We start from the raw sequence: 54580 nt of genomic DNA on the forward strand, positions 1-54580 counted from the left end.
TGAAGGTCACCGCGAGGACCCTGGCCCGTCGTTCCGTCACCGAGCAGTACCCGGACGTCCAGCCGGAGCTGCCGCCGCGCAGCCGCGGCGTGATCGCGCTGATGGAGGAGAACTGCACCTCCTGCATGCTGTGCGCGCGTGAGTGCCCGAGCTGGTGCATCTACATCGACTCGCACACCGAGACCGCGCCGTCGGTCGGTGAGCAGGCTCGGGAACGCAGCCGGAACGTGCTGGACCGGTTCGCGATCGACTTCAGCCTCTGCATGTACTGCGGGATCTGCATCGAGGCCTGCCCGTTCGACGCGCTGTTCTGGTCGCCCGAGTTCGAGTACGCCGAAACCGACATCCGGAACCTGACGCACGAGAAGGACCGCCTCCGCGACTGGATGTGGACCGTCCCGGCACCCCAGCCCATCGACCCTGGTCCGGCAGCCGAGGCCCCCGAGGACCAAGCGTGACCACTGCTCTGTTCTCCGTCGCCGGCCTGGTGGCGGTGGTGGCCGCCGTCGTCGTGGTCGTGTCGCGCCGGATCGTGCACGCCGCGCTCTGGCTCGTGCTCGCGCTCGGCGCGGTCGCCGGTTGCTTCGGCGCGCTGCAGGCCGAGTTCGTCGCGCTGGTCCAGATCCTGGTGTACGTCGGCGCGATCGTCGTACTCGTCCTGTTCGCGCTGATGCTCACCAAAGCCCCGACGAATCCGCTGCCCGAGCTCACCACCCGTCGCGCCCCGTTCGCGGCCGCCGTCGCCGCGGTGCTTGCGCTGATCCTCGGCGCCGGCGTAGTGCTTGCCTTTGGCAACGAGAAGATCAGGCCGGTGACCGACGGCTCCGCCAAGACCGTGGGGACCCAGATCTTCAAGAACTGGGTGCTCCCGTTCGAGGTCCTCTCGGTCCTCCTGCTGGCGGCACTGATCGGCGCCATCGCCTTGTCTCAGCGCAAGAAGGAGGACTGACGATGCCGTTGGTCCTTCCGCTGCTGCTGGCGGTCGTCCTGTTCTGCATCGGCGTGTACGGCGTTCTCGCCCGCCGGAACGCGATCACGATGCTGATGTCGTTCGAGCTGATGCTGAACGCCGTGAACCTGAACCTGGTCGCCTTCGACGCCTGGCGCGTGGACGAGGCCACCGGGCAGACGCTCGCGATCTTCGTGATCACGCTGGCCGCGGCGGAGATCGGACTCGGCCTCGCGATCGTCCTGCTGCTGTTCCGCGGTCACGGCCACGTCGACGCCGACGCGGCCCGCGACCTCCTCGAACACGAGGAGGCGTCGTGATCGCGACCGCCTGGCGGGTCGTCGGCGTCGGCTTCTCGCTGCTGATCCTCCTGTTCGCCGCGCTCCTGCACGGCGCCACCCCGGACCAGTACGCGTTCTTGAACTCGCAGGTCGGGGATCTCACCATCGGCTTCGCGGTCCGCACCGACGACCTGACCGTCCTGCTGCTCGCGGTCGTCGGCGTCATCGCGACGTGCGTCCAGGTCTACTCGCTCGGGTACCTGCATCAGCGCGCCGCGTCGTACCACGCTCTCGTCACCTTGTTCACTGCGGCGATGGTGACCGTGGTGATCTCGGACAGCCTGTTCTTCCTGCTGATCGGCTGGGAAGTGATGGGCGCCTGCTCGTACCTGCTGATCGGCCACTACTGGGAACGCCGCGACGCCCGATCGGGTGCGGTCAAGGCGTTCCTGATGACGCGGTTCGCCGACGTCGGGTTCCTGTTCGGAATCTTCGTGCTCGGTCTCGGTGCGCACACTTTCCGGATTTCCGAACTCGATCCGGCGAAGATCTCACCCGGACTGCTGACGACCGGCACCTTGCTGCTCCTGGTCGGTGTCGTCGGGAAGTCGGCGCAGGTCCCGTTGCAGACCTGGCTCCCGGACGCGATGCCGGGCCCGAGCCCGGTCAGCGCCCTGATCCACGCGGCCACGATGGTTGCCGCGGGCGTCTTCCTGATCGCCCGTCTCTACAACGTCTTCTCGGCCTCGACCACGACCCTGACGGCGCTGGCGGTCGTCGCCTGCGTGACGATGCTGTTCGCCGCTCTCTGCGCGTCCGCGGCGGTCGAGGTGAAGCGGGTGCTCGCCTGGTCGACGGTGAGCCAGCTCGCGATCATGTTCTCCGCGTTGTCCCTCGGTACGGCGGACGGCCGGCACGCGGCGCTCTTCCACCTCGTCACGCACGCCGCGTTCAAGGGCCTGCTGTTCCTCTGCGCCGGCGTGCTCCTGCATCAGGTCGGCAGCGCGGCCCTCGTCGTACTGCGTCGCTACACGCGCCGCGGAAAGTTGCGGAAAACGCTGCAGGTCACGTTCCTGACGATGACGGTCGGGCTCGCGGCGCTGTCCGGCATACCCGGGTTCGCCGGCTTCTTCTCCAAGGACACGGTGATCGAAGCGGCCTGGGAGAAAGCGCACGACGGGTCGGTCGTCGGCTGGGCGGTGCTGGTCTCGGTCTGCCTCACGGCGGCGTTGACCGCGTTCTACTGCGTGCGGTTGTGGCTGTGGACCTTCTTCCGTACGCCGGCGCTCGCCGGCGGCATCGGTGCGTTCGAGGACGGCGACGCGGCGGCCGATCTCGACGAGCCCGACACCTCCAAGCTCCACGACGCGCCCTGGGTGATGCTGGCGCCGCTCGTTCTGCTCGCGGTCGCCGCGATCGCGCTCGGGTACGCCGACGGCGTGCATCTCAACTGGGTGATCGGGCTGATCTCGACCGCGCTCGTGCTGCTCGGCGCGCTCCCGGCGTACTCGCTGTGGCGGCGTGGGGCGGATCCGCGGCCGGTCCTGCTGGAGCGTGAGTTCGGCGTCGACCCGGCGTACCACGGTCTGGTCGTCGTACCCGTGCGGTGGCTGGCGAAGCTGACCGTGGCGGGGGATCGCGATGTTGTCGGGGCCTATGTACGCGCGGTCGGCCGGACGGGGACGCTGGCGTCGCAAGGGCTCCGGCGGCTGCAGACCGGGAACGTGCAGACCTATCTCACCGCGGCTGTCGTCGGTGTCGTCGCGCTGGCCGTGCTCGCGGGGGTGATCGGCTCGTGAACGGGATCCTGCTGGCGATCCTCGTGCTGCCCCTGCTGGCCGCGGGCGCGCTCTGGATGATCCCGGCGGCGATCGGGGATCGGCTCGCGGCGGCGTGCGGATCGGTGATTTCCGGGCTCGTGCTGATCGGATCGGTGCTGCTCTGGCCGCGGACCGAGGGCTGGTTCGCGTACTCGTCGCAAGACGCACAGGTGCTCGGCGACAACCTCCGGCCGCTCAACGCGGTGATCGACGTACCGTGGATCCCGTCGCTCGGGGTCCGGTTCCATCTCGGGGTCGACTCGATCTCGGTGCCGCTGATCGTGCTCAGCGCCCTGCTGACCTTCCTGTGCTGCCTGTACTCGCTGAAGATCACGCCGAGGATCGGCCGGACCCGTTCCTTGATCGCACTGCTGCTGGTCATCGAGACCGGCGTGATCGGAACGTTTTCCGCGCTCGACCTGGTGCTGTTCTTCGTCTGCTTCGAGATCGTGCTGATCCCGATGTGGCTGGTCATCGACATCTGGGGCGACCACCACGATCCGGCCGGACGGAAACGCGCCGCGAACACTTTCGTACTGATGACCGTGTTCGGTTCCGCGCTGATGCTGCTCGGATTTCTGCTCGTGCAGCGGGTGGCGGGCACCTTCGACATCGTCGAGCTGACCAGTTCACCGGTCGCCGGCGGGCACGGGATCCCGTTGGTCGCGGCGCTGCTGATCGCGGGCGGGCTGGCGGTGAAGGTGCCGCTGTGGCCGCTGCACATCTGGTTGCCGGACGCGCACGCGAAGGCGCCGACGGTGGGTTCGGTGCTGCTGGCCGGCGTACTGCTGAAGCTCGGGACGTACGGCATGATCCGGATTCTGGTGCCGGTGCTGCCGGACGCGACGGCGACGATCGCGCCGTACCTCGGGGCGTTCTCGACGGTGGCGATCGTCGCGGGCTCGCTGGCCTGCCTGGCGCAGACCGACGTGAAGCGGCTGATCGCGTACTCGAGCGTCGGGCACATGGGGTTCATCGGCCTCGGGATCTCTACGATGTCACCGGCCGGTCTGCGCGGTGCGCTGTTCGCGAACATCGCGCACGGGCTGATCACCGGCCTGCTGTTCTTCCTGGCCGGTGCGATCAAGGACCGTCACGACACCAGCGACCTGCGGGCGATCGGGCGGGCGCTGTACGCGCGTTTGCCGCGGATCGCCGCTTTGCTGACATTCGCGTGTCTCGCGTCGCTCGGGCTGCCGGGACTGGCGGGTTTCTGGGGCGAGATGCTGGTCCTGCTCGGCGCGTACCACCCGGCGCCATGGTTGCCGCGGACAACGTTCCTGGTGTTCATGGTGATCGCCGGCCTCGGAACGGTGCTCACCGCCGCGTATTTCCTGCGGCTGATCCGCAACCTGTGCCAAGGCGATCCGGCCGAGAACCCGCCGGCCGCCTTCGCGGTCGACCTCAGCCGCATCGAGCTGGTCACCTGGGCCCCGCTCATCACGCTGACCGTACTGCTCGGCCTCTGGCCCGGACTCCTCCTGCAGCAATGGGTGGCGCTATGACCCTGACGTGGACCGATTGGCAGGCGATCGCCGTACCGCTGGTGCTGGCGATCGGCGCGGTCGCCGTATTGCTGGTCGACAGTTTCTGGAAGAGTGCCTCGGCGGAGCTCCGGCACACCGTCGTCACGGTGCTGACCAGCGTGGTGATCCTGTTCGGGCTCGTGTTCGTGTGGGCGCATCGGGACGACTTCCAGCCCGCGTTCTGCCGGCCCGCGGTCGAGGGGCCGGCGCAGTGCAGCCTGGTCTTCGAACCGTTGACGGCCGGGTTGTGGGCGGTGCTGCTGATCGGCGGGCTCGGCGTCGTCGGACTGTCGGCGTACCGCTTGCTGGCGGCCGACGTACCGATCGGGGAATACCACTTTCTGCTGCTGAGCGCGCTGACCGGTGCGACCGTGCTGGCAGGCGCGCGGGACCTGGCGACGCTGGTGATCGCACTCGAGGTCGTGTCGCTGCCGAGCTTCGCGATGGTCGCGCTTCGGCGGGACCGGCGTGGATCCGAGGGCGCGATGAAAGCGTTTTTGGTCTCGGTACTGTCGACGGCCGTCATGCTCTTCGGGGTTTCCTACCTGTACGGCGTGACCGGGTCGCTGTACCTGTCCACGATCGCGAACCAGCTGACCGGCCTGGATCCGGATCTCGCGCGAGTAGCCTTCGCCGCCGGGCTGTTCGTGATCGTCGGGTTCGCGTTCAAGATCGCGGCGGTGCCGTTCCACGCGTGGCTGCCGGACACGTACGTCGGCGCGCCGATCGAGGTGACCACGTTCCTCGCAGTGGTGTCGAAGACGGCCGGTGTCGCCGGGTTGCTCGTGCTGGTGACGTCAGGGATCGCGCCGAACGGTTCACAGCTGCGTACGGCGGTCGCGATTTTGGCGGCCGTGACGATGACGGTCGGAAACCTTGCCGCACTACGCCAGGTCGAGGCGGTCCGGCTGCTCGCCTGGTCGTCGATCGGGCAGGTCGGGTTCCTGCTCGCACCGTTGGCCGCCGCGGACGCGCAGGCGGTCGTCGGGTACCTGGCGGCGTACGTCGTGGTCACGCTCGGCGCCTTCGGAGCGGTCGCCGTCGTCCAGCGGCATCGCCCGGCCGGTCTGCTGACCGACTACCGCGGCATGGTCCGTTCCGAACCCGGCCTGGCCGCGGCCCTGATCTTCTTCCTGGTCGTCCTCGCCGGCCTGCCGCCGGGTCTCGCGGGCCTTTTCACCAAGTTCGCGGCCTTCCAGGCCGTCATCGACGCGCACCTCGGCTGGCTTGCGATCGTCATGGCCCTCAACGTCATGATCGGCCTCGCCGTCTACCTCCGCTGGGTCGCGGAACTCTTCCGCCTCCCTGCCGACGACCCCTTCTCGGTGGACATCGAGACCCCGGCCGTCACCATGATCTCGTTGTGCACCGCGGTCGCCGCCGTACTCTCGGTCCTCCCGAGCATCATGTTCGCGCTGGCGACCTGACAGTTTCCGGTCACGGCCGAGTTGGTCGTTCCTTCGCTCGGTAGCGTCTGGCGGGTGATCACACGAGGAGTCGCCGGGCTGGTGCTGTTGTTCGCGTTGGTCGCTTGCGGCGGGTCCGGCAAGAGCGAGACAACTGGTACGCCTGCTGGTACGCCGACCAGCGCAGCGGTGCCCGCGGCGAAGGACGGGCAGAACTACCGGGCCTGCGACGACGGCATCTGTGAGGTGATGATCCGCACGAAGGCGGCCCTCAACCTCAAGGGGGACAAGTTCACGGCGACGGTGGCGGACGGCACGCTCAAGCTCACCGACTCGAAGGGTTACATCTCCTTGAGCAAGAGTGGCAGCGACGTCAGCCGCAGCGGCGGCGGCAGTGCCGGGGGAGTGGCCGGCGGTCTCGCTGCGGTCAGCTGGAACGAGCAGGGCCGCCCACTTCACATCGCCACGCTGACGTACGCCGAAGGTGACACCGTCATCGTGAGCTTCACGACGAAGTAGCCCGCGCCTGGAATTCCTCGTACTGGGACCAGACGCGGCGCCAAAAGGTGTCGCGGTCGGCTTCGGAGTAGTGCGGGAGGGGCAGCCGGAAGACGTCTGCGAGCGCGGTGAAGTAGTCCGTGGGGTTGTCGAGCAGCGTGGTGTCGACGCGGTCGGAAAACGTTTCGCTGAGGCCGACGGAACGCAGTACGACAACGCTTTCCGGCGTCCGGCGGAACGCGGACGCCAACCGGACGAACGGGGATGCAGGGTCGGCGGAAAGCGCGGCATGCTGGGCTGCGAACGCGTCGAGAGTGACCGGCGCGGACTCGAAGTCCATGCCGATCAGGTTCGCGCGCGGATCGTGGTCGAGCCGCCAGCCGTCGGTCTTCTCGGACGGGCGGAGCCGCAGCGTGAACGGGTACTGCTCCATCTCGCCCGTCTCCAGCGGCATCGGGTAGCGCAACCCGTCGCCGAGGCCGGCGTCGACGAGCCACAGGCGCTCCGGGTCCTCGACCAGCCCGCTGACGGTCAGCACCATGTGGCTGCCGTCGATGTCGCCCGGACGGTTGACGGTCTGTACGCCGCCGCGGTGCATCTGGACGCGGTACCCGAGCTCGGTGAGCAGCAGCGCGAACGTGCCGTTCAGCTGGAAGCAGTACCCGCCGGTCTCCCGCGCGACGATCCGCTTCGCGACGTCCTCCGGCTCCAGCGGACCACCCGGCGTGAGCTGATACTGCACGGTCTCGTACGGCACCTGATCCACGAACGCCGCATGCAACTGCGTCAACGCCTCCAGCCGCGGCGGACCGTCGTACCCGTCGATTCCGATTCGCTGCAGCAGCGCCTTGGCGTCCATGCGCTTTAGGCTAGGCGAGGTGATCAGCGTCCTCGACCGAGTTGCCGCGCTTGCCATCGCCGACGAACTCGGCCACGTGTTCGCTGCCTCGTTCGATGACGGAAACGCCGAGCATTTCGCAACCGACCAGCTCCCCACCCACGCGGACCGTGACGACTTCAAGCTAGTCGCGGCGCGGGCCGAAAACGTTGTCGGGTTCGCGTACGGATTCACCGGAAAGCGTGGACAGTGGTGGTCCGACCGGGTCGCCGAGGCGATCGGCCCGGAGCTCACGGCGGAATGGATCGGCGGACACTTCGAGGTCGTCGAGCTCGCCGTCCTCCCGGACGCCCAGCGGCAGGGCATCGGGACCGCGCTGATGGAGGAGCTGATGCGCGGCCTGCCGAACTCGCGGGCGTTGCTCACGACGTACACCGACGACCGTCCGGCACCGCGGCTGTACCGACGGTTGGGCTGGCAGCTCCTCGTCGCCGACCTCGGTTGGGGCTCGGCGCTCTACGGGCTGGACAGGGGTGTGCCCGTCGGCTCCTGACCTGGCAGGGTATGGGGCATGACTTCTGAGCGGATCTATGTCGGGAGCTATACCAGTCAGGCCGGTGGCGGGGACGGGATCGGGTTCGGTCCGCTGGACGCGATCGTCACAGTGGCGACGATCGCCGACGCGTCGTTCCTGGTCGTTTCCGCGGACGGGCGGTTCCTCTACGCGACCAGCGAGGGCGACACCGGCCAGGTCGCGGCGTTCGCGATCGGGGCGGACGGCGGGCTCGAGCTGCTCAACCAGCAGTCGACCGGCGGCATGCACCCGTGCCACCTGGACATCGACCCGAGCGGCCGTTTCCTGCTGTCGGCGAACTACACGTCGGGCTCGGTTGCCGTGCATCCTCTGAATGACGACGGCTCGCTGGGTGAGCGCGCGTACTTCGTCCAGCGTTCCGGGACCGGACCGAACGCGGAACGCCAGGAAGGGCCGCACGCGCACCAGATCGCGTTCGATCCGGCCGGTGCGTACGTGTTCGACATCGACCTCGGCTCCGACACGGTCTACTCGTCGACGCTGGACGAGGACGGTGTGCTGCACGAGGTCGACCAGTTGCGCATCCACCCCGGCGCCGGTCCGCGGCACATGGTGTTCCACCCGACGGCGGACGCGGCGTACGTGATCAACGAGCTCGACTCGACGCTGACCGTCTGCAACTACTCCGACGGGAAGCTGCAGGCCGTGCAGACTGCCTCGACGCGGCCGGCCGATTCGCCGGGCGAGAACTTTCCGGCCGAGCTGCTGATCTCCGCCGACGGCCGGTTCCTGTACGGATCGAACCGTGGCGACAACACCATCGCGGTGTTCGAGACCGCCGCCGACGGCCAGTCGGTCGAGCTGGTGCAGACCATCTCCTCCGGCGGCGACTGGCCGCGGCACCTTGCCTTCGGCAACGACGGGAAAACGCTGTACGCCGCGAACGAGCGGTCCGGCCAGATCGCGACGTTCACCATCGCCGACGGCCGGCTCACCCAAGCGGGCGAGCCGGCCGTCTGGCCGAAGCCGGTGTGCGTGGTGCCCGTCTAGACGAGCTTCTCGAAGAAGAACTCGTGCTTGAGGAACGACACGTCGTACTCGTGACCCGGGTACGGCGGGGTCAGCTGGGACGCCTGGAAGAGGCGCCACCCGTCCTTGAGCGCGTCGAGCCCGGTCTCGTACGGCGGTACGTCGCTGTCACCCGTCGTGGGGTGCGTCTCGCCCGTCCCGTCGTACGTCGACCAGCCGATCACGCGCGCGTCCAGCGCGGAGGAGGCCAGGTAGAGGACCAGCACCTGCTGGCGCAGGCCCGTCTGCTGCGGCGTCTCTGCGGTCGCGGTCATGCCATCTCCTTCTTTGCAGCAGCGTGCGGGTTGTTCGCGCGGTCGGCCACGACGCGCTGCGGGCGGTTCGAGACCCGGGTGACCCAGTAGTTCGGGTCGTACGTGTCGTCGCCGCTGATCGCGCGCCACAGCATGATGCGGTTGAACCGCTCCAGCCGGCCGGACGCGTTCTCGTACCACGGGAACGACTGCTCCAGCTCGTCCGCGACCTGCTCGTCGTACAGGTCGTCGGTGTTCCAGAGCCGCACCTGGCGGACGGTCGGGTTGAACCGGATCTTGAACATGTAGCGGTCGAGCTCGCTGTCGTTCTTGCGGCCGCCGTGCCAGATGCCGTGGTGCAGGAACTGGACGGTGCCGGCCGGGCAGACCAGGCGGGTCTGGCCGAGCAGGTTCTGGTAGCGGCCGGTGTCGGACTCGTTGGTCCGGCGCAGGTGGCTGCCGGGAACGCTGAGCGTGCCGCCCATGTCGAGCGTCACGTCCTGCGGGTAGTACATGAGCTGTACGTCGAAGGCGTCCGTGCGGACGTCGATGATCGCGTCACCGTGCAGGTTCTGCGCCTCGCCCTCGTGCGCCTTGCGGATGTGGACCGCGTGGTGGTCGACGGTCGGCTCCGGGCCGACCAGGCTGTGGATCGCGCCGGCCACCTCGGGCAGCTGCACCAGCCGCTGGACGAAGTCGCTGTCGACGAACGCCTCCGACAGCGGGGTGCCGTACGGAACGCCCGGAATGCCGGCTTTCAGGACCTCGATCGCCTGCTGGTTCATGTCGTCCGGTACGACGGCGTCCATCCGGAGTGCGCCGGTGGCCACGAAATGTGCCATCTGTACCGAGGTGAGCAGGTGCTTGCGATGCGGATGGGGCATGAAGACTCCCATAGTGGGTAGTGGTTGCTACTCCACCAGGCTAGGTAAAGAGACCGTTCCTTCGCGTGGGTTGTGTTCACCACTACTGGTAATTTCTCACCATGATCGAATTGCATCTCGCGCAACCGCCGGAGGTGGTGAACGCCGGCGCGGGCATCCACGGCGTCCGCGGACTGCGGGACCTGTTCCGGCTGCCGGACCTCTGGCAGCTGCACCTCTACAACTACTCGGCCGAGCTGACCCTGCTCGGTACGACGTATTCCGTGGCACCCGGCTACGTCTCGCTGACGCCGGCCGGGACCCAGGTGCAGTTCGACTACCGCGGACGTTCCGAGCACCTTTACGCGCATTTCCGGCCGGTCGTCGCGGGCGATCCGTCGCACGTTCCCGCCGTACAGGATGCCGGTGCGGCCGCGCCGTTGCTGTCTACTTTGCTGCGGTCCGCGATCGAGTCGTCCCCGTCCGGTTCGGCCCGCACCACCGCGGAGGTGTGGGCGGCGCTGTGGCGGATCGCCGAGCTGACGCCGCCAACCACCGAGGCCGGTCATCCAGCGGTTTCCGCCGCGATCTCGTACATCGAGGCCAACCTCGCGCAGCCGCTCGCCGTACCCGACCTGGCCCGCCGGGCCGGCGTCTCCCACAACCACCTGACCCGCCTGTTCCAGGAGGAGACCGGGACAACGGTCATCGCCTACCTGCGTCGACGCCGGATGGCGCGGGCGAGGCACCTGCTGATCTCGTCGACGCTGTCGATTCCGGCAATCGCCGCTTCGGTCGGGATTTCCGACCTGCAGGCGTTCAACAAGACCTGCCGCCGGGAGCTGGGCGCGTCACCCCGGTCGGTGCGGCAGACCGCGGGTGAAACAGGTTCCGGAACGCGGAAAATGCAGCTGCGGAAAACGTTGCACGGCGGCTAGGTTTCGGCTCATGTACGAGTTGATTCCGGTCGCCGAGGCCCCGCAGTACGACGAAGAGGCCGAGCAGCGGTTCGCTGAGGAGTGGCCGGAGTTCATCTTCCACGACGAGGGCGTGACGCCGTACCGGGAGCGGCGGGTGGAGCACTTCCGCGACTGGGAGTTCTACCTCGTCGCCGAGGACCGGCTGATCGCGGGGTGCTGGGGTGTACCGATCGCGTGGGACGGCACGGTCGCGGATCTTCCCGGTGGGTTCACCGATTCGCTGGGACGCGCGGTGACGTCGTACGAGGAAAACGTCGTACCGAACACGTTCGTGCTGATGGCGGCCGCCGTACGGTCCGACGAACAGGGCCGCGGACACGCCGGCCGCGTGATCACGGCGATCCGCGACCGCGCCGTCGCGAAGGGTCTGGGCCAGGTGATCGCCCCCGTGCGCCCGACCCTGAAGTCGCGCTACCCGTTGACCCCTGTCGAGACATTCATGACCTGGACGCGCGAGGACGGACTCCCGCTCGACCCGTGGCTCCGCACCCATGTCCGCCTGGGTGCCACCCTCCTAGCGCCTGCTCCCGCGTCCCAGACCATGACCGGCACCGTCGAGGACTGGGAGAAGTGGACCAAGATGCGCTTTCCGTCCACCGGCACGTACACGATCCCGGACGGCCTGACCACCCTCACCATCGACCGCGAAGCCGACACAGGTATCTACGTCGAACCCAACATCTGGCTCCGCCACGCCTAAGACGTCACAGGCGTCCTCGCCACGGACAGTCGGGCCGGAGCAGCGTCACCGCAGTTCTCCAGGGACGCAGACCGCTAGCACTGCTAGCCCTTTGGCGAGGATGCCCTTGGTCACCTGGAGGGCATCGAACTCGTCGGGGCCGGTGATCGCCTGGTGGGACCAGCCCACGACGTCCTCGAACGCCCGAACATGGCGGTAGTAGTGGACCGCGTCCTCGTCGACGGTGTGCGGCCCGTAGCCGGCGAGGAACGCGTTCAGCTGGGCTGACGTGGTGGGGCCGACATCGCCCATGCCGCCGAGCATGAACATCAGATCCTGCTCGCGGGGCGCGTAGATGACGTCGTCCCAGTCGATCAGGTGCAGCCCGTCGTTGACGAGCACGTTGCCGAGATGCGGATCGCCGTGGCAGACGACCCGCGGTCCGTCCGGCGCGGGCGGTCGGTTGGTGAGCAGGTCCGCGATCACGTACTCGTACTGCTTCCACACCGCCGCGAGTTCCTCCTCGACCTCGCCCTCAGGGGTCTCGAGCCGCGTACGGACCTCCTTCGCGAGCGCCGGCGTACGCGCATCGATGTGACTGTGCTTCGGCAACGCGTCCCGCAGCCGAGGCGGCAGCTCCGCGTCGTGCACCCGACGGAGCAGTACGCCGTACTCCGACCACTGCTCGTCCGTCAGCCCCGACTGAGCCGCCCGGGGACCGTCGATCCACGGCGTGATCGTCAACCGCTTCTTCGCGTGCACACTCCACAGCCCGCCCTCGGACGTCCGGACCAACTCCGGTACGCCGGGCAGCCCGCTGTCGGCCAGGAATGCCGCGACCTGATGCCCCGTATTCGTGCCCGCGGCGCTCCACTTCACGGCGTACACGTTCGTCGCCGTACTCGCCCGCCACACCTGCGCCGCGACGTCAGCGCCGTACGCGACCGGTGTGAGTTCCGCCACCTCGAGCCCGAAGTCCGCCAGCAACCATTTCCGCATCAACGTCTCGCCCACACCCGCCAGCATGCCCGGCAACCAGCCTGCCCGCGACCGATTACCCGCCGGTGCCCTCGTGGGCTGGAACGATCGCTCGGATGAAACACGATCATGCCGACTGGGAGGCCGTCGTACAGGAGGCCCGCGCGGTGTCAGCCGCCGTACCGGACGCCGACGGCCTGTGGACCGACCAGGCCGACGACATCCAGCTGCACTTCCTGCTCCACGACCTCAGCTGACCGGGAGCGGATCAGCGGTAGTTGACGAACTGCACCGCGAAGTCGAGTTCCTGGCCCTTGATCAGCGCCTGAACCGCCTGCAGGTCGTCGCGGCTCTTGCTCGAGACGCGCAGTTCCTCACCCTGGATCTGGGCCTTGACACCCTTCGGGCCCTCGTCGCGGATCAGCTTCGACAGCTTCTTCGCGTTCTCCTGGGTGATCCCGGCGTCGATCGTCGCGTTGATCTTGTAGATCTTCCCGGACAGCTTCGGGTCGTCCGCCTGCAGACCCTTCAGCGAGATCTGCCGCTTGACCAGCTTGTCCTTGAACACGTCGAGGACGGCGTTCACCCGCTCCTCGGTACTTGCCTGCAGATCGATGGCCTCACCCGACCACTTGATCCCGGCATCCACGTTCTTGAAGTCGAACCGCTGGCTGATCTCCTTCGCCGCCTGGTTCACGGCGTTGTCCACCTCCTGACGGTCCACCTTGTTCACGATGTCGAAGGAGGACTCCGAAGCCATGGGCACATCCTTTCCGATTTGCTGTCAGGGCCACTACCTGTTGTATCGTCTCCCACGCCGGTTCACGAACCGGCAGCACCCTGGCGGGTTGCCCGAGCGGCCAAAGGGAGCAGACTGTAAATCTGTCGGCGTATGCCTACGCAGGTTCGAACCCTGCACCCGCCACCAGCACCAAATGAGCCTCTGAGCTGCGGGAACGCAGCTCGGAGGCTCTCTTGCTGTGGTGTCCGCTCGGCTGTAGCAGGGAGTTGAACGTGCAGGACAATGGTGTCGACCCTGTTGCTCACAATCGGGCAGCCTGGGACAAGTACGTCCAAGAGGGCAACGAGTGGTCGAGGCCGGTGAGTGCTGAGGATGTCGAGCGCGCCCGCGGGGGCGACTGGTCGATTGTTCTCATCGGGCATGAGCCGGTCGACCGATCCTGGCTGCCGGCGGACCTGACCGGCAAGGACGTGTTCTGCCTGGCCTCCGGCGGTGGCCAGCAGGGTCCGATCCTTGCCGCCGCAGGGGCGCGGGTCACCGTGTTCGACAACTCACCCGGCCAGCTCGGCCAGGATCAGCTGGTGGCGGCGCGCGACGGACTCGAGCTGCGCACCGTCCTGGGCGACATGAGCGACCTCAGCGCCTTCGGCGACGCAACATTCGACGTCGTGTTCCATCCGGTCTCCAACCTGTTCGTACCAGACCTGGCACCGGTGTGGCGTGAGTGCTTCCGCGTCCTGCGACCGGGCGGAACTCTGCTCTCGGGCTTCCTCAACCCTGATGTGTACCTGTTCGACCACGAGGCGCTCGACGAGCGCGGCGAGCTGATCGTCGTGCACAAGCTGCCCTACAGCGATGTCACGCAGTACTCCGCCGAGGAACGCGCCACGAAGTTCGGCGCGGATGCCGCTCTTGAATACAGCCACACCCTCACCGACCAGATCGGCGGGCAACTCGCCGCGGGCTTCGTCCTCACCGGCTTCGCGGAAGCGCCGCACCAATCCGACGCCTCCGCTCAATACATGTCGCACTATTTCGCGACACTGGCGGTCAAGCCGGACTGACCCAGCGCTCGGCTGCGGTGGCTGGGCTGGGCGTCTCGGCCGCGGGGGATTGCTATGCCCGGAGGAACTGCGCAAGTGCTGCTCGGATTTCCGGCTGGTGACGGCCGGTGTCCAGCTCCAGGAGGGCCGCCTCTACTACGGCGCTGTTCCACATGGCGGCGCTTGGCTTCGGGTGTGCCCAACCCATGGCTTCGAAGTCAGGGCTGGTCTGTTCGATGACCAGCTTGTTGCGGGCCGCGATCGCGCCGATGATCGTGGGGTCTACACGAGCCTCCAGTAGCAGGGCCCGGACGCCACGGTGGCGCAGGCACTCGTCGAGGTAGGCGTTCGCGACCGCCAGCAGCCGGTCCCGGCCCGGTGTCATCCCCTCGATCGCCTGCTCGATCTGCGCAAACACGCGGTCGTGGAACTCGGTGTGCAGCGCCAGCAGGAATTCCGACCGATCGCCGAAATGGTGGAAGAAAGTGCCCTTGGCGACGCCGGCCTCGGCGACGATGAGGTTGACGCTCATGTCGGCAAGGCCCGTCCGCTCCGCCAGGGACAGGCCCGCGGCGATCAGCTTCGTGCGGGTGGCGGCCGCGCGTCGCTGCCGTACTCCGGTGCTCATTGAGCGCTCCCGGCGACCGTCACCGATTCGAGGAACGGCAGTACCAGCCTCAGGAACCCGTCCGGATCGGAGGCGAACGCCACGTGTCCGGTCGGCAGCAGTTGTAGGTCGGAGCCAGGGATCGCGGCCTGCGTCCGGCGTGCGGCGGACTTGGGAAGGACGATGTCCCGCGCCCCCCACGCCAGCAGCACGGGTACGCCGAGCCGAGCCCCGTCGGACCGCAGGTCGTACGCCGGATCGCCGAAGCTCCGCCACAGCGCGGCTGCGACTGCGGCGCCTGCCGTGCTGCGCGCCCGCTCCTGGACCCGGCGGGTGATGGCACGGAGTTGGTCGCTGTTCGGTTTCATGTACTGCGGAACGAGCCGGGGAAACACGACCCGGCTGACGGCCGGGATGCCGAGCACCCGGGGCGCGAGCGGCGGGACCTTGACGAACCCGCCGGCATTGACCAGGACGAGCCCGGCGACCCGGTCCGGATGGTCCAGCGCGATCCTCGCCGCGGCGTACCCGCCGACCGAGTTGCCGATGACGACGGCCTGCGCGAGATCGAGCGCGGTTGCGAAATCGGCGAGAACCTCGGCCAGCAGCGGCGCAGTCACCGGTATGTCCGGCGTCGCGGAACGGCCGTGGCCCGGCCAGTCCACGGCCAGCACGCGATAGCCGGCGGCAGCCATCGGCCCAGCCACGGCGTCGAAGTCGGTGTGGTCATGCAGGGTCGCGTGCAGCAGCACGACCGGCAGGCCGCTCCCCTGCTCGGCATAGAACACCTGCCCGACTCTGGTCTGGACGAACGGCATCGCGAACCTCCATTCATTGACCGACCGGTCGGTCAACCGAATGCCAGGTTAGACAGCCAACCCACCCGAAGGCAACACCGTTCTCTGAAGAGGGCAGGTACGGCGGTAGTCCAGCCAACCGCCTCCGAACCGTCATCCGTGCGCCGCGCGCCGTGCGCGGGATCCGTCTGTCGGCGGATGGATTACCTGGTGCGGGGAGGGTTTCCGGGGCGGTGTGGGGTGGTGGTTGGGCGGGTGGTGGTCGGGCGGGTGGTGGTCGGGGTGCTGGGTGGGCGGTTGGTGGGGGTTGGTGGTAGGCCGACGATGGTGCGGAGTCTTGCGAGTTCGTCTTTGGGGACGGGCTCTGGTCGGGTGAGGCCGGCTTGTTGGTAGAGGCGGTCTACTTCTGATTGGGCCTTGTTCAGTTGGGTTTGTAGGTGGGCTTGGGAGTCGGGGGTGCCGTGGAGGGTGTGGTGGTCCAGGGCGTCTGCGGTGTGGGTCAGGTGTTCTAGGGCGATCAGGCGTTCGGCGAGGAGAGGTTTGCCGGGTGGTTCTGCGGCCAGGCGGCGTACTGCTTGGGTTGTGGCGGTGCGGATCTGGTCGGTTGGGGTTGCGGTGAGCTGTTCGGGTTCGGGGTAGTGCGCTGGCGTTGGCTGGATGATTGCTTCGGCCTGTAGGGCGAGTTGGGTGATGAGGTAGCGGGTGATCGCGCGTTGTTCGAGGAGCTCGGCCTGGTTGACGGAGCGGACTGCCTTGTTTGATTCCAGGGACTCGTGGACCTGGAGTTCGCGGCTGCGGAACAGGTAGCGCGCGACGGGGGTTGCGGTCGTGGAGCCTGCTGCGCCGGCGGCCGTCAGGACTACGGCGAGGTCTGGGAGGTCGAGGAGCAGGTCGAGACCGACTGCGCCGGCTACTCCGCCGAGGGATCCGGCGGCGGCTTGTACGGCGTACGCCGACCAGGGTGCTCGTGCCGAGGGGCGCGGCTCATCTGGTGGGGTCGTGACTGTCGGCAGGTCCCGCGAGGTGTGGCTGGATGTGCCGGTTCGTTCTTCCAGGTGGTCGACGAGTTCGCGGACGGCTCGCAGTTGTGGTTCGAGGGAGCCCGCGAGTTCGGCTGCTTGGGCGGCCTCTTGGTGTCTGCGTGACCACTGCTTGGAGGCGTCTCGGGCGGGTTCGTCGCGGTTCAGGAAATACTTGTCGCCCATTGCGCCCATCACCGCACCGAGCAGGCCAGGGCCGGCCGCGCTCAGCAGGCTCTCCAACTGCGGGTTGAGCGAGCTCGGGTCGGCGTCCGTCCGACGTTTTCCGCCGAGCAGTGCACGGCGGGCGCTGCCCGACACGTTCTCGATCAGCTGTGCCGCAAGCGCGACGGCGTACGGCGGGGAGCCCGGCACCTCCGCAGCGGCGGTCGCTCCGTCTTGGGTCGAGGCGCGGAGGTGGTCGAGGCGGGCTTGCAGGTGGGTGAACTCGGCAACCAGTTGGTTGACGTACAGGGTGGGGTCGGCGAGGCGGAGGCGTTCGGTCGCGTCGATGCGGCGGAGCCGGAAATCGAGTTTCTTGGTGTCGACCAGGCGTTCCGCGAGTGATTTGGCGAGTGCCGACGACGCGATCACCATGGCCGTCGACAACGCCGGTACGCCGAGCGGCGTGAGCACGCCCGCGACCGCGGCGGTGGCCAGGGTCGGCATCGCGTACCGGCGCAGGTAGTTGCGCCAAGCCGTTGCCCGCGGCATCTTTACCGCCGCCGCCGGCCGGTCCGGTTCCGCTCCGTCGAGAAGCGAACGCAGCCCCGGAAAGTCGTACTCGCGCTGTTTCCGCTCGGCCGTGTACGCCGGTTTCCGTCCGGACGCCTTCTGCTCGTCAAGTCGCCGTTCGGCGATCGACCCGACGCCCGCGTTGACGATCGTCGGGACCGCGATGCCCAACCCGACGAGCGGGTTGCCCGTGAACACGGCCGCCGCCGTACCGATCACCGCGGCGGAAACTCCGGATCCGCCAAGCGCTTTCGCCAGGTACCCGGCCCGATCGACTCGGTCCTCCAAGGGGCGTGACGCCGGGTCAGCGGCGCGGTCGAGGATCGTGCGCTCCTCCTCGGTGAGGAGAGTCCGGAGCAGTGCGGCGTTCGGCTGCCCGTCGGCGACGCCCATCGTGAGGGCGAGCTGCCGGACTGCGGAAATGTGGCGTTTTCCGGCGAGCAACCGACCGCGCTGCCGCAACTCGGCGCGGAAACCGGCGTCCGCAGGCCGCTGCACAGCATCCAGATCGGGCGTACTGCCAGGGGAGAAGACCCGATCGCCCGCACCAGCAGGTGCCGTGGACTCGGCCAGGACCCTTGCGAGCGCCGGCGCGACCTCGTCCACGGCCAGCCGCTCGGAAAGCGTGAGCACGACAGTCGGTACGTCGTCCTCGAAGTCGACGCCGTACTCGAGTCGCCTGCCAGGAGGGAGCGGGCCGACGCGGTTGATCAGCCGGATCGTCTCGCCCGCACCGGTGGTGATCGTGTACACGCCGTTTCCGTCGTGCCGCACGTCCGCGAGGTCGACGGCCAGCTGGTCCGGGTTCTCGAGTAGGCGCCCGGACTCGGTGCTCACCATCACCCAGCCAGGAAGGAACCGCGCCGCCATACTCCTCCTTGGTCGAGTTAGCGCACCCTAACCTAACCAAATTTCCGAACCAGCGGTCTGCTTGTCGGCGGGTGGCTGGATTACGGGGACGGTGGGATGACGCGGTCCCGGGTGCGGAGGCGCTCGAGCTCGCGGATCTACCGCACGCAGCTCGCTCACGAGCGGTACGACGCAGCGGCCCGGGCCAACCTCACGGATCCTGGTCAGTGGCAGAGACGGGCTGATCGCCCTGAGGTAGCCGGGCCTGAGGAGCGAGGGAATAGGGTCTGCTCGGGCGGGAGTTGAAGATTGAGTCCGAGTGTCTGAGCGAGGAGAACGATGAAACCCACCGAGTTCGTGAAGGTGAACGGCCAGTTCTGGGGGGAGCACCTGAAGGAGGCCGCCGGGCACCTGCCGGTGAGTCACCGGACCGAGCTGCCCGGACCGATGCTGTTCCCGCGGATGATGGTGCTGACCGAGACGCCGGACTGGAACATTCTCGAGCTCGTCGGGCTGACCCGTGAGTACCGGACGCTCGAGGTCCGGCGCCAGAAGGCAGCGAGCGTCGAGGAGTACTTCGGGCTCGGCGACGGCCGCACCGTGGTTGCGAACCTCAAGGGACAGAACTGGTTCAAGGACGCGACGATCGCGACCGAGGCCGGCAAGAGCGCCCTCGAAGAACGTTTTCCGAGCGCAGGGAACGTGACCGGGGACGAGGTGGTCGGCCCGGCGGACGAGCTGCTGCGGTTCGCGCCCGGCAACTACTCGACCTTCGACCGCACTCTGCTCGTGCAGACCGCGGGCGAGTCGCTCCGCGCGCATTGGGTGTTCTTCGCGCTGGCGATCCACCGCTCGGAGCCGGCCGACAAGTACCTCGATTTCCTGCGGAACTACTCCAACGGCCGCCCGCACCTCGACCCGCTCGGCACGGTCAGCCTGCCGATCGACCCGGCCGTGCTGAAGGCGGACGCGTTCGAGAGCACGTACCTCGCGCACGGTCTGCAGGACTCGACCGTGGACGAGTTCCTGGACAAGCACGAGAGCATCCTGCTGTCGGTGTTCGACGCGACCAAGCTGGTCCGCCGGCCGGCGCTCGGCGACTTGCACCCGGACTTCATCCTCGAGCGCGCGGACGGCAGCCACGTCGTCGGCCGGCTCGAGCTCCCGGTCGTCGACACGGTCAACGGAAAGAAGCGGCGCCGCGTTTTCCGTACGCCGGTGCAGGAGAGCGCGACCGAGCTCGCGCAGTACGCGGAGTACCTCGCCAACCCGGAGAACCGTTCCGAGGTGAAGTCGAAGTACGACGTCGACGTCAACGACCTCCGCCAGCTGGTGATCGTCGCCTCCCAGGAAACCGTCACCCCCGCGGCCGGCGTCGAGATCGTCGACTACGACACGATCCTCCGCATCCACCTGGCCGCACAGGCCTGACCCCGCGCAGCCGGTAGTGCGTACGGCGCCTCGTCGTACGCACTGCCGCCTTGTCCGTAGGGTCTGGGCATGGAGTACTTCGTTTTCGGGTGTGACAAGCCGGACGGGTTCGAGATCAAGGTCGCGCTGAACGAGGAACACTGGGCGTTCATGGACGGGTACGCCGACGGCCTGATCGCCCGCGGCCCGACGCTGACCGAGGACGGCGAACGAACCACCGGCAGCCTGCACATCGTCGAACTGCCGGATGATGACGCGGCCCGCGAGTTCGCGTACGACGAGCCGTACTACCGCGCCGGCGCCTTCGAGACCGTGCAAATCCATCGTTTTCACAACCACAACCCGGGCCGCAGGATGTGGGACTTCGCCAATGCCGTCGAGGGCTACAACCGCTATCTCGTCATCACCAAGGACGCTGCGCGCCCGCTCACGTCGGACCACTTGATCATGTACGGCGACCTCCTGAACAACAACGCTCACGTGGGGCGAGCCGCCCTGCTGGAAGCACCGAGCCCAGAGGCCGCGGCAACCCTCCTCCAAGCCGACAACGCCGAGGTACGCCCCTGGGAGTTCGGCGGCAGGCGTTAGCGAATTCGTGACGTTGACGGCGAGGATTCACCTCCGGCACCCAGCGTGGAGGTGTGATCGATGACGAAGAGCTGTTCGAGTTCGAGGCGTTCACTCTGCGGCGGCCGCGCCGCGACTGAGCAGCCGATCCGCCACCGTCTGGGCGACACGCCGACAGTCGGCCGACTCGTCGCCCAGCCCGCACGCGCCGTGGCTCAGTCCCTCGAACTCCAGATAGCTGAAGCCGATACCCTCCAGGACCGGCCGGAGTTTCCGGAACGGACGGATCGCCGGGTCGGCGGTACCCATGTACGCCACCTTGATGCCCGCATAACACCTGAGCTCGTGGTGCCAGTCGTACGAGCGATAGCTCCGCCAGAACTCCAGCGCAGCCTTGGGCAGCCGCGGCTCCCGCTCCAGCCGGCGCATCACGGCGTCGTTCGGAAATCCGACCGGCGCCACGCCTCCCATCACCAGTGCAGCCGCCCGATCCGTCGACCGGGCGACGACAGCCGACATACACGCCGGCTGTGAGAATCCCCAGACGGCGAACCGATCGATCCGTTCGTGGTCGAGTACGGCGAGCACCTGCTGGCCGATGTTTCCGAAATCGTATTCGTCCGGCCGATCGCTGGCGCCGAACCCGACAGGATGGATCTGCAGGACCCGGAAATGCTCGGAAAGCAGGTCCGCAACCGGGTAGTCGAGCGGGCGGCGATTGTTCTTGATCAGTACGAGGGCGGGCCCGGAACCGCTTGCCCGGTAGGCGATCCGGGCGCCGGCCACAGCGACGTACCGATAGCTCATCAGGCGAGGATCGACTGCAGCGCGGTGGCGATCGTCGCGCGAGTGGCGCGGGGGAGGTCGGCGGTCATCGTGTTGATCCGGTCGACGACGGCGTCGTGGGCCTCGTGAGCCAGGGCCAGGCCGTCGGCGGTCAGCTCGATCTGGCTGGCCCGCCGGTCAGTCGGGTTCGGGGTGCGGGCGACCAAGGTACGGCGTTCCAGGCGGTCGACCATGCTGGTCAGGCTGGAGCGTTCGATGCTCAGGATGCGGCTGAGTTCAGTCATGCCGAGCGGGCCGCCGAGCAGCACGCACAGCAGATGCGCCTGCTGCGGGGTCAGGCGGAGCGGGCGGCTGGTCTCGGCGTGCAGGTCCTGCAGCCGGTGCATCGTCTGCACCAGCGCGCTCGCGAGATCGGTGTCCCGGGCAGCCGTCGTCGTCACCATGTCCCCATGATAGTCCGTTGGCCGAATAGTTTGCTGTTCTAACTTTTCGTGCTACAACTAGTTAGAACAACGAACTATTTGAGGAGTCGATATGCACGTGCGATTCGGTTACGGGTCGCCCGACGCGGTGCAGGAGGCGGCCGCGATCGTGCGGCTCGCGCAGCAGGCCGACCGGGACGGACTCGATCACGTCAGCCTCGCCGACCACCCGTACGTCCCGGAAATGCTCGACGGGTACGCCGCGATCGCTTTCGTCCTGGGGCGAACGGAGCGACTGTCGGCGTTCGTCAACGTGACCAACCTGCCGCTGCGGCCCGCGCCGGTTCTCGCCCGTACGGCGACCTCGTTGTCGGCACTGTCCGACGGCCGGTTCGTCCTCGGTCTCGGCGCCGGTGGAGCCTGGGACCGCATCACGATGATGGGCGTGCCGGAACTACGTCCGGCCGAGGCGGTCGAGGCGTTCGAGGAGGCGATGCAACTCGTCCACTCGATGTCCGACGGCGGTACGCCGGCGCCGACCAAGCACTACCCGATCGGCGCCCTCCGCCCGGCCGCCGTACCCGCGCCGCTGATCTGGACCGGCTCGAACGGGCCCAAGTCGCTCGCCGCAACTGGCCGGAACGCCGATGGCTGGATCCCCGGTCACGCGGCCGACTGGCTCAGCGACCGCTTCCGCTCGTCCCGCCCGATCATCGACGAGGCGGCGCTCTCGGTCGGCCGGAAACCGTCGGACGTCGCGACGATCTACAACTTCCCCGGGGCGATCACCGCGACCCCACAACGCCGTACCCGCGACGAGGACGGCCGCTGGCTCGGCGGCTCCCCGGCGCAATGGATCGAGGAACTCACCGACGCGATCCTCAACCACGACGCCGCCGGTTTCACGCTGTTTCCGCGCGGCGCCGACCCGTTCGAGGTCCAGCTCTCCCGCTGGTCGCAAGAAGTCGTGCCCGCAGTCCGGGCGGCGATCGGTTAGTCGAGTTTGGCGAGTTCCTCGGGGCTCAGGTGCAGGGAACCGGCGGCGATGTTCTCCTCCAGGTGGCTGACGTTGCCGGTGCCTGGGATCGCGAGGATGTTAGGGGAGTGATAAAGGGTCCAGGCCAGGCGGACCTGCTGGGGCGTCGCGTTGTGGGCTGCGGCGATCGAGTCGACGGCGGCTGAGACGTCGGCGCCGGCGATCGTGCCGAACGGGACGTACGCGATGTCGCGCTCGGCGCAGAAACGGATGATGTCGTCCTCGACGCCCCGGCGGTCCACGGCGTAGCTGTTCTGGACGCACACCACGGGCGCGATGGCGAGCGCCTCCTGGACGTGCTCGAGCCGCACGTTCGAGACGCCGAGCTGCTTGATCAGCCCCTCGTCCCGGAACTCTGTGAGCCAGCCGAAACGTTCCGCGAGTGAGCCCTCACCGGTGATCCGCAGGTTCACCACATCCAGGGAGTCGACGCCGAGCTGGCGCAGGTTCGTCTCGACCTGCTCGCGCAGCTCGGCGGACGTCGTCGCGCTGTAGAAACCGCGTTCCGGATCAGTTCCGGGCCCGACCTTCGTCACGATGGTCAGATCAGCCGGGTACGGCGCCAGCGCCGCGCGGATGAGCTCGTTGGCGAAACGTTTTCCGGACGCGTAGAACGCCGCCGTGTCGATGTGGTTCACGCCGAGCTCCACCGCGCGACGCAGTACGGCGATCGCCCGGTCCCGATCCGCCGTCATCCGCATCGCCCCGAAACCCATCCGGTCGACGACGACATCACCCAACTGCCAGGTGCTCATTCCTCGATCGCTCCTCGTACCGCGCGCAGATGCTCACGGAAGGTCAGTGACGGATCGACGGCCCGCCGCTCGAGGTACTGCTTGAAGCTCACCTGTTCACGCAACGACCGCCCGGCCCGGATCTCGTCCGCCTGCCGGTGCTCGGCGTCCCGGATCGATTCCGCCAGCCCGAACAATTCCTCCAGGCGATCCGCCGGTACGAAGACCGCCCCGTCCTCGTCCGCGAGTACGACGTCGTCCCGGGTCACCGTCCACTCGCCGATCGTTGCCCTGGACAACGCGTCGGCCGGCTGCGGGTCGAGCCGCAATGGCCCAGTCGGCAACGCACCGAGGCTGAACACCGGCAACCCGATCGCGGCGATCTCGACCGTGTCGCGATGCAGTCCCCAGATCACGATCCCGGCGACACCGGCGGCAGCAGCCTCCAGTGTGGCCAGATCGCCGACACACGCCTCGTCCCGCCGGCCACCGTTGTCCACGACCAGTACGTCGCCCTCGGCCGCGGACTCGAATGCCTCCAGGAAAACGTCCACACTGCCGACATGCTGCGCCGGCAACACCCTCCCCGCGACCCGGCCGCCGGCCACGGCCGTCAACGACACCGTCCGCACCGGCACCCCCGTCCGCACGCAAGCATCAGCAACATGTGCAGTGGTCAATCCCGCAAACCGCTCAAGCATGTGGATCTCCTCGGCGAAGCGCTAACGACAGGAGGTAGTCCATCACGCCCGTCGACTCCCCGCCTGCGCGGCCCGCCCTCGGCCGCTCCGACGGGACTACCTCCTGTCGTTAGCGCGACAAGAACGCGAGAACCTGGTCCAGCGGTGGCTCGGCGGTGGTGTCAAGAGTGAGGGTGGGGACCGGCAGATCGATGGGCTGGAAGGCGTTGTGGGTGCGGAGGCGGGCGTCGGCGCTGATCTGCGCGTCCTCGTGGGCGGCGCGGCGTGGGTCGTTGGACGTCCGGGCGGTGATCCGCTCCAGCGCGACCTCGGCCGGGACCGTGCAGTGGACGATCCGGAGGTCGGCACGGCCGAGCAGCGGGGTCAGGCCCGGGTTCCACAGGCGGTCCTGGAACGCGGCCTCGGCGACCACCGTCGTACCGCGGCCGATCAGCAGGCCGAGTACGTCGAAGAAGGTCGACAGGGTCCGCATCGTCAGCGGGTCGCCGGGGCCTGGCACGAAGTCCGGGGTCGCGTGCGCCATGCCTTCTTTGATCTCGTCCCGGCAGATCGCCGGGCAGCCGATCGCGGCTGCGATCCGGTGCGCCAGCGTCGTCTTCCCGGTCCCGGGCGGACCACTCACCACGACCAGCATCGGTTTCGACTGCACCCGCCGTACCCTATCCGTCACGGTGGGCACTCGGTGTAAAACGCGTGTCAGAATGTCGGCGGTCCGGTCTAGCGTTGACTTGTGACCACCTATTCTGCGGTGCGTACGACGGGGATCTACTGCCGGCCCGGCTGCGGGGCCAAGCCGCTCGCGGAAAACGTGAGCACGTTCGAGCTGCCCGCCGCCGCGGAGGCTGCCGGGTATCGCGCCTGCCTCCGCTGCCGGCCCTACCGAGTCGCCGGGACGGTCGCCGACGAGGCACCCGAGCTGGTCTGCCGCGCGGTGCAGTTGATCATCGCGGGTCTGCTCGACGAGTCCGGTGAAGAGGCGCTGGGCGCGCGGCTCGGGGTTTCCGCGCGGCACCTGCGGCGGATGTTCCACGAGCACCTCGGCGTCACGCCGGACCAGTTCGCCCGCTCGCGGCGTGCGCACTTCGCGCGGCGCCTGCTGGACGACACCGATCTCGGCGTCGCGGAAATCGCGTTCGCATCCGGATTCGGCAGCCTGCGTCAGTTCAACCGCGCGATGAGCGAGATTTTCCGCGCGTCACCGCGTGCGCTGCGCGACCGCCGGCGGCGCGGCGACCGCCTCGCCGCCGACGGTGGTCTGGTGCTGCGGTTGCCGTTCACCCCGCCGTACGACTGGGAAGCGATGAGCACGTACCTCGGCGCGCACGCGGTCCCGGGCGTGGAATCGGTTGCGGACGGCGTGTATCGGCGGACGATCTCGCTCGACGGCGAGCCCGGCCTGCTCGAGATCGGTGCGGGCGGGGAAGATCATCTGATACTGCGTGCGCATCTCCCGTTCTGGGAGGGCGTTATCCATGTCGTCGACCGGGCCACCCAGCTCGTCGGGCTCGACTGCGAGCCGATCCTCGCTCGGGCGCATCTGTCCGCCGACGGCGATTTCGGGCCGCTCGTGGCGGCGCGCCCCGGAATCCGTGTTCCGGGCGCGTGGGGTCCGTTCGAGGTCGCGGTTCAGGCGGTTGTCCGGGACCGGCTCGCTCCGGACGACGCGACCGAGGCGTTGCGCAAACTCGTCGAGGTGTACGGCGTGCCCGTTCCGGCGCTCGGGTACGGCCTGACGCACGCGTTTCCGGGGCCGGAGGCGTTGACCGGGGCCGAGCTCGTCGGCCCGCTCGCGCGAGAAGTTGCTGATGGCAACATTATGCTCGAGGCGGGCGTGGATATCCGATCACTTGAGGCTGTCACGAGTCCGCGCGCTGCGCAGGAGATTGCGTTGCGCCTCGGGGCTCGCGACGCCTGGCCGTTCGACGGCGAGAGCGACCGCCTGACCCCATGGCGGTCGCTCGCAGCCGTCTACCAACACCTCAGGTCTGCCTAATGCGTACGTAGTGCTTCGTAGGTGCCGGTGGTCAGCAGTTCACGCGCTGCCGCCGTCGCCAGCGCGTACGCCGCGCTCGTGATCGCCGGACCGACGCTGATCCGCGCGACGCCGAGGTCCGCGAGTTCGGCGACCGTCGGCGCCCCCGGACCGACCATCACGTTGAGCGGCAAAGGCGACTCCTTCACCAGTTCCGCGATCGTCGGCGCATCGACCACGCCCGGAACGAACAGCACGTCCGCACCCGCGTCGGCGTAGATCTTCGCGCGTTCGATCGTCCCGGTCCGGTCGCCGAACAGGTACGTGTCGGTCCGCGCGTTGATCACGAGATCGATGCCGACGGCAACAGCTGCAGCGCGTGCCGCCTTGATCCGCTCGGCATGCGCCAGCGGATCGTCGAGGACCCGTGCCGTGCTGTCCTCGAGGTTGATGCCGACCGCACCCGCCTCGACGACAGCGGTCACCGCACCCGCGACATCGCCGTACCCGGCCTCGATGTCCGCAGTGACGGGAACGGAAACCGCTGCACAGATCGCGCGCAGCGCCGCGATCGCGGACTCCTGGTTCAGTCCGCCGGCATCGTCCACACCGGCCGCCCAGGCGACGCCCGCACTCGTTGTCGCGATCGCCGCCGCCCCTGCGGCCTCGATCGCCCGCGCGGAGCCGGCGTCCCACACGTTCGGGAGTATCAGCGGCGGCTGCTCGTGCAGTTCACGCAGCCGCCGCGCCAACTCGTTCACAGGCTGACCAGCAGTTCGTGGTCGATCTCGACGAACTCGACGATCAGGTCGGCGAACCGGCCCGCGATCAGTTCCCGGTACGCCGCCGACCCGGTGTGCGCGTCGTACGCCGCCTGGTCCGCGAAATGCTCGACGAACAACAGGTAGTCCGGGTTCGACGGGTCGCGATACACGCGGAAGGACAACGTGCCCTCCTCGGCGCCCGGTCCCTTCGGTGCGAACTCCTGCACGATCGCCTCGGCGACGGCCTGGTTGCCGCCCTTCAGCTTGATCGGAAACACCTTTGCCAACATCGGATTCCTCCTGGGTTCGTTTCGTTGCTCCTCAAGGTTCACCCGCGCACCCAGTCCCGGTCTGGCCATATCCGGTCATGAATGTCGTCTCGTATTGCAAGATGATATGTCTCATTCAGCAAGATCCTGGTCTAGCGTGAGGATCGTCGAGAGAGGCAAAGGAGCCTGGGATGAACAACGTGTACACGCACGGGCATCACGAGTCGGTACTGCGCTCGCACAGCTGGCGGACCGCCGAGAACTCGGCCGGATACCTGCTTCCGCACCTGCGGCCCGGGATGGCGTTGCTCGACGTCGGCGCCGGTCCCGGCACCATCACCGCCGACCTGGCCCGCCTGGTCGAGCCCGGCCGGACGACCGCGCTGGAGGCGAACGCCGCCGCCCTCGACATCACCAAGGCGACGTTCCAGAACCTGGATCTCGACGTCGAGTTCGTCGTCGGCGACGTCCACGCGCTGGACCTGCCGGACGACACGTACGACGTCGTCCACGCGCACCAGGTTCTGCAGCACGTGGCGGATCCCGTGCAGGCGCTGCGGGAGATGCGGCGCGTGTGCAAGCCCGGAGGAATCGTCGCGGTCCGCGACTCGGACTACCACGGGTTTGTCTGGTACCCGGAGCTTCCCGAGCTGGACGAGTGGATGGCGCTCTACCAGCGGATGGCGCGCGCCAACAGCGGCGAACCGGACGCCGGCCGGCGCCTGCTGTCGTGGGCGCTCGCGGCCGGATTCGAGGACGTGGAGGCGACCACGTCCACCTGGGCGTTCGCCAACCCGGAGGATCGTGCGTTCTGGGGTGGCATGTGGGCCGACCGCATCCTCAAGTCGGCTCTCGCGGATCAGGCGCGCGCGTCCGGCATACCGGAGAAACAACTCGAAGCGATCTCACAGGCGTGGCGGACCTGGGCCGAGACCCCCGATGCGTGTATTTCCGTCCTGCACGGCGAACTACTGTGCACGGCGTGAGCGCTGGCGCGAGATCTCGTAGAGGACAGCGGTTGCGGCGTTGGCTGCGTTGAGGGAGCTGGCCGATCCGGTGATCGGGATGCGGACCAGGTGGTCGGCCGCTTCCTTCCAGGCCGTACTCAGGCCTGCGGTCTCGTTGCCGATCAGCAGCAGGACCGGCTGGGTGAAGTCGAAGTCGTAGACATCGGTCGTCCCGTGCTCGTCGGTTCCGACCACGGCGACCGGGTGCGAGGACCGGCGTACCCAATCGAGAACTTCGCGATGCGAAGGCGCGCGTACGGCGGGGACCGCGAACAGCGACCCCGTCGTCGCGCGGACCGCCTTCGGGTCGTAGATGTCGGCCGCATGCCCGGTCACGATCACCCCGTCGGCGCCGAACGCGTCGGCGGACCGGATGATCGACCCGATGTTCCCCGGCCCGGTCGGCCGGTCGAAGACGACGCCCAGGAACTCCGGCCCGACCGGGATCCGCTCGAGATCGTCGGGCGGCAGCTCCAGTACGGCGATCAGCTCGGGCTGCTCCTTCTCGCCGAGCTCGGCCAGCAACTCCGGCGCCATCGCGACCCGCTCGACATCCGGAAAACGCTGCAGTAGGTCCGAAGCCCAACGGGACAACGGCCGCGACGCGTCGGTGATGACGGTGCGCACCGGCCAACCGTTGTCGACGGCAACCGAAATCGGACGCACGCCCTGCACCAGGAACTCGCCGGACCGCTGCCGTTTTGTGCGATTGGTCAGCGACGCCTGCCACACCTGGAAACGAGCGTTCCGCGAGGAAATCCGTTGCACTGGACCTACTTTACGGCTGCGCCACGGGAGTACGACGGGTCGCGCAAGCTCAGTGCGCTCGCTTCCGCCTTCGGCCCCGGTGCCTGAGGCGGAGCGCGCCCCAGAGGATCAACGCCGGTAGCCAGAGCAGCACCAGCCAGGGAAGCCGCCACCAGCCGGACTCGCCGTAAAGTTCCGGCTGGTCGGTGGCGACCAACGGCCGGGCGGACGCCGACCACGCGAGGAAAGCGTCGCCGATCGGCACCGCGCCGAACAGGTACCGCTTCGTCTTCAACCCGCTGAACGGCAGGCCGACCAGCTCACCCTCGCGCGACAGCCGGTCCGCGAGCGGATCGTGATGCACCCGCGCCGCGCCGATAGTGACCACGGTCGCGGACAGACTCATTCCGAACACCAATGGACCGGAGTCGACATCGCCCGGTCCGGCGATGCCCTTCGGGTACTCGCGAACACCGAGCCCGGTGACGAACTTGTCCTTGAAGATCTCGTACTGCGTTCGCGCGAAGGCCGGATCGATGTCGATCAGAAACCGCTGGATCATCGCCTGCGACGAGCCGCGCGCGCCGGAAACCTGCGGAACCACCTGATGCGGCAGCAGCCCGGTCGCCGGATCCAGCTTCGTCTTCGCCGTCGTCACCCAGTTCCGCGCGGTTTGCCCGAAGCGCGGTGCGACCACCGTGTCGTACAACCGCAGCGAGGCGATCGCGACAACCGAGTCGACCGGCCAGGCCTGCCCCGGGTACGCGGCCAGGAACGGGGTTTTCGCGGTTCGGAAAGCGGTGGCGATCTCCACCGACTCGCTGGTGAAGGTGTCGCGGTCGGCGGCATCCGAATGTCCGAGCGCGATCAGCCCGCCGCGCAGCCAGTTGGTCCAGCCGGCGTAGAAAACGCCGTACTGCGGTTGCAGCGACTCGTCGAACGGAGCCGTCCCGTTCGGGGAAGCGATCCGGTCGAGCGCCCACCGCACCTCGGTCGTCGCGTCCGCGGATCGCGCGGGATCGTCGATGCCGACCTGGACCCAGCTCAGTCCGTACAGCACGTTCAGAAAGAAGTAGCCTTCCGGAAACTGTTTCTGCGCGGCCAGATCCGCGCCGCCCTCGAGCTCAGCACGCAGGAACGCCAGTTGCTTCACTACGCCACGGGCGGGATCGGTCCACGGAAGAACCAGGCGCGCGGTCCCCACCCCCGCCACCAGCGTGGCGATGACCGCCACGCCGATCAGAAGCTTGCGCAGCACCCGCATCAATCTAGAGGTTCTCGGCAACGAGCGGCGGTCGAACGGATGACCATCCGAAGACTGGACGCGCTGAGGACGACCGTTCAGGTGCCGAGCGTCGACTCGCGGGGGATCAGACGGGTGGGGAGCATCAGCTGGCCGCGTTGGGGCGTGCCGGCAATGACGTCGAGGAGCAGGTTGGCAGTACGGCGGCCGAGTTCTTCGAGCTCCATGTCGACGGTGGTGAGGGGTGGGCGACTGGCCAGCGCCATCACGGACCAGTTGTCGTAGCCGGTGACAGCGATGTCGTCGGGGACCGAGCGGCCGAGCTCGCGCAGGCGATCGCAGACGCCGCGGGCGATCTGGTCGCTGCCGCAGGTGATCGCGTCCAGAGTCGGGTGCGCCCGGAGCAGTACGTCGACCGCGTGCCTGCCCCAGCGCTCGCTCCACTCTCCGTACAGCGGCTGGCCGGCAAACGCGTCCCGCGCGGCCCCCATGCTCGCGGCGGCCCGGATCTGTGCGCTGAAGTGTGCCTCCGGCCCGGTGACGTGCGCGATCCGCTCGCGGCCGAGGGACAACAGGTGCCGCACGGTCGATGCGCCGCCGCCGTGGTCGTCGACGATCACCGACGTGTCGTCCGGATCGATCGACGGACTGAACGCGTAGACGACCGGGATCGGCACGTCGATGGGCTCCCGCGCCTCGGTCCGGCGTCCGGTCACGATGATGCCGTCCACCCGGCGGGACACCAGCGACTTCAGGTAGTGCTGCTCGCGGAGCGGGTCGTCGCGGGTGTCGCAGAGGACCAGCGCCATCTCGCCCGCGCTGAGCGCGTCCTCGGCGCCTAGCATGATCGGGATGCTGAACCGGCCGGAGCTGTCCGTGGTGATCAGACCGACCGTGAAACTGCGCCCGGACGCGAGCGCGCGGCCGCGGTTGTCCGGGGTGAAACCGAGCTGTTCGGCGGCCTGCCGGACTCGTTCGCGCGTGGACGCGCGGAGCTGCCCGGTGTCGTTCAGCGCCTTCGACGCCGTGCTCGCCGAGACGCCGGCCAGCGCGGCCACGTCCTTGATCCCGGGCGCGCGGATGATCCGTGAGGCCATGCGGCAACTCCTTTCCTGAGGTTTCCGGCACGGTACCGCACGGCGCGCGGCCGGCTCGGAAGTTATCCACAGGCAGGGGTTGACCTGACGCGGCAGGCTCTCTACCTTCGTCAAGGAAAACGTGTTCCGGATTTTCCTAACTCAGGAGTCACGGTAGATGAGCGCTTCCCCGGAAACTGTCACTACGTCCCGCAGCCCGGCCGCCACCACGAAGGGCCGTCGGCACCCCCTCGGGCTCGGCCAGGTCACGATCACCGGCGGCTTCTGGGCGCCGCGGCAGGCCCGCAACGGCGCGGACGCGATCCCGAGCGGCCAGGACCAGCTCGAGAAGGCCGGAAACCTGCAGAACCTCCGCCTCGCGGCCGGAACCGGCGAGGGCGAGGCGATCGGCCCGGTGTTCGCCGACTCCGACGTCTACAAGTGGCTCGAGGCCGCGGCGTGGGAGTACGGGCGCAACCCCGACGACGACCTCCTGCGGCGCATCCGCGACCTGACCACGGTCGTCGCCGCCGCCCAACGCGAGGACGGATATCTCGACTCGGTCGTCCAACTCCGCTACGGCGACGAGGGCCGCTACCAGCAACTCGTCTGGAGCCACGAGCACTACTGCGCCGGCCACCTGATCCAGGCCGCCGTCGCCCAGGTCCGCTGCACCGGCGACCGCGCGCTGCTCGACGTCGCGACCAAGCTGGCTGACCACCTGGTCGCGACGTTCGGCGACGACAAGACAGTCGACGTCGACGGGCACCCGGTCATCGAGATGGCCCTCGTCGAGCTTTATCGAGAAACCGGTACGACGGCGTACCTCGAGCTGGCGAAATGGTTCGTCGAGGCTCGCGGGCACGGGATCATCGAGCGGCACGGGCATTCGCCGGCGTACTTCTCCGACCGGGTGCCGGTGCGCGAGGCGACCACGGTCGAGGGGCACTCGGTCCGCGCGGTCTACCTCGCCGCCGGTGCGGCCGACGTCGCGTTGGAGACCGGCGACTCCGAACTGCTTGATTCCCTGAAGCGGCAGTTCGACCACATGTGGTCCACGAAGACGTACGTCACCGGCGGGCTGGGCGCGCGCTGGGAGGGCGAGGCGTTCGGCGACGAGTACGAGCTGCCGCCGGATCGTGCGTACGCGGAAACGTGTGCCGCGATCGGCGGAATCCAATGGGCCTGGCGGATGCTGCTCGCGACCGGCGAGGCGTCGTACGGCGATGCGATCGAGCGGATGCTGTACAACGGTTTCCTTGCCGGCGTATCGCTGGCCGGGACCGAGTACTTCTACGTCAACCCGTTGCAGCTGCGCGGGTCGGCGTACCCGGACACCGGTCGGAGTCCGGCGCACGGACGGCGTGGCTGGTTCGACTGTGCGTGCTGCCCGCCGAACATCATGCGCACGCTGGCGAGCCTCGACGGCTACCTCGCGACGACGACCGACGATGCCATACAGATCCATCAGTACGCCGCCGGCGTCATCAAGTCGGGCGATGTCGAGCTGACCGTCGACACCAACTACCCGTGGGACGGCTCGGTCCGCATCACCAGCGCGACACCGGTGGCGGTTGAGCTACGTATTCCGGCGTGGGCGGATGGTGCGACGGTCAACGGGCAGCCGGTGGGGGCGGGTGGATACGCCGAGGTCGAAGCGGCCGACATCGAGCTGCAGTTGCCGCTTACGCCGCGCCTGATCGGTGCGGATCCGCGGATCGACGCCGTCCGCGGTTGTGTCGCCATCGAGCGTGGACCGCTGGTGTACGCCGTCGAGCAGGCGGACAACGCTGCGAACGTCGACGACCTGCATCTGTTGCCTGAGGCACCTGTTGCGCGCGGCTCGGAAATGCTTGACGGGATCACGGTTCTGTCTGCGCGCGGACGAACCGGCACCGGACATCGCATGGGTTGGCCGTTCACCGGCGATGCGGCGGACTCCACCGGTGACGAGGTCGAGGTGACGGCAATCCCGTACTACGCGTGGGCGAACCGGGAGATCGGTGCCATGCGTGTCTGGCTGCCCGCGGCCTGACGATGCTCACCCCGCCGGGGTGGTGTCAGAGGCTGGGGCGGATCACGTGGTCGGCGTGGGCAGCGGCGTGGGCTTCGCCGACCTCGCGGCACAGGGCCATCAGGTCGTCCTCGTTCAGGACGTGCTGCTTCGCCTTCGGGCCGAGCTCGGTGATGTGGTCGCGGGCCCGCAGCAACCGCTGGAACACCCGTTCCCGCTCCGCCGGGTCGTCGGTGTACTCCGGATCGAGGTACGCCGTCGCGTCCCGGCGGATGTGGGCCATCGCGGTCTGCGTCCGCCCACGGGTACTGAACAGGGACGCGAAGATCGTGATCAGCAGCACGGCAAGGATCACGACCAGCGAGAGACCGGTGCTGATCTCCACCACCTCGACGTGGTCGCCACCGTTCACGAACGGCAGGTTGTTCTCGTGCAGCGCGTGCAGGATCAGCTTGGCGCCGATGAACGCGAGGATCGCGGCGAGCCCGAAGGACAGGTAGATCAGCCGGTCCAGCAGCCCGTCGAGCAGGAAGAACAGTTGCCGCAGCCCGAGCAGGCTGAAAGCGGTTGCGGTGAACACGACGAAGACGTTCTGCGTCAGGCCGAAGATCGCCGGGATCGAGTCGAGCGCGAACATCAGGTCGGTGGCGCCGATCGTGATCATCACCAGCAGCATCGGCGTGAGCATCCGGTGCCCGTCGACGACGGTCGTCAGCCGGTCCCCGTCGTACTCCTCCGAGGTCCGGAACAGTCGGCGGCTGAGCCGGACGACCAGGTTCTGCGCCTGGTGCGACTCCTCGGTCTCCGGCTTGAGCATGTTTCCGGCGGTCAGCAGGAGCGCGATCCCGAACAGGTAGAACACCCAGGAAAACGTGTGCAGCAGCGCCGAGCCGATGAAGATGAACCCGGCCCGGGCGATCAGGCTGACCACGATCCCGACCAGCAGGACCTTCTGCTGGTTCTCCCGCGGCACCCGGAAGCCGGTCATGATGATCAGGAACACGAACAGGTTGTCGACCGACAGTGCTTTCTCCGTGATGTAGCCGGCGAAGTACTCCGAGCCCATGTCGGTGCCGCCGAGTACGAGGGTTCCGAGTCCGAACAGCACCGCGATCCCGACGTACAGCGCGGACCAGACGGCGGCCTCGCGGAGCGTCGGGACGTGCGCCGACCGCACATGGAAGAAGTAGTCGAACAGCAACAGGCCGACGATCGCCAGCAGCGTCAGCACCCAGACCAGCGGGGACACCGTCATGGGCTTACCCAATCATGGTCCGGCTACCAGTTCTGCCGGGTCGTAAGAAATTGCCTGAAAGGCATCTTTGCTCTTTAGGCAAGTTCTGCTACGGTCGGGACATGGCCGACGGGTTGCGGGAGCGGAAGAAGCAGGAGACGCGGATCGCGTTGAGCTGGGCGGCGGTCCGGCTCGCCGTCGAGCGCGGGTACGGGAACGTGCGGATCGAGGACATCGCCGCCGAGGCCGGTGTGTCGCTGCGGACGTTCCGCAACTACTTCGACAGCAAGGCCGACGCGATCGCCGCGCGCGAGGTGGATCGCAGCCTGCGGATCGCCGAGGAGCTCCGGGCGCGGCCCGCCGACGAGCCGCTGTGGGTCGCGATCCGGGTGTCGATCGAGAAGCACTTCGCTCTCGGCGCGGAAGGCCATGGCGGCCGGCGGCCGCCGGACGAGCAGTGGCTCACCGGAATCCGGTTGATGATGAGCGAGCCGGCACTGCAGGGCGCGGTCGCGCGCGCCTACGCCCGGGTCGGTGAGGAACTGGCGGCCGCGGTCGCCGACCGGACCGGGACCTCGGGGCTGTATCCGCGGCTGGTCGCCGAGGTGATCGGCGCGACCCGCGCGGTCGTGATGGCGGAGTGGCTGCGGGCCGATCCGCCGCGCTCGATCGCCGACCTGCTGTCGTCGGCGCTCGACCAGGTCGAAGCCGGCCTGCCCGTCCCCGAAGAACAACCCGGGTAACCACCCGCACAACCAACAGAACTGCTTGACCCCGGTGAGTCGCCGGGGCGGTCAGTCACGCCTATGTGGAGGACGTCATGGACGCAGAAGTTGTCATCGCCGGGGCCGGACCGAACGGCCTCATGCTCGCCAGTGAACTCCGGTTGGCCGGAGTCCGGCCGATCGTGCTGGAGAAACTGCCGGAACGCAGCACGATTCCGCGCGCCAACGGCCTGGTCGGCCAGGTCGTCCGGATGCTCGACCGGCGCGGACTGTACGAGCGGTTGAGCGGTACGCCGGGTCCGCCGCAGCCGGCTCCTGGTTTCGTGTTCGGCGCGATGCCGTTGCCGCTCGACGTACTCGACGAGAACCCGGTCTATCTGCTGCAGCTTCCCCAGGTACGTATCGAGGAGGTGCTGCAGGAGCGGGCGCTGGAACTCGGCGTCGAGATCCGGCGTGGTCACGAGCTGACCGGGTTCACGCAGGACGCAGACGGTGTCACGGTGTCGCTGACCGGGCCGGACGGGGACTATCAACTGCGGGCCGGCTATCTGGTCGGCGCCGACGGCGGGCACAGTCAGACGCGGAAACTGGCCGGAATCGACTTTCCCGGTGTCACCAACGATTCGATGGTGTCCCGGAGCGGCAGCGCCGCGGTGCCGCCCGAGTACATCGAGGACGGGCTGCTGAAGATCCCCGGGTACGGCGTCGTGCCCCCGTTCCTGCACCAGCGGACGGAACGTGGACTGTTCGTGTGGGCACCGTTTCCGAATCGGTTGCCCGCGATCAGCACGGGAGAGTGGGACGCCCCGCCGGACGGCGAGATGACGTTCCAGGAACTTCAGGAGAGCGCCGACCGGGTGCTCGGCGTCCATCTACCGTTGGTCGAGCCAACGGGCGAGGGTGTGCGGCAGCTCCGGCGGGTGGTTGGCGGCAACAGCCGGCTGGCGTCGAGTTTCCGTTCCGGACGGGTGCTGCTGGTCGGCGACGCAGCGCATGTGCACTCGGCGATCGGCGGACCGGGTCTGAACCTCGGGCTGCAGGATGCGGTCAACCTCGGGTGGAAGCTGGCGGCCGAGGTACAGGGCTGGGCGCCGTCCGGTCTGCTCGACACGTACGAGTCGGAGCGTCGCCCGGTGGGGGAGCGGGTCGTGATGCAGACCCAGGCGCAATCCGCGCTGATCGCGCCGGGCGCCGACGTGACGGCGTTGCGGAAACTGTTCGGCGAGTTTCTGACCGATCCGCGGAACGTGCAGCGGGTTGCGGAACTGATTTCCGGCGCGGACGTCAAGTACCACGAGGGTTCGCATCCGCTGGTCGGCCGCTGGGCGCCGGATCTAATGGTCGGTTCGGCACGCTTGGCCGAGCTGACGCGATCCGCCCGCCCGCTCCTCGTCGACCTCACTCCCGACGGCTCGTTCGCAGATCTCGTGGCCGATCCCATCGAGGTCGTCACCGGCCGGCACGAGACGCCGATCGCCTTGCTGATCAGGCCGGACGGCTACGTCGCCTGGGCCGCCGACCAGGACGGGGTCGCAGAACGGGAGGGTCTGCGTGACGCGGTCGCGCAGTGGTTTCAGGCGCGCCCCTTGACCAGCGCGACGAGGTAGCGGCACGTCGACGTACCGGGATTGTGGAAGGTTGTCGGTGAGGCTGGGCCGAGTTGCAGGCAGTCGCCGGCACGCAGTTCGTGGACCTGTGGCCCTTCGTGAAAACGCAGCAGTCCGTCGAGGATCCACAACTGCTGGTACTTGAAGATGTAGGCGTCGGCCGGGTATGAGACCGATGCATCCGGGGGCAGTTCCACCTCCACGAGTTCCAGTGGCCCGTCGGTCACCGGGGACACCGCGCGCCGGCGGTACCCGGTGACGGGGTCGGTCCAGACCGGCTGGTCGTCGGCTCGACGGAGCAGCTCACCTGTGTTCTCCGCGCGGGCGACCAGCTCGGACAACGTCATACCGAGCGCACCGGACAGCTTCCCCAGCAGTACGGCGGTGGGCTGCGCCTCGCCCCGCTCGATCTTCCCGATCATCGCGCGCGAGACCCCAGACCGCTCGGCGAGAGCGTTCACGGACAGGTCCTGCGCAACCCGCGCCTGCTGCACGGTCGCGGCCAAGGATCGAGACAGATCATCCATCACGCTTGCCACTATAGCGGCAGTTGTGGCTACTATCGTGTCATGGTTCAGGTCAGAGACGCCGCGGCCGCCGACGCTGCGGCCTGCGCGGCCATCTACGCGCCGTACGTCATCGGTACTGCGATCACGTTCGAGCTCGATCCGCCGACTGCCGAGGAGATGGCCGAGCGGATCACCCAGGCCCAGTCCACCCACGCGTGGCTGGTTCTCGAGGACGACGGCCAGGTCGTCGGCTACGCGTACGGCGGCCCGATGAAGCCGCGCGCGGCGTACCGCTGGTCCTGCGAGGTCAGCGTCTACGTCGCCCCCAGCCACCACCGCACCGGCGCCGGCCGGACGCTTTACAACGCCCTGTTCGACCGCCTGTCCGAGCGCGGCTACCGCACCGCCATCGCCGGCATGACGCTGCCCAATCCCGCCAGCGAAGGCCTGCACAAATCCCTCGGCTTCGACCCGATCGGCACCTACCGGAACATCGGCTGGAAGCTCGACGCCTGGCACGACGTCGCCTGGTCCCAGCGCCCCCTCGCCGAACTGCCCGATCCGCCGCAGGAACCTCGCTAGGACACGCCCTGGATCGCCCGAACCGCGTCCGGGGTCGTGCCCGTCCAGGACTTGAAGGCCCGGTAGAACGAGTTGGTGTCGTCGTACCCGAGAAGGAACGCGATTTCCGTGGCCCTGAGGTTGCCGTTCGTCAGGTAGTGCCGCGCGAGGTCCTCCCGGGTTCTGGTCAGGATCGCCTGGAACGAGGTGCCCTCGTGGCCGAGCTGCCGCTGGAGAGTGCGTGCGCTGGTGGCGAGCTGACCGGTGACCGCGCCGATCGAGGCGTCACCCGCGGGCAGCGTCTCGAGGAGGGCTGCGCGGACCCGGTCGGCGACCGTGGCCGAGGCCTGCAGGTCGGAGAGCCGGCGGCGGAGTTCGGGGGCGAAGACGCGCCACATCTGTTCGTTCTCGGTCAGGAAGGGGCGCTTCGCGTCGGCGGCGGTGAAGGTGATCGAGGACCGGCTGCCCTTGCGGACCCGGGTACCCAGGTACGTCTCGATCGCCGATGGGTCGGCCGGCGGGTTGGGCATGGTGACGCGCGCGGGCCGGACCTGCTCGCGCGTGGCGATGCGCGCCAGCGCGACCCAGAAGGTCAGCTCGGTCGTGGCCAGCAGAGCCGGTGGCTTCGGGCCGGACGGCCAGACGTAGGTGATCGTCAGCGCGCTGGTGGAGTCGACGTCGATCCGCAGCGGGCCGATCAACGGCTTGTGGACGGCGAGCCGTTGCGCCGCCGCGGTGAGATCCGGGCTGCACAGTGCGCCGAACATCGGCGGCGAGAAAAACTCGACCGAAATCGCTTTCCCGATGTCCACCGCGAGGTCGCGATCCGCGCCACCCTCGAGATCGAGCGCCTCCCAGAACCGGTAGTACTCCGGAACCGAGAGCTCGATCGGCCGGCGGCTGAACAGATCAGCCGGGAGCTCGGCGCGCCGAAGGACCCGCGCCGGTGCGATGCCGAGGTCCCGGACGAACGCCTGGACGCTCGGCTCGAGATCGAACCGTTCACCTGCCATGCGACGAGCCTAGCCGCCAACGCATCGCGAGGGACCTGCGCAAGCCGCCATCGTACTTGCAGATCACGCCGGACCAGGTTGGCGCGAATCGCAAGCCGGTCGGCGTCTTGTGCTAGTGGCGCCACCTGCCGGCATTCCTATCGTGGACCACGTCCACAGCAGTCGTACCAAAGGAAACCGCCGTGAAAAACCCTGTCGCCCTCGTCACCGGCGCCTCGTCCGGCATCGGCGAAGCCACCGCACTCGAACTGGCCAAGGCCGGCTACACCGTGTACGCCGCAGCCCGCCGCGTCGAGCGGATGGCCCACCTGACCAGTTCCGGAATCCGCCCGATCCCGATGGACGTCACCGACGACGCGTCGATGCAGGCGGGCGTCGAGAAGATCCTCGCGGAGACGGGACACATCGACGTACTCGTCAACAACGCCGGCTACGGCTCGTACGGCGCGGTCGAGGACGTCCCGCTCGACGAAGCCCGCTACCAGTTCGAGGTCAACGTCTTCGGCGCGGCGCGGCTCGTCCAGCTGGTGCTTCCGCAGATGCGCGCCCAGCGATCCGGGAAGATCGTCAACATCACCTCGATGGGCGGCAAGATCCACACCCCGCTCGGCGCCTGGTACCACGCCACCAAGTTCGCGCTGGAGGCGATCAGCGACTGCTTGCGACTCGAGCTCAAGCCCTTCGGCATCGACGTCGTCGTCATCGAGCCCGGCGGTATCAAGACCGAATGGGCCGACATCGCCGCCGGCAAGCTCCGAGCCGCGTCCGCCACCGGTCCGTACGCACTGCAGGGCAACGCGGTCGCCGACTCGCTCTCGTCGGAGTCCAACCAGCGGCGCGCTTCCGCGCCGGAACTGATCGCCCGGACGATCGCCAAGGCGGTGCGGGCGCGCAAACCGAACACCCGGTACGCCGTCGGTTTCGGGGCCAAGCCGTTGATCTTCCTGCGCGACGTACTGCCCGACCGAACCTTCGACGCGGTCGTGCGTCGCGCCGTCGGGGTCCCGTCGAACTGACGCCGTCACTTCATGGGTGGGCAGGTTCCGTCCGGGGTCGTGACCAGTTCGAAGTGCCAGATCTCGTTGGAGAGGGTTTGGCAGAGGCCGTAGCGGCTGCCGTGGCGGATCAGCCAGTAGTCGGCGTCGGTGGGGCCGATGTCGACGGCGTGGCCGGTCACGTGGTGCGATTCGTCTGGCTCGGCGACGTACTCCTCGGCCTTCTCCATCAGCTCTTCCTGGTAGCTGTACACGAGGTCAGCGCGAGACTGATGACGGCGGCAACGATCGCCAGGCGGCCGGGTACGGCGCTCCGTCGATCGCGCCTCAGATGATTGGTCAGCATGCCGACAGTTCAGCTGCGGCGATGTTGCAGCAGTGTCTGGAATTTCCGATACGTTGTCGATATCGGACCCGGAACCTGACCAGGCAGGCAGTTGGCCCGTCCGGCGGGTGAGGATGGTGCGGTGAGTGACGAGCGCCGATCAGGCGACCAGCAGGTGACGGTACGACGGGCCGTCGAGGAGGACGACGCAGCGCTGCTCGCGATCGAGCGGAGCGCGTGGGACGCGTCGTCGGGGTTCCCGTCGTACCAGGACACCCTGCAGGACACGTTCTTCAGCCGGAGTGGGCCGGAGGCGCATCTGGTGGCGGAGCACGAGGGCGTCGTGGTCGGGTACTTGCGCCTGCAGGACAAGTACCCGTTCCCCGAGGGCTCCGGCGTACTGACGATCAACGGCCTCGCGGTCGCCCACGACGCGCGCCGGCTGGGCGTCGCGTCCGCACTGATGGACGCCGCCACCGCCGAGGGTCGTCTCCGCGGCGCGCGCAAGATCAGCCTGCACGTCCACAGCACCAACGTGGCCGCCCGCCGCCTCTACGAGCGCCACGGCTACGTCCTCGAAGGCACCCACCCCAACGAGTTCCTCATCGAGGGCAACTACATAGCCGCCCTCGACATGGCGAAGATGCTCTAGCGGCTGATGACCGGCGAGAAGATGTTCCAGATGCTGCTCGTACCCGGGACGTAGACGCGGTACCTGCGGGCCTTGTTCGGGTAGTAGTTGTACGTCACCTGTCCCACGCTGTTCGTGGTGACGTACGCCAGCCCCTTCCACGTCGTCGTACCGATGTCCTGGTACTGGATCAGCACCTGCTTGTTGGCCCAGCGGACATAGCGGTCGCTGCTCGGGCGCCAGTACGAGACCGTCGTGAGCAGCGCCGTACGGCTGCCCTTGCGGCCTCCGGTGAGCGCGACGGCTGAAGCGCACCTCGAGACCGAGGTCGCGGAAGCCAGGTCGGCGACCTTCGTGCCGTTGATGTTGGTCGCGCCGCCGGCGGGCGTCCATGTGATGGTCCCGATGGGCGGAAACGCACCGTAGAACCCGAACTGCGCTACGCGATTTCCGGACGTGAACTCGAGCCTGCCCTGCGGGTTCGAGGTGGCTGCCGGAGCGCTCTTCCACACCGCGGTGTAAATGGTGTCCGGGCAGCCGGAACCGAACCTTGCGAGGAAGTAGTTGTAGGTCGCGCCGACGCTGATCCGGGAAGGCACCGAGAGCGAGCACGTCACGGTGGACTGTTGCGGGGCAGCGTGGGCGGGTTGGGTCGTGACCAGGCCGGATGCCAGGAAGGCGAGGGCCAGGGCGGGCTTGTAGAGCTTCAAGAGTTCCCCCTCTTCGAAGTGTGTGGGGGAACGCTAGCGGATCTACGGGTTGAGGCCGTGGGCGCGGAGCCAGGGCTCGGGGTCTATGGGGGAGCCGCCGCCGGGGAGGACCTCGAAGTGGACGTGGGGGCCGGTGGTGTTGCCGGTCATGCCGATGCGGCCGACCATTGTGCCGGCCTCGACCGAGTCGCCGACGGAGACGTCGAACTCGGACATGTGGCTGTACGACGTGACCGTGCCGTCGGCGTGCCGCACCTTCACCTGGCGGCCGTATGCGCCTTCGAAGTCGGCCTGGATGACCTCGCCTGCCATGACCGAGCGGACCGGCGTACCCATCGGGGCCGCGAAGTCGAGACCGGTGTGGTTGTGCGCCCAGCGGCCGCCGGCCTGGTTGAAGCGGGCGGTCAGGTGGTAGCCGGTGGTCGGCAGCACGATCTTCGGCGCGGCAGCTGCCTTGATCGCGGCGGCCTTGGCGAGGGCGTCCTTCTTGGCGGCGGCGAGGGCCTTGGCGTTCGCCTCGGCCTTCTTCGCGGCGAGCGCCTTCGCGGAGGCCAGCGCGAGCGCCCGGCGCTGCGTCAGCGTCGCGTTCGCGGCCAGGCGTGCGGCCCGCTGCTTCGCGGCGGTCTCGGCCGCTGCCTTCTGGGTCGCCCCGAGCGACATGTCGATCCGGGAGGCGTCCCGGGACCCGAGGTCGCGCCGATCGATCCGGGCGGCGGTCAGAGCGTCGGCCTGTGAGGGGCTCAGGCCGGTGCTTCCGGATGCTGCGGCCGGACCGGTCGCGGACGAGCTGAGTCCGACGGTCGTGGTCCCGGCTGCGGCTGCCAATGCGGCGGTCAGGCCGATCAGCTGGGTGCGGCGGGTCGCGTTGCGACGGGAGGAGCGGTGCTTTGCCACCCGGCGCGGGGCAGCCGGGCGGCCGGACGGCTGCCGATCTGCTTGCGGCGCGTCTTGGCGAGTGGGCACGAGAGACCTTCCAGGGAGGGGGGAGGGGGAGGGCGGCGATCTGCCGGTGAGGGGGAACGGCAGCTCCAAGACCATAACGAGAAGGTCACGGACGCCCCAAACACGGATTGCGAAAGGTTCAACGAAATCGCACACGCTCGGTGAGGGCTTACTGGCGTCCGGTGCACGCTCAGGCGTGAACCGGCTGGGCAAGAAAGTCGCCGGGGCCGTGATGCGGATCACCCTGCGGTTGGCGTCGAGCAGCCCCTCAGGGCCGGTATAAGGCGTCCATATATTGAGAGCTTTGTCGACCGACTTACTTATCTTTCAACCGCGTCCCATACTGAAATGACACGACCGACGAGAGGGGACGGGAATGACACGCAAGCCGCCGTACTACCGCCTCCACATCGATCTCGCCCGGGTCTCCAGCGCCCTCTGTCTGCGCTGACCTGAGTTTTCTCGCGTCCTGTCAAGGCGTCCGCTTCCGGACGCTTGTCGCCTGCTGCCGCCCTCCGCCGTCGCAGGGCCCGCGAAGCCTGCCCACCGCCAGGGAGTGTCATCGTGTCCACCACTTCAGTCACGTCTGCGTCCGGTACGACCGGGCCGCCGGCAACCGCTGTACCGCTCGAAGCCGATCTGACCGTCGTCGCCCGGCGGCACCCGTGGCGCTGGGTCGGCGTCGGCGTCGTACTCGTCCTGCTCGCGATGTTCGTGCACGGACTGGCCACCAACCCGGGCTGGGACTGGCCGACGTTCTTCCAGTTCTTCGCCACCCGGACCGTCTTCTCGGCGCTCTGGGTGACAGTGCAGCTGACCGTGTACGGCACGGTGCTCGGGTTCGTGCTCGGCGCCGTCCTCGCGTCGATGCGCTTGTCCGGCAGCCCGTTCCTGCAAGTAGTTGCCTGGGGCTACATCTGGGCGTTCCGCTCGATCCCGTTGATCGTGCAGCTGCTGTTCTGGTTCAACATCGCGTACCTGTACCAGGAGCTCAGCCTCGGCATCCCGTTCGGCCCGGAGTTCGTGCACTTCAGTACGAACAACCTGTTCGGTCCGCTCGGCGCCGCCGTACTCGGACTGGCGCTGCATCAGGCGGCGTACGCCGCGGAAATCATCCGTGGTGGAATCATTTCCGTCGACGCCGGCCAGACCGAGGCTGCCGCCGCACTGGGGATTCCGAAACGCCGGCAGTTCTTCCGGATCGTGCTGCCGCAGGCGATGCGCTCGATCCTGCCGAACGGCGCGAACGAGGTGATCAGCCTGTTCAAGGGCACCTCGATCGTCTCGGTGATGGCGATCCCGGAGCTCTTCTACCAGGTGCAGGTGATCTACGGCCGGAACAGCCGCGTCGTACCGCTCCTGATGGTCGCCACGGTTTGGTACATCGTCCTGACCACATTGCTGTCGATCGTGCAGTACTACGTGGAACGCCGCTTCGCGAGAGGTACGACGCGATGATCGACGTGAAGGGTGTGCACAAGAGCTTCGGCGATCTCGAAGTACTGAAGGGGATCGACCTCGAGGTCCAGGCCGGCGCGGTCACCGTGATCCTCGGCCCGTCGGGATCGGGGAAGTCGACGCTGCTGCGGTCGATCAACCATCTGGAGAAGGTGGATCGCGGGCTGATCCGGATCGACGGCGAGCTGATCGGATACAAACGCCGCGGCGACAAGCTGCACGAACTGCGGGAGCGCGACATCCTGCGGCAGCGGTCGCAGGTCGGGTTCGTGTTCCAGAACTTCAACCTGTTCGGGCATCTCACCGCGCTGCAGAACGTCGTCGAGGCGCCGGTGTCGGCGCAGCGCCGCAAGCGCAGCGAGGTCGAGCCGTTCGCGCGGGAACTGCTGGAGCGGGTCGGTGTCGGTGAGAAGGCCGACGCGTACCCGCGGCAACTGTCCGGCGGTCAGCAGCAACGCGTCGCGATCGCTCGCGCGCTGGCACTGAAACCGAAGGTCCTGCTGTTCGACGAGCCGACCAGCGCGCTGGACCCGGAGCTCGTCGGCGAGGTCCTCGACGTGATCAAGGAACTCGCCCGCGACGGCTCCACGATGGTGGTCGTCACCCACGAGATCGGCTTCGCCCGGGAGATCGCCGACACGGTGGTCTTCATCGACGCCGGCCGGATCGTCGAGTCCGGTCCACCGCACGAAGTGCTCGACAACCCCGTCCACGAGCGCACTCGCGCCTTTATCTCGAAGGTCCTCTGACTCATGAAACGGCTTCTGGTCCTGTCCCTTGCCCTGCTCACCCTCGCCGGGTGTGGAGCCCAGGCCACCGCTTCCTCGGACACCGGGGTCAACACCTCCGCCGAGCAGAACCGCGTCACCACCACCCGCAACGACGCCGCGGCCGCCTTGCTGCCCGCCAAGGTCCGCGACCGCGGCACGTTGGTCGTCGGCGCCGGTTTCGGCAGCGGCAGCGTGCCGCTCGGCTTCTACGCCGACGACAACAAGACGCCGATCGGGCTGGAGGTGGACATCGCCTACCTGGTCGCCCAGGCGCTCGGGTTGAAGCCGGAGATCGAGGTCACCAGCTGGGAGAACCTGTTCGTCGGCCTCGACTCGGCCAAGTACGACGTCGGGTTCTCGAACATCACCGTCACGGAGAAGCGCAAGCAGAAGTACGACTTCGCGACGTACCGCAAGGACGACATCGCGTTCGAGGCGAAGAAGGGCGGCACCTGGCGGGTCGCCGGTGCCAAGGACATCGCAGGGAAAACGATTGCGGTCGGATCGGGGACGAACCAGGAGAAGATCCTGGTCGACTGGAACGAGGCCAACGTCAAGGCCGGGTTGCCGGCGGCAACGATCAAGTACTTCCAGAAGAACACCGACACGTACCTGGCGCTGAGCTCCGGACGGATCGACGGGTACCTCGGTCCGAACCCGTCGATCGCGTACCACGTGAAGACGTCCGGCGAGACCGAGACGATCGGCAAGTTCTCCGGCGCCGGGCCGACGCTGCAGGGCCTGATCGCGGCCACCACCAAGAAGGACAGCGGCCTGGTGAAGGCCTACCAGGCGGCGATCGACGGCGTGATCGCGGACGGCAGCTACGCCAAGGTCCTGGAGCGCTGGAACGTGACGAACGAGGCGGTCGCCAAGTCCGAGATCAACCCGCCCGGCCTTCCCCTGACGAGCTGAGGACAACTGATGAGAAAACGTTGGAGCGTAGTGCTCGGGGTGGTTCTGCTGGCCGCGGCCGCTTGTGCGGATCCGCAGACGCAGACCGCCAAGAGCGGTGACCCCTCGGTGGTTTCGTTCGACACCTCGGCCGACCAGAAGCACGTCACCTCGGCGAAGGTGGACAGCATCGCGGCCGAGTTGCCCGCCTCGGTGCGGGAGTCCGGGAAGCTGGTGGTCGGGAACGGCTCGGCCGGTGGCGGTCTGCCGCCGCTCGGTTTCACCGCGGACGACAACAAGACGCCGATCGGCGTCGAGATCGACATCGCTTACCTGGTCGCGAGCGTGGTCGGGCGGCAGGCCGAGATCGACACGACCAGCTGGGAGAACCTGTTCCTCGGGCTGGACTCCGGAAAGTACCAGGTCGGAATCTCGAACATCGGAGTTTCCGAACTGCGCAAGGAGAAGTACGACTTCGCGACGTACCGGCTCGGGCTGCACGCGTTCGAGGCGAAGCTGGGGTCGGGGCTGAAGGTCAGCGGTCCGGCGGACCTTTCCGGAAAGACCGTCGCGGTCGGTTCCGGAACGCTGCAGGAAGCGATCCTGGTCGACTGGAACAAGCAGAACGTCGCGGCCGGGCGGAAACCGGCGAACCTGAAGTACTACCAGCAGGCCGCGGACACCTACCTCGCGCTGCAGTCCGGCCGGATCGACCTGTACCTCGGCCCGAACCCGACCGCGTCCTACCACGTCGCGACGCGGCAGCAGACTTCTCAGGACAAGACCGAGATCGTCGGCACCGTCTCGTCCAGCTATCCCGTGCAAGGCCTGGTCGGGGTCACGACCAAGAAGGACAACGGTCTCGTCAAGCCGCTCGCGGACGCGCTGAACGCGACGATCGCCGACGGCAGCTACGCGAAGGTGCTGGCCAAGTGGGGCCTGCAGGGCGAGGCAGTCCCGAAGTCCTTGATCAACCCGCCCGGTCTGCCGAAGAAATAGGAGAACTCGATGGCGACCATTGCAACGATCTCCAGCAGTCCGTCGGTCCCGTCGCGGACCGACGCGGTTCTGGACTATGTCACCAAGCGCCTGATCAGCCACGGCCACACCGTCACGCCGATCGTGTTGCGGGACCTTCCGGCCGAGCCGTTGCTGCGCGGTCAGGCCGAAGATCCAGCGATTTCCGCGGCCGCCTCGGTGCTCGAGAACGCGGATGCGGTCGTGGTCACGACCCCGGTCTACAAGGCGGCGTACTCCGGTTTGCTGAAGGTGTTCCTGGATCTGCTGCCGCAGTACGCGTTGAAGGGCAAGACGGTGTTGCCGCTGGCAACGGGTGGTACGCCGGCGCACGTGCTGGTGATCGACTACGCGCTCCGTCCGGTGCTCACCAGCCTCGGCGCGGGCGCGATCGGGCAGGGGTGGTTCGTCCTGTCCTCGCACGTCCAGCTGTACGACGGTGGCGGGCTGCTGCTCGATCCGGTGGCATCGGTCCCGCTGTATCAGGTGACCGAGGCGTTCCTCGCGACGGTCGAGGGCGGTCAGCCGGTGGAGAGCGCGCCGGTGCAGATCGCTGCCGTGGAGGCGGTCCGGGCTCGTCCGGAGGATCCCGAGGCGGCGCCGTTGCTGGCGGATCTGGTCGTCGAGTACAGCACGCGGTACGGGCGTACGAACGAGAACACGCAGCTGACCGAAGTACCGCCGTCGGACTTTCACGCCGAGCGGGGCGGCGCGTTCGTGCTGCTGCGGTACGGCGGTCAGACGGTTGCCGGCGGCGCGATCCGCCGGTACGACGACGAGACCGCCGAGGTGAAGCGGATGTGGACGTCGCATCTGCATCGCCGGCAGGGGCTGGGGCGTCGCGTGCTGGCCGAGTTGGAGGCGGCGGCGCTCGATCTCGGGTATCGCCGGCTGTATCTGACGACCGGTCCGCGGCAGCCGGAGGCGGCGGGGTTGTATCTGGCGGCCGGGTTCGAGCCGCAGTTCGACACCGAGGCCGATCCGGAGTCGATCGGTCCGCTGCCGTTCCGCAAGAACCTCCCGGTGGCGCTGAAGGTGGCGTCATGAGCGAGCGCAGCGAGCGAATCATCAAGCGCAGCGCCCTGCGAGCCTCATGGGCGCCCGGAGCGAAGCGAGGACGTCCATGAGCAAGGGGCTGATCACGGCGATCGAGATCGACGGGGCCGGTGGGGATCCCGGGGCGTGGCGTGGTCCGGAGGTTGATCCGCGGGCGATTCTGACCGGTGAGCTCGCCGTCCGCGCGGCCCAGCGGGCGGAGGCGGCGGGAGTCGACCTCGTGACGTTCGCGGATGCGCTCGAGGCGCCGGACGACGTACCCGATCGGGTGAGTGTCCGGCTGGATGCGCTCGGGCTCGCCGCGCGGGTCGCTCCGGTGACGCATCGGATCGGATTGCTGCCGACGATCACCGTCACGCACACGGAACCGTTCCACGTGCAGGCGTCGGTGGCGACGCTCGACCACATCTCGGATGGCCGGGCCGGGTGGATCGCGGACGTCTCGACGTCGGCCGAAGCGGCCGCGGTGATCGGGCGGCGCGAGCCGGCACCGGCCGCCGAGACCTGGCGCGAGGCGCGGTACGTCGTCGACGCCGGCCGTCGCCTGTGGGACTCGTGGGAGGACGACGCGATCATCCGCGACGCTGCCACCGGGCGGTTCATCGACCGGGAGAAACTGCACTACGTCGACTTCGAGTCGCCGACGTTCAGCGTCAAAGGCCCGTCGATCGTGCCGCGGCCGCCGCAGGGACACCCGATCACCGGGATCCGGGTCACCACTCCCGAAGCGCTGGAGGCGGCCATTGACGCGGAACTGGTGTTTCTGCCGGATTCCGGTGATCTGTCGGATCAGGTGCAGGAGCTGCGGGAAAACGCTCGTCGCAGGGCGGGGGACACCGGGCGGAGCGTGACCGTCACGTCGGATCAGGCGGTCGGGCCGCTGGTGCTCGTGTCCGCCGCGGTGCAGCCGCACGTCGACGGTGTCGAGCGGCTCGCCTCGTTGATCGAGGGATGGGCGGCGGCGGGCGTTGACGGCGTACAGCTTCGGCCGGCTTCGCTCGAGCTCGACGTGCCGGTGATTGCGGAGCAGCTGCTGCCGGTCTTGCGAGAACGCGGGTTGGTCGGGGTAGGGGAGCGAGGCGGGAGTTTGCGCGGGCGGCTCGGGTTGCGGCGGCCGGTGAACAGGTACGCGAGGAGTGTGCGATGACCAAGCAGATCCACCTTGCTGCGCATTTTCCGGGCGTGAACAACACGACCGTGTGGTCGGATCCCGCGGCCGGGTCGCAGATCGATTTCGGATCGTTCCGGCAACTTGCGGAAACTGCGGAACGCGGGACCTTCGACTTCTTCTTCCTGGCCGAGGGGCTGCGACTGCGTGAGGTGAAGGGGCGGATCCACGACCTGGACGTCGTCGGCCGGCCCGAGTCGCTGACCGTGCTCAGCGCATTGGCCGCGGTCACGACGCACCTCGGCCTGGCCGCGACCGTCAACTCGACCTTCAACGAGCCGTACGAACTGGCGAAACGACTCGCCACCCTCGACCACGTCTCCGACGGCCGCGCGGCCTGGAACGTCGTGACGTCCTGGGACGCGTTCACCGGCGAGAACTTCCGCCGCGGCGGATACCTCGACAAGGGCGACCGGTACGTCCGCGCGCAGGAATCGCTCCGGATCGTGCGGAAACTCTGGGACTCCTGGAACGGTGACGAACTCGTCCTCGACCAGGCGGCGGGTACCTTCGCCCGCGAAGGCGCTGGGGCCTTCGCGGACGACGGCGCCCACTTCACCATCCGCGGGCGGTTCGGTCTGCCGCCGTCGCCGCAGGGCCGGCCGGTGATCATCCAGGCCGGCGACAGCGACGAGGGGCGCGAGTTCGCGGCGTCGAGCGCGGACGTGATCTTCAGCCGGCACGGGACGTTCGAGGGTGGGCAGACCTTCTACAAGGACGTGAAGGCCCGGCTGGCGAAGTACGGGCGGACCGACGAGTCGCTGAAGATCATGCCGGCGGTGACGGTCGTGGTCGCGGACACGGATGCCGAGGCGATCGAGAAAGCGGCGTACATCCGGGAGCAGCAGGTTTCCGGTCCGACCGCGGTGGTGCTGGCCGAACTGCTCTGGGGACGCGACCTCTCGGCGTACGACCCGGACGGTCCGCTGCCGGCCGAGGACCCGGTCGTCGGTTCGTCGGTGACGCAGGGCCGAGTCGGGTACAACGATCCGTTTCCGATCGTTTCCGAGTGGCGGTCGCAGGCCGAGGCGCACGGCTGGTCGCTGCGGCAGACGGTCATCAACCAGCAGAACCGGCAGACGTTCGTCGGTTCACCCACCACGGTGGCGGAGGCGGTCAACCGGCACGTCCAGGAAAACGCTGCAGACGGTTTCGTCCTCGTTCCGCACCTCACTCCGTCCGGCCTCGACGACTTCGTCGACCGAGTAGTGCCACTGCTCCGCGAACGCGGCGTTTTCCGGTCCGAGTACGCCGGCACAACGCTGCGGAACCACCTAGGGCTGACCCGATGACCGTGGCCGATCTGCATCCGTGGAAGGAACCGCCGGCGACGGTGGTGTTCGTGGGTGGAGGACCGCGGACGGCCGGGCTGCTGGAACGGTTCGCGGCCAGTGCCGGCGAGTTGCTCGGTGGCCGGCGGGTCGAGATCCACGTGGTGGATCCGTTTCCGGCCGGCGGCGGGCGGATCTGGCGGCGCGAACAGTCGCGACTGTTGTGGATGAACTCGATGACGTCCGACATCACGATCTTCACCGACGAGTCGGTCGAATGTGACGGACCGATCGTGCCGGGTCCGGACCTGGCGACCTGGGTCGCGGGCGAGGGCGCCGTGATCCTCGAGAAAGCCGGGCTCGAACAGCCCGGCCCGATGGACTTCCCACCGCGCCTGGTGCAGGCGGAGTACCTGGCGTGGGTGTGGGAGCGCGTCGTCCGCGATCTCCCCGCGACCGTCGTCACCCACCCGGAGCGAGCCGTCGAGCTCACTGCGGACCAGCGGGTGATCCTCGCGTCCGGACAGGAGATCGCGGCCGACGCGGTGGTACTCGCGCTCGGCTATCTGGATCGGTTGCCCACGGCATCGGAATCGGCGTGGGCCGCGCAGGCCGCGGACGCCGGTCTGACCTACATACCGCCGGGGTACACCGCCGACGTCGACCTGGACGGGCTGTGGCCACAGGCGCCGGTCATCGTCCGCGGATTCGGGCAGGCGTTCGTCGACCTGATGGTGCTGCTCACCGAAGGCCGCGGCGGCTGGTACGACGAGTGCGACGGCCTGCTCAGCTACCACCCCTCCGGCGACGAGCCGATCCTGTACGTCGGTTCGCGCCGCGGCGTCCCGTACCACGCGAAGCTCGGGTACACCGTGCCGGGAACGAAGCCGGTCCCGACGCGCTACCTCACGAAGGAGGCGTTGGGCGACGGCGCTCTCGACTTCGATCGCGACGTGGCGCCGTTGATCGAGAAAGAGCTGGCCTACGCCCACTACAAACAACTGTTCACCGCGCACCCGGAGCGAGTCCGATGGTCGTGGGAGAGCTTTGCGAATGCCCTGGACGACTGGACGCCCGTGGGGGCGCAGGACTGGGGTTCGGAGGTGGGGCCCGGCGCCGCGACCGGGCTCGAACCAGGTGCGGGGCCGGAGGCCGCAGGCGGTGGTCGGTCCGGGGTGGGGCGGGAGGTTGCGGGAGGTGCTCGGTCCGGGGTGGGGCGGGAGGCTGTGGGAAGTGCACGGCCGGGGGCTTCGTTCGGTCGTTCTGATCGGGAGTTCGCGGCTGTGGTTGCTGACGCTGTTCCCGACCCGGCGGACCGGTTCGTGCGGCACGAGGTGGATCGGCCGTTGGCCGGGCGGTTCTTCGAGGACCGGGAGGGGTTCGAGCGGTTGCTCACCGAGCTGATCGAGAGCGATCTGCTCCGGCGCGCGGATCCGGCGTATTCCGCGGATCTGGCGGTGTTCAACGCGCTGCTGAGCATCTACAGCGTGTTGTCGCGGGCGATCACCGACGGGCAGTTGTCGGACGAGGACCGGGTACGGCGCGTGGAAAGCGAGTGGCACGGGTTCTTCTCGTTCGTGGCGAGCGGACCGCCTCCGCGGCGGCTGGAGGAACTGCTCGCGCTGCACCGGGCCGGCGTCGTCCGGTTCGCCGGACCGGACCTTGAGGTTGCTATCGACAACGATCAGTTCGTGGCCACCAGCCCTGCGGTGCCGGGTGAGATCCGGGCGCGGGCGTTCGTCGAGGCCCGGTTGCCGCGTCCCGACGTACTCGCGGCCGCCGATCCGTTGCTGCGCGGTCTGCTGGACTCGGGCGCGCTCGCTGCCGACGAACTGTTCGCGGCCGACGGAACGAGTCTCGGCGGCGGTCAGCTCAAGGCGGACTCGCGATGCCGCGCGATCCGTGCCGACGGATCCACGCAGGAAACGCTGTTTCTGCTCGGGCCGTCCGTTTCCGGCTCGGCCGGATCGTCAGGTTTCTCCCGGCCGCATTTCAACGGTCCCGGCTTCCGGCAGAACGACGCCGTCGCCCGCGACCTGCTCAAGCTGCTCGCACCCACCGTACGGAAGGAAGAACGCCATGCCAGTTGAGTTCCTCGGCATCGCCGGAACCAACCCGGCCAGCGAGGTGACGCCGCGAACCGGCGGCCCGCTGGACCTGGAGTACACCAGCAAACTCGCGCGGGCCCACGAGGACAACGGATGGGATCGCATCCTGTTCGCCTATCACTCGGGCTCTCCCGACCCGGCCCAGGTCGCGGCGTACGTCGCCGGCCGCACCGAGCGGATCAACCTCGTGGTCGCTCACCGGCCGAACGTCGCGTACCCGACGCTGACCGCGAAAACGTTTGCGACCCTGGACCACCTGAGTGGCGGCCGGTTCGAGGTGCACGTGATCACCGGCGGCTCGACCGCGGACCAGGCGGCCGAGGGCGACTTCCTGGCGAAGGACGACCGCTACGGGCGGACGGCCGAGTTCATCCAGATCCTCAAGCAGGCGTGGACCTCGGACACCCGGTTCGACTTCGACGGAAAGCACTACCGGTTCGAGCAGTTCCTCGCCGACATCAAGCCGGTCCAGCAGCCGCGGCCGCGGATCTCGTTCGGCGGCTCGTCGGCGGCGGCGTACGCGGTCGGCGCGGCCGAGGCAGACATCTTCGCGCTCTGGGGCGAGCCGCTGGCCGGGACCCGGGAACAGCTCGCGACCATCGACGCCGCGGCGGCGCGGGCGGGGCGGACGGACCGGCCGACGATCCAGATCGCGTTCCGGCCGATCCTGGCGCCGACCGAGGACCTCGCCTGGGAGAAGGCGGAAAACGTTCTCGGCCGGATCAAGGACGTCCAGGCCGGCGGCGTTCCGGCAAGCACCCGGCTGCGGTCGAAGACGCCGGAAAACGCCGGATCGCAGCGGTTGCTGAAGGCGGTCGCGGCTGGTGAACGGCACGATCGCGCGCTCTGGACCGCACCGACCGGTCTCACCGGCGGCGGCGGAAACTCCACGGCCCTGGTCGGAACGCCGGAAACCGTAGCCGCGGCGCTGCTCGACTACTACGACCTCGGGATCCGGATCTTCTCGGCCCGCGGCTACGACATCTATGACGACGCGATCGACTTCGGCCGATACGTGATCCCGCTGGTCCGCTCCGAGGTAGCCCACCGCGAACAAAGGAAAGCATCATGACTGTCGTTTCCGACTTGGAGCAGGACTGGCAGACCTGGCACGCGGCGCGGGAACGCGACCTGGACACCGACTACGGCTGGCTCTCCATCGTCGCCTTCAACTGGCTGCAGGCCACGCCCACCGCGATCGACGGTCTGGCCGGAAAGTGGTGGGCGGACGAGCAGGCACACGTCACCGCCTCGGGTGAACTGACGATCGGCGGAGAACCAGTGCACGGAACGGTTTCCGCCAGCGTTCCGGAAGCCGGCTCACTCAGCTGGCTGCTGCACGGAAACCGGCTCGCGGAACTCGTCCTTCGCGGCGGGAGGTACGCGATCCGGCAACGGGACCCGGGCGCCGCGACGCGGACGGGCTTCAAGGGCGTTCCGACGTACCCGATCGACGACGCTTGGACGGTCACCGGGTATTTCAGCCCGTACCCGAAGGCGCAGCGAGTGGAGGTGTCGACGGCGCGCGACGACCTGCGTCAGCACATCACCGCGGTTGGCACGGTGCATGTGGCGCTGGGAGGTACGGCGTACGAGCTGGTTGCGACCGCTGCGAACGACGGTCGGCTCAACGTCTCGTTCCACGACAAGACGAACGGTGAGGAGACGGCGCCCTGGCGGACGGTGACGACCGGGCCGGTGGCGCGGGACGGGTCGGTGCGGATCGACTTCAACCGGACGATCAACCTGCCGTTCGCGTTCACGGCGTACGGGACCTGCCCGGCGCCGGTGCCCGGAAACCGCCTCGGTCTGCCGGTGACTGCGGGCGAGCAGAAGGTTCCTAGGTGAAGTTCTGTACGTACACGCTGATCGACAACTCGCCGGACCCGATCAGCGGCGTGCAGCTCACGTCGTCCGAGCGGTTCCGGCGCGTCGTACAGCAGGCGCAATGGGCCGAGGAGCTCGGCTTCGACGCGTACGGCGTGGGGGAGCGGCATGCGCAACGGTTCATCTCGTCGTCGCCGCCGGTCGTACTGTCCTACATCGCCGCGGTGACGTCGCGGATCCGGCTGCTGACCACGGTGACGGTGCTGTCGTTGCTGGACCCGGTGCGGGTGGCGGAGGACTACGCGACTCTCGACCAGCTGTCGGGTGGACGGCTCGACATCATCATCGGGAAGGGAAACGACCCGGAACAGAACGCGCTGTTCGGGTACGAGCTCGACGGGCAGTGGGACCGGAATCGGGAGAAGTACGAGCTGCTCCGGCGATTGCTGCGGGAAACCGGAGTTTCCTGGTCGGGGCGGTATCGCCCGGCGTTGACGGACGCGACCACGCAGCCGCGGCCGTA

The 54580-nt window shown here is 68.2% G+C and carries 59 protein-coding genes, 1 tRNA gene and 1 pseudogene (1 of these 61 cut by a window edge); 37 read left to right on the forward strand and 24 right to left on the reverse strand.

Annotation, left to right across the window (positions count from 1 at the left end; translation table 11 throughout):
• Positions 1-101: 101 nt before the first annotated feature.
• The 7 genes and pseudogenes from ACWF0M_RS21310 to ACWF0M_RS21340 form a co-directional block, all read left to right on the forward strand.
• Positions 102-317: pseudogene (locus ACWF0M_RS21310) on the forward strand (4Fe-4S binding protein); the annotation flags it as partial.
• 137 nt (positions 318-454) lie between these two features.
• Positions 455-949 (forward strand): NADH-quinone oxidoreductase subunit J family protein, encoded by a 495-nt coding sequence (locus ACWF0M_RS21315; RefSeq protein WP_452237431.1) that lies wholly within the window; start codon positions 455-457, stop codon positions 947-949.
• 2 nt (positions 950-951) lie between these two features.
• A complete protein-coding gene (nuoK, locus tag ACWF0M_RS21320) occupies positions 952-1269 on the forward strand; it encodes an NADH-quinone oxidoreductase subunit NuoK (RefSeq protein ID WP_452237432.1) in 318 nt (105 codons plus the stop codon).
• The gene (locus ACWF0M_RS21325; RefSeq protein ID WP_452237433.1) at positions 1266-3029 is read left to right on the forward strand and encodes an NADH-quinone oxidoreductase subunit 5 family protein; all 1764 of its coding nucleotides are present in this window, start codon (positions 1266-1268) and stop codon (positions 3027-3029) included. Before nuoK ends, ACWF0M_RS21325 begins: the two co-directional genes overlap by 4 nt.
• Entirely contained in the window at positions 3026-4555 is a 1530-nt protein-coding gene (locus ACWF0M_RS21330; RefSeq protein ID WP_452237434.1) for a complex I subunit 4 family protein, read from the forward strand. The genes ACWF0M_RS21325 and ACWF0M_RS21330 overlap by 4 nt, the downstream gene beginning before the upstream one ends.
• On the forward strand, positions 4552-6003 hold the full coding sequence (locus tag ACWF0M_RS21335; RefSeq protein WP_452237435.1) for an NADH-quinone oxidoreductase subunit N: 1452 nt from the start codon (positions 4552-4554) through the stop codon (positions 6001-6003). Before ACWF0M_RS21330 ends, ACWF0M_RS21335 begins: the two co-directional genes overlap by 4 nt.
• Before the next feature lie 54 nt (positions 6004-6057).
• Positions 6058-6501, forward strand: coding sequence for a hypothetical protein (locus ACWF0M_RS21340; protein WP_452237436.1), 444 nt, complete (start codon positions 6058-6060; stop codon positions 6499-6501).
• Here the strand turns inward: ACWF0M_RS21340 and ACWF0M_RS21345 are convergent.
• Entirely contained in the window at positions 6488-7339 is an 852-nt protein-coding gene (locus ACWF0M_RS21345) for an arylamine N-acetyltransferase family protein (protein WP_452237437.1), read from the reverse strand. The two genes, ACWF0M_RS21340 and ACWF0M_RS21345, sit on opposite strands and share 14 nt — an antisense overlap.
• 19 nt (positions 7340-7358) lie before the next feature.
• Here ACWF0M_RS21345 and ACWF0M_RS21350 point away from each other — a divergent pair, with 19 nt between their 5' ends.
• Together ACWF0M_RS21350 and ACWF0M_RS21355 are read left to right on the forward strand one after the other, a co-directional pair.
• Positions 7359-7871 carry a GNAT family N-acetyltransferase gene (locus ACWF0M_RS21350; protein ID WP_452237438.1) on the forward strand — a complete coding sequence of 171 codons (513 nt, stop codon included), beginning with the start codon at positions 7359-7361 and terminating at the stop codon, positions 7869-7871.
• Between the two features lie 18 nt (positions 7872-7889).
• Positions 7890-8903, forward strand: coding sequence for a lactonase family protein (locus ACWF0M_RS21355; protein WP_452237439.1), 1014 nt, complete (start codon positions 7890-7892; stop codon positions 8901-8903).
• Here ACWF0M_RS21355 and ACWF0M_RS21360 read toward each other — a convergent pair.
• On the reverse strand, positions 8900-9196 hold the full coding sequence (locus ACWF0M_RS21360) for a hypothetical protein (RefSeq protein WP_452237440.1): 297 nt from the start codon (positions 9194-9196) through the stop codon (positions 8900-8902). The two genes, ACWF0M_RS21355 and ACWF0M_RS21360, sit on opposite strands and share 4 nt — an antisense overlap.
• The gene (locus ACWF0M_RS21365) at positions 9193-10059 is read right to left on the reverse strand and encodes a phytanoyl-CoA dioxygenase family protein (protein WP_452237441.1); all 867 of its coding nucleotides are present in this window, start codon (positions 10057-10059) and stop codon (positions 9193-9195) included. Before ACWF0M_RS21365 ends, ACWF0M_RS21360 begins: the two co-directional genes overlap by 4 nt.
• A gap of 101 nt (positions 10060-10160) precedes the next feature.
• On the opposite strand from ACWF0M_RS21365, the gene ACWF0M_RS21370 reads away from it, so the two are divergent.
• Positions 10161-10976 (forward strand): helix-turn-helix domain-containing protein, encoded by an 816-nt coding sequence (locus ACWF0M_RS21370; RefSeq protein ID WP_452237442.1) that lies wholly within the window; start codon positions 10161-10163, stop codon positions 10974-10976.
• Positions 10977-10986: 10 nt separating this feature from the next.
• Positions 10987-11718, forward strand: coding sequence for a hypothetical protein (locus ACWF0M_RS21375; RefSeq protein WP_452237443.1), 732 nt, complete (start codon positions 10987-10989; stop codon positions 11716-11718).
• A gap of 45 nt (positions 11719-11763) precedes the next feature.
• Here ACWF0M_RS21375 and ACWF0M_RS21380 read toward each other — a convergent pair whose 3' ends face one another.
• Positions 11764-12711 (reverse strand): phosphotransferase enzyme family protein, encoded by a 948-nt coding sequence (locus tag ACWF0M_RS21380; RefSeq protein ID WP_452237444.1) that lies wholly within the window; start codon positions 12709-12711, stop codon positions 11764-11766.
• 80 nt (positions 12712-12791) lie between these two features.
• Between ACWF0M_RS21380 and ACWF0M_RS21385 the strand changes: the two genes are divergently transcribed.
• Positions 12792-12932: a hypothetical protein gene (locus tag ACWF0M_RS21385; protein ID WP_452237445.1), complete on the forward strand. Its 141-nt coding sequence runs from the start codon at positions 12792-12794 to the stop codon at positions 12930-12932.
• An 11-nt stretch (positions 12933-12943) separates the two neighbouring features.
• Here the strand turns inward: ACWF0M_RS21385 and ACWF0M_RS21390 are convergent, their stop codons facing one another.
• On the reverse strand, positions 12944-13435 hold the full coding sequence (locus ACWF0M_RS21390) for a YajQ family cyclic di-GMP-binding protein (RefSeq protein WP_452237446.1): 492 nt from the start codon (positions 13433-13435) through the stop codon (positions 12944-12946).
• Between the two features lie 82 nt (positions 13436-13517).
• On the opposite strand from ACWF0M_RS21390, the gene ACWF0M_RS21395 reads away from it, so the two are divergent.
• Positions 13518-13603: transfer RNA gene (locus tag ACWF0M_RS21395), tRNA-Tyr, on the forward strand.
• An 86-nt stretch (positions 13604-13689) separates the two neighbouring features.
• Complete coding sequence (locus ACWF0M_RS21400) at positions 13690-14481, forward strand: class I SAM-dependent methyltransferase (protein ID WP_452237447.1); 792 nt, start codon at positions 13690-13692, stop codon at positions 14479-14481.
• A 52-nt stretch (positions 14482-14533) separates the two neighbouring features.
• Here the strand turns inward: ACWF0M_RS21400 and ACWF0M_RS21405 are convergent, their stop codons facing one another.
• The 3 genes from ACWF0M_RS21405 to ACWF0M_RS21415 all read right to left on the reverse strand — a co-directional run bounded on the left by ACWF0M_RS21405 (position 14534) and on the right by ACWF0M_RS21415 (position 18488).
• Positions 14534-15088, reverse strand: a complete 555-nt coding sequence (locus ACWF0M_RS21405; RefSeq protein WP_452237448.1) for a TetR/AcrR family transcriptional regulator — start codon at positions 15086-15088, stop codon at positions 14534-14536.
• Positions 15085-15885 carry an alpha/beta fold hydrolase gene (locus ACWF0M_RS21410; protein WP_452237449.1) on the reverse strand — a complete coding sequence of 267 codons (801 nt, stop codon included), beginning with the start codon at positions 15883-15885 and terminating at the stop codon, positions 15085-15087. The genes ACWF0M_RS21405 and ACWF0M_RS21410 overlap by 4 nt, the downstream gene beginning before the upstream one ends.
• Before the next feature lie 182 nt (positions 15886-16067).
• Complete coding sequence (locus tag ACWF0M_RS21415; protein ID WP_452237450.1) at positions 16068-18488, reverse strand: hypothetical protein; 2421 nt, start codon at positions 18486-18488, stop codon at positions 16068-16070.
• Positions 18489-18806: 318 nt separating this feature from the next.
• Here ACWF0M_RS21415 and ACWF0M_RS21420 point away from each other — a divergent pair, with 318 nt between their 5' ends.
• The gene (locus ACWF0M_RS21420; RefSeq protein WP_452237451.1) at positions 18807-19898 is read left to right on the forward strand and encodes a hypothetical protein; all 1092 of its coding nucleotides are present in this window, start codon (positions 18807-18809) and stop codon (positions 19896-19898) included.
• Positions 19899-19967: 69 nt separating this feature from the next.
• A complete protein-coding gene (locus ACWF0M_RS21425) occupies positions 19968-20486 on the forward strand; it encodes a YciI family protein (protein ID WP_452237452.1) in 519 nt (172 codons plus the stop codon).
• Positions 20487-20576: 90 nt separating this feature from the next.
• Here ACWF0M_RS21425 and ACWF0M_RS21430 read toward each other — a convergent pair whose 3' ends face one another.
• Positions 20577-21272, reverse strand: coding sequence for an alpha/beta fold hydrolase (locus ACWF0M_RS21430; protein ID WP_452237453.1), 696 nt, complete (start codon positions 21270-21272; stop codon positions 20577-20579).
• A complete protein-coding gene (locus tag ACWF0M_RS21435) occupies positions 21272-21694 on the reverse strand; it encodes a MarR family winged helix-turn-helix transcriptional regulator (RefSeq protein ID WP_452237454.1) in 423 nt (140 codons plus the stop codon). The genes ACWF0M_RS21430 and ACWF0M_RS21435 overlap by 1 nt, the downstream gene beginning before the upstream one ends.
• Before the next feature lie 91 nt (positions 21695-21785).
• On the opposite strand from ACWF0M_RS21435, the gene ACWF0M_RS21440 reads away from it, so the two are divergent.
• Positions 21786-22670, forward strand: a complete 885-nt coding sequence (locus tag ACWF0M_RS21440) for an LLM class flavin-dependent oxidoreductase (RefSeq protein WP_452237455.1) — start codon at positions 21786-21788, stop codon at positions 22668-22670.
• Here the strand turns inward: ACWF0M_RS21440 and ACWF0M_RS21445 are convergent.
• The 3 genes from ACWF0M_RS21445 to ACWF0M_RS21455 form a co-directional block, all read right to left on the reverse strand.
• Complete coding sequence (locus tag ACWF0M_RS21445) at positions 22667-23464, reverse strand: aldo/keto reductase (protein ID WP_452237456.1); 798 nt, start codon at positions 23462-23464, stop codon at positions 22667-22669. The genes ACWF0M_RS21440 and ACWF0M_RS21445 overlap by 4 nt on opposite strands.
• Complete coding sequence (locus ACWF0M_RS21450; protein WP_452237457.1) at positions 23461-24144, reverse strand: RraA family protein; 684 nt, start codon at positions 24142-24144, stop codon at positions 23461-23463. The genes ACWF0M_RS21445 and ACWF0M_RS21450 overlap by 4 nt, the downstream gene beginning before the upstream one ends.
• A gap of 109 nt (positions 24145-24253) precedes the next feature.
• Positions 24254-24793 (reverse strand): AAA family ATPase, encoded by a 540-nt coding sequence (locus ACWF0M_RS21455; protein WP_452237458.1) that lies wholly within the window; start codon positions 24791-24793, stop codon positions 24254-24256.
• Positions 24794-24874: 81 nt separating this feature from the next.
• Between ACWF0M_RS21455 and ACWF0M_RS21460 the strand changes: the two genes are divergently transcribed.
• The gene (locus ACWF0M_RS21460) at positions 24875-26137 is read left to right on the forward strand and encodes an AlkA N-terminal domain-containing protein (RefSeq protein ID WP_452237459.1); all 1263 of its coding nucleotides are present in this window, start codon (positions 24875-24877) and stop codon (positions 26135-26137) included.
• Here ACWF0M_RS21460 and ACWF0M_RS21465 read toward each other — a convergent pair.
• Complete coding sequence (locus ACWF0M_RS21465) at positions 26134-26877, reverse strand: isocitrate lyase/PEP mutase family protein (RefSeq protein WP_452237460.1); 744 nt, start codon at positions 26875-26877, stop codon at positions 26134-26136. The two genes, ACWF0M_RS21460 and ACWF0M_RS21465, sit on opposite strands and share 4 nt — an antisense overlap.
• Positions 26874-27170: a putative quinol monooxygenase gene (locus ACWF0M_RS21470; RefSeq protein WP_452237461.1), complete on the reverse strand. Its 297-nt coding sequence runs from the start codon at positions 27168-27170 to the stop codon at positions 26874-26876. Before ACWF0M_RS21470 ends, ACWF0M_RS21465 begins: the two co-directional genes overlap by 4 nt.
• 170 nt (positions 27171-27340) lie before the next feature.
• Here ACWF0M_RS21470 and ACWF0M_RS21475 point away from each other — a divergent pair, with 170 nt between their 5' ends.
• Positions 27341-28135, forward strand: coding sequence for a class I SAM-dependent methyltransferase (locus ACWF0M_RS21475; protein ID WP_452237462.1), 795 nt, complete (start codon positions 27341-27343; stop codon positions 28133-28135).
• Here ACWF0M_RS21475 and ACWF0M_RS21480 read toward each other — a convergent pair.
• The 3 genes from ACWF0M_RS21480 to ACWF0M_RS21490 form a co-directional block, all read right to left on the reverse strand.
• Positions 28118-28924: a TrmH family RNA methyltransferase gene (locus tag ACWF0M_RS21480; RefSeq protein ID WP_452237463.1), complete on the reverse strand. Its 807-nt coding sequence runs from the start codon at positions 28922-28924 to the stop codon at positions 28118-28120. The genes ACWF0M_RS21475 and ACWF0M_RS21480 overlap by 18 nt on opposite strands.
• 49 nt (positions 28925-28973) lie before the next feature.
• Positions 28974-30161 carry a hypothetical protein gene (locus tag ACWF0M_RS21485; RefSeq protein ID WP_452237464.1) on the reverse strand — a complete coding sequence of 396 codons (1188 nt, stop codon included), beginning with the start codon at positions 30159-30161 and terminating at the stop codon, positions 28974-28976.
• An 83-nt stretch (positions 30162-30244) separates the two neighbouring features.
• Positions 30245-31243 carry a LacI family DNA-binding transcriptional regulator gene (locus tag ACWF0M_RS21490; protein WP_452237465.1) on the reverse strand — a complete coding sequence of 333 codons (999 nt, stop codon included), beginning with the start codon at positions 31241-31243 and terminating at the stop codon, positions 30245-30247.
• A 157-nt stretch (positions 31244-31400) separates the two neighbouring features.
• Here ACWF0M_RS21490 and ACWF0M_RS21495 point away from each other — a divergent pair, with 157 nt between their 5' ends.
• Positions 31401-33257 (forward strand): glycoside hydrolase family 127 protein, encoded by a 1857-nt coding sequence (locus tag ACWF0M_RS21495; protein ID WP_452237466.1) that lies wholly within the window; start codon positions 31401-31403, stop codon positions 33255-33257.
• Between the two features lie 25 nt (positions 33258-33282).
• Here the strand turns inward: ACWF0M_RS21495 and ACWF0M_RS21500 are convergent, their stop codons facing one another.
• Positions 33283-34491, reverse strand: a complete 1209-nt coding sequence (locus ACWF0M_RS21500) for a TerC family protein (RefSeq protein ID WP_452237467.1) — start codon at positions 34489-34491, stop codon at positions 33283-33285.
• Between the two features lie 101 nt (positions 34492-34592).
• On the opposite strand from ACWF0M_RS21500, the gene ACWF0M_RS21505 reads away from it, so the two are divergent.
• Together ACWF0M_RS21505 and ACWF0M_RS21510 are read left to right on the forward strand one after the other, a co-directional pair.
• Positions 34593-35213 (forward strand): acyl-CoA-like ligand-binding transcription factor, encoded by a 621-nt coding sequence (locus ACWF0M_RS21505; protein ID WP_452237468.1) that lies wholly within the window; start codon positions 34593-34595, stop codon positions 35211-35213.
• Positions 35214-35290: 77 nt separating this feature from the next.
• The gene (locus tag ACWF0M_RS21510; RefSeq protein WP_452237469.1) at positions 35291-36802 is read left to right on the forward strand and encodes an FAD-dependent monooxygenase; all 1512 of its coding nucleotides are present in this window, start codon (positions 35291-35293) and stop codon (positions 36800-36802) included.
• On the opposite strand, the gene ACWF0M_RS21515 is transcribed toward ACWF0M_RS21510, so the two are convergent.
• The gene (locus tag ACWF0M_RS21515; protein ID WP_452237566.1) at positions 36769-37329 is read right to left on the reverse strand and encodes a helix-turn-helix domain-containing protein; all 561 of its coding nucleotides are present in this window, start codon (positions 37327-37329) and stop codon (positions 36769-36771) included. The two genes, ACWF0M_RS21510 and ACWF0M_RS21515, sit on opposite strands and share 34 nt — an antisense overlap.
• Before the next feature lie 42 nt (positions 37330-37371).
• On the opposite strand from ACWF0M_RS21515, the gene ACWF0M_RS21520 reads away from it, so the two are divergent.
• Positions 37372-37893: an N-acetyltransferase family protein gene (locus tag ACWF0M_RS21520; RefSeq protein ID WP_452237470.1), complete on the forward strand. Its 522-nt coding sequence runs from the start codon at positions 37372-37374 to the stop codon at positions 37891-37893.
• Here ACWF0M_RS21520 and ACWF0M_RS21525 read toward each other — a convergent pair.
• Positions 37890-38885 (reverse strand): AraC family transcriptional regulator ligand-binding domain-containing protein, encoded by a 996-nt coding sequence (locus ACWF0M_RS21525; RefSeq protein ID WP_452237471.1) that lies wholly within the window; start codon positions 38883-38885, stop codon positions 37890-37892. The two genes, ACWF0M_RS21520 and ACWF0M_RS21525, sit on opposite strands and share 4 nt — an antisense overlap.
• 182 nt (positions 38886-39067) lie before the next feature.
• Here ACWF0M_RS21525 and ACWF0M_RS21530 point away from each other — a divergent pair, with 182 nt between their 5' ends.
• A complete protein-coding gene (locus ACWF0M_RS21530; RefSeq protein ID WP_452237472.1) occupies positions 39068-39901 on the forward strand; it encodes an oxidoreductase in 834 nt (277 codons plus the stop codon).
• Between the two features lie 5 nt (positions 39902-39906).
• Here the strand turns inward: ACWF0M_RS21530 and ACWF0M_RS21535 are convergent, their stop codons facing one another.
• Positions 39907-40134, reverse strand: coding sequence for a D-alanyl-D-alanine carboxypeptidase family protein (locus ACWF0M_RS21535; RefSeq protein ID WP_452237473.1), 228 nt, complete (start codon positions 40132-40134; stop codon positions 39907-39909).
• A gap of 213 nt (positions 40135-40347) precedes the next feature.
• Here ACWF0M_RS21535 and ACWF0M_RS21540 point away from each other — a divergent pair, with 213 nt between their 5' ends.
• Positions 40348-40857, forward strand: a complete 510-nt coding sequence (locus tag ACWF0M_RS21540) for an N-acetyltransferase family protein (RefSeq protein ID WP_452237474.1) — start codon at positions 40348-40350, stop codon at positions 40855-40857.
• On the opposite strand, the gene ACWF0M_RS21545 is transcribed toward ACWF0M_RS21540, so the two are convergent.
• Together ACWF0M_RS21545 and ACWF0M_RS21550 are read right to left on the reverse strand one after the other, a co-directional pair.
• The gene (locus ACWF0M_RS21545; RefSeq protein ID WP_452237475.1) at positions 40854-41546 is read right to left on the reverse strand and encodes a hypothetical protein; all 693 of its coding nucleotides are present in this window, start codon (positions 41544-41546) and stop codon (positions 40854-40856) included. The genes ACWF0M_RS21540 and ACWF0M_RS21545 overlap by 4 nt on opposite strands.
• 42 nt (positions 41547-41588) lie before the next feature.
• Entirely contained in the window at positions 41589-42509 is a 921-nt protein-coding gene (locus tag ACWF0M_RS21550; protein ID WP_452237476.1) for a M23 family metallopeptidase, read from the reverse strand.
• Between the two features lie 355 nt (positions 42510-42864).
• Here ACWF0M_RS21550 and ACWF0M_RS21555 point away from each other — a divergent pair, with 355 nt between their 5' ends.
• From ACWF0M_RS21555 to ACWF0M_RS21610, 12 genes are all read left to right on the forward strand, one after another.
• On the forward strand, positions 42865-42939 hold the full coding sequence (locus ACWF0M_RS21555; protein ID WP_452237567.1) for a putative leader peptide: 75 nt from the start codon (positions 42865-42867) through the stop codon (positions 42937-42939).
• Positions 42940-43052: 113 nt separating this feature from the next.
• Positions 43053-43946, forward strand: coding sequence for an amino acid ABC transporter permease (locus ACWF0M_RS21560; RefSeq protein WP_131335244.1), 894 nt, complete (start codon positions 43053-43055; stop codon positions 43944-43946).
• Positions 43943-44695 (forward strand): amino acid ABC transporter ATP-binding protein, encoded by a 753-nt coding sequence (locus ACWF0M_RS21565; protein ID WP_452237477.1) that lies wholly within the window; start codon positions 43943-43945, stop codon positions 44693-44695. Before ACWF0M_RS21560 ends, ACWF0M_RS21565 begins: the two co-directional genes overlap by 4 nt.
• A gap of 3 nt (positions 44696-44698) precedes the next feature.
• Complete coding sequence (locus ACWF0M_RS21570) at positions 44699-45631, forward strand: ABC transporter substrate-binding protein (protein WP_452237478.1); 933 nt, start codon at positions 44699-44701, stop codon at positions 45629-45631.
• Positions 45632-45640: 9 nt separating this feature from the next.
• Positions 45641-46609, forward strand: a complete 969-nt coding sequence (locus ACWF0M_RS21575) for an ABC transporter substrate-binding protein (protein ID WP_452237479.1) — start codon at positions 45641-45643, stop codon at positions 46607-46609.
• Between the two features lie 9 nt (positions 46610-46618).
• Positions 46619-47674: an NADPH-dependent FMN reductase gene (gene ssuE, locus ACWF0M_RS21580; RefSeq protein WP_452237480.1), complete on the forward strand. Its 1056-nt coding sequence runs from the start codon at positions 46619-46621 to the stop codon at positions 47672-47674.
• A 76-nt stretch (positions 47675-47750) separates the two neighbouring features.
• On the forward strand, positions 47751-48830 hold the full coding sequence (locus ACWF0M_RS21585; RefSeq protein ID WP_452237481.1) for an LLM class flavin-dependent oxidoreductase: 1080 nt from the start codon (positions 47751-47753) through the stop codon (positions 48828-48830).
• Positions 48827-50143 carry an NtaA/DmoA family FMN-dependent monooxygenase gene (locus tag ACWF0M_RS21590; protein WP_452237482.1) on the forward strand — a complete coding sequence of 439 codons (1317 nt, stop codon included), beginning with the start codon at positions 48827-48829 and terminating at the stop codon, positions 50141-50143. Before ACWF0M_RS21585 ends, ACWF0M_RS21590 begins: the two co-directional genes overlap by 4 nt.
• On the forward strand, positions 50140-52212 hold the full coding sequence (locus tag ACWF0M_RS21595) for an FAD/NAD(P)-binding protein (protein WP_452237483.1): 2073 nt from the start codon (positions 50140-50142) through the stop codon (positions 52210-52212). Before ACWF0M_RS21590 ends, ACWF0M_RS21595 begins: the two co-directional genes overlap by 4 nt.
• Positions 52202-53302 (forward strand): LLM class flavin-dependent oxidoreductase, encoded by a 1101-nt coding sequence (locus tag ACWF0M_RS21600; RefSeq protein WP_452237484.1) that lies wholly within the window; start codon positions 52202-52204, stop codon positions 53300-53302. Before ACWF0M_RS21595 ends, ACWF0M_RS21600 begins: the two co-directional genes overlap by 11 nt.
• Positions 53299-54078: a DUF1684 domain-containing protein gene (locus ACWF0M_RS21605; RefSeq protein ID WP_452237485.1), complete on the forward strand. Its 780-nt coding sequence runs from the start codon at positions 53299-53301 to the stop codon at positions 54076-54078. Before ACWF0M_RS21600 ends, ACWF0M_RS21605 begins: the two co-directional genes overlap by 4 nt.
• Positions 54075-54580 carry the beginning of an LLM class flavin-dependent oxidoreductase gene (locus ACWF0M_RS21610; protein WP_452237486.1) on the forward strand. The gene runs 538 nt beyond the window's last position, so 506 of the gene's 1044 nt are visible here — the first part of the coding sequence; it begins with the start codon at positions 54075-54077; the stop codon falls past the right edge of the window. Before ACWF0M_RS21605 ends, ACWF0M_RS21610 begins: the two co-directional genes overlap by 4 nt.

This window comes from Kribbella sp. NPDC055110, from assembly GCF_053607525.1.

Coding starts and splice junctions, on each gene's coding strand:
- nuoK (WP_452237432.1), top strand. CDS start 952: ATGCCGTTGGTCCTTCCGCTGCTGCTGGCGGTCGTCCTGTTCTGCATC.
- ACWF0M_RS21335 (WP_452237435.1), top strand. CDS start 4,552: ATGACCCTGACGTGGACCGATTGGCAGGCGATCGCCGTACCGCTGGTG.
- ACWF0M_RS21345 (WP_452237437.1), bottom strand. CDS start 7,339: ATGGACGCCAAGGCGCTGCTGCAGCGAATCGGAATCGACGGGTACGAC.
- ACWF0M_RS21355 (WP_452237439.1), top strand. CDS start 7,890: ATGACTTCTGAGCGGATCTATGTCGGGAGCTATACCAGTCAGGCCGGT.
- ACWF0M_RS21360 (WP_452237440.1), bottom strand. CDS start 9,196: ATGACCGCGACCGCAGAGACGCCGCAGCAGACGGGCCTGCGCCAGCAG.
- ACWF0M_RS21365 (WP_452237441.1), bottom strand. CDS start 10,059: ATGCCCCATCCGCATCGCAAGCACCTGCTCACCTCGGTACAGATGGCA.
- ACWF0M_RS21370 (WP_452237442.1), top strand. CDS start 10,161: ATGATCGAATTGCATCTCGCGCAACCGCCGGAGGTGGTGAACGCCGGC.
- ACWF0M_RS21375 (WP_452237443.1), top strand. CDS start 10,987: ATGTACGAGTTGATTCCGGTCGCCGAGGCCCCGCAGTACGACGAAGAG.
- ACWF0M_RS21385 (WP_452237445.1), top strand. CDS start 12,792: ATGAAACACGATCATGCCGACTGGGAGGCCGTCGTACAGGAGGCCCGC.
- ACWF0M_RS21390 (WP_452237446.1), bottom strand. CDS start 13,435: ATGGCTTCGGAGTCCTCCTTCGACATCGTGAACAAGGTGGACCGTCAG.
- ACWF0M_RS21405 (WP_452237448.1), bottom strand. CDS start 15,088: ATGAGCACCGGAGTACGGCAGCGACGCGCGGCCGCCACCCGCACGAAG.
- ACWF0M_RS21410 (WP_452237449.1), bottom strand. CDS start 15,885: ATGCCGTTCGTCCAGACCAGAGTCGGGCAGGTGTTCTATGCCGAGCAG.
- ACWF0M_RS21415 (WP_452237450.1), bottom strand. CDS start 18,488: ATGGCGGCGCGGTTCCTTCCTGGCTGGGTGATGGTGAGCACCGAGTCC.
- ACWF0M_RS21420 (WP_452237451.1), top strand. CDS start 18,807: ATGAAACCCACCGAGTTCGTGAAGGTGAACGGCCAGTTCTGGGGGGAG.
- ACWF0M_RS21425 (WP_452237452.1), top strand. CDS start 19,968: ATGGAGTACTTCGTTTTCGGGTGTGACAAGCCGGACGGGTTCGAGATC.
- ACWF0M_RS21430 (WP_452237453.1), bottom strand. CDS start 21,272: ATGAGCTATCGGTACGTCGCTGTGGCCGGCGCCCGGATCGCCTACCGG.
- ACWF0M_RS21435 (WP_452237454.1), bottom strand. CDS start 21,694: ATGGTGACGACGACGGCTGCCCGGGACACCGATCTCGCGAGCGCGCTG.
- ACWF0M_RS21440 (WP_452237455.1), top strand. CDS start 21,786: ATGCACGTGCGATTCGGTTACGGGTCGCCCGACGCGGTGCAGGAGGCG.
- ACWF0M_RS21445 (WP_452237456.1), bottom strand. CDS start 23,464: ATGAGCACCTGGCAGTTGGGTGATGTCGTCGTCGACCGGATGGGTTTC.
- ACWF0M_RS21450 (WP_452237457.1), bottom strand. CDS start 24,144: ATGCTTGAGCGGTTTGCGGGATTGACCACTGCACATGTTGCTGATGCT.
- ACWF0M_RS21470 (WP_452237461.1), bottom strand. CDS start 27,170: ATGTTGGCAAAGGTGTTTCCGATCAAGCTGAAGGGCGGCAACCAGGCC.
- ACWF0M_RS21475 (WP_452237462.1), top strand. CDS start 27,341: ATGAACAACGTGTACACGCACGGGCATCACGAGTCGGTACTGCGCTCG.
- ACWF0M_RS21490 (WP_452237465.1), bottom strand. CDS start 31,243: ATGGCCTCACGGATCATCCGCGCGCCCGGGATCAAGGACGTGGCCGCG.
- ACWF0M_RS21495 (WP_452237466.1), top strand. CDS start 31,401: ATGAGCGCTTCCCCGGAAACTGTCACTACGTCCCGCAGCCCGGCCGCC.
- ACWF0M_RS21500 (WP_452237467.1), bottom strand. CDS start 34,491: ATGACGGTGTCCCCGCTGGTCTGGGTGCTGACGCTGCTGGCGATCGTC.
- ACWF0M_RS21505 (WP_452237468.1), top strand. CDS start 34,593: ATGGCCGACGGGTTGCGGGAGCGGAAGAAGCAGGAGACGCGGATCGCG.
- ACWF0M_RS21510 (WP_452237469.1), top strand. CDS start 35,291: ATGGACGCAGAAGTTGTCATCGCCGGGGCCGGACCGAACGGCCTCATG.
- ACWF0M_RS21515 (WP_452237566.1), bottom strand. CDS start 37,329: ATGGATGATCTGTCTCGATCCTTGGCCGCGACCGTGCAGCAGGCGCGG.
- ACWF0M_RS21520 (WP_452237470.1), top strand. CDS start 37,372: ATGGTTCAGGTCAGAGACGCCGCGGCCGCCGACGCTGCGGCCTGCGCG.
- ACWF0M_RS21525 (WP_452237471.1), bottom strand. CDS start 38,885: ATGGCAGGTGAACGGTTCGATCTCGAGCCGAGCGTCCAGGCGTTCGTC.
- ACWF0M_RS21565 (WP_452237477.1), top strand. CDS start 43,943: ATGATCGACGTGAAGGGTGTGCACAAGAGCTTCGGCGATCTCGAAGTA.
- ACWF0M_RS21570 (WP_452237478.1), top strand. CDS start 44,699: ATGAAACGGCTTCTGGTCCTGTCCCTTGCCCTGCTCACCCTCGCCGGG.
- ACWF0M_RS21575 (WP_452237479.1), top strand. CDS start 45,641: ATGAGAAAACGTTGGAGCGTAGTGCTCGGGGTGGTTCTGCTGGCCGCG.
- ssuE (WP_452237480.1), top strand. CDS start 46,619: ATGGCGACCATTGCAACGATCTCCAGCAGTCCGTCGGTCCCGTCGCGG.
- ACWF0M_RS21585 (WP_452237481.1), top strand. CDS start 47,751: ATGAGCAAGGGGCTGATCACGGCGATCGAGATCGACGGGGCCGGTGGG.
- ACWF0M_RS21590 (WP_452237482.1), top strand. CDS start 48,827: ATGACCAAGCAGATCCACCTTGCTGCGCATTTTCCGGGCGTGAACAAC.
- ACWF0M_RS21595 (WP_452237483.1), top strand. CDS start 50,140: ATGACCGTGGCCGATCTGCATCCGTGGAAGGAACCGCCGGCGACGGTG.
- ACWF0M_RS21600 (WP_452237484.1), top strand. CDS start 52,202: ATGCCAGTTGAGTTCCTCGGCATCGCCGGAACCAACCCGGCCAGCGAG.
- ACWF0M_RS21605 (WP_452237485.1), top strand. CDS start 53,299: ATGACTGTCGTTTCCGACTTGGAGCAGGACTGGCAGACCTGGCACGCG.